This is a genomic window from Staphylococcus simulans (assembly GCF_002902285.1).
GTDB classification, from domain to species: domain Bacteria; phylum Bacillota; class Bacilli; order Staphylococcales; family Staphylococcaceae; genus Staphylococcus; species Staphylococcus simulans.
Window position 1 is genome coordinate 1 of record NZ_PPRU01000031.1, and the last position, 57,671, is coordinate 57,671.

Annotated in this window: 51 protein-coding genes and 4 pseudogenes (1 of these 55 running past the window's edge); 32 read left to right on the forward strand and 23 right to left on the reverse strand. The window is 35.4% G+C overall.

What is annotated here, in order from left to right:
* From CD112_RS07500 to CD112_RS07505, 3 genes are all read left to right on the forward strand, one after another.
* Positions 1-1,227: RNA-directed DNA polymerase (locus CD112_RS07500; protein ID WP_103364095.1), on the forward strand; the 1,227-nt coding region annotated here is incomplete at its 5' end.
* A 33-nt stretch (positions 1,228-1,260) separates the two neighbouring features.
* Entirely contained in the window at positions 1,261-1,422 is a 162-nt protein-coding gene (locus CD112_RS13600) for a hypothetical protein (protein ID WP_170121947.1), read from the forward strand.
* A 636-nt stretch (positions 1,423-2,058) separates the two neighbouring features.
* Entirely contained in the window at positions 2,059-3,741 is a 1,683-nt protein-coding gene (locus CD112_RS07505; RefSeq protein WP_070463095.1) for a trypsin-like serine peptidase, read from the forward strand.
* Between the two features lie 201 nt (positions 3,742-3,942).
* On the opposite strand, the gene CD112_RS13780 is transcribed toward CD112_RS07505, so the two are convergent.
* Both CD112_RS13780 and CD112_RS13785 read right to left on the reverse strand, forming a co-directional pair.
* Positions 3,943-4,938 carry an HNH endonuclease family protein gene (locus CD112_RS13780; protein WP_231911558.1) on the reverse strand — a complete coding sequence of 332 codons (996 nt, stop codon included), beginning with the start codon at positions 4,936-4,938 and terminating at the stop codon, positions 3,943-3,945.
* On the reverse strand, positions 4,866-5,630 hold the full coding sequence (locus CD112_RS13785) for a DUF262 domain-containing protein (RefSeq protein ID WP_231911557.1): 765 nt from the start codon (positions 5,628-5,630) through the stop codon (positions 4,866-4,868). The genes CD112_RS13780 and CD112_RS13785 overlap by 73 nt, the downstream gene beginning before the upstream one ends.
* Before the next feature lie 317 nt (positions 5,631-5,947).
* On the opposite strand from CD112_RS13785, the gene CD112_RS07515 reads away from it, so the two are divergent.
* A complete protein-coding gene (locus CD112_RS07515) occupies positions 5,948-7,141 on the forward strand; it encodes an FAD/NAD(P)-binding oxidoreductase (protein ID WP_070463093.1) in 1,194 nt (397 codons plus the stop codon).
* A gap of 79 nt (positions 7,142-7,220) precedes the next feature.
* Here CD112_RS07515 and CD112_RS07520 read toward each other — a convergent pair.
* From CD112_RS07520 to CD112_RS13610, 3 genes and pseudogenes are all read right to left on the reverse strand, one after another.
* A pseudogene (locus tag CD112_RS07520) lies at positions 7,221-9,221 on the reverse strand (CocE/NonD family hydrolase).
* 166 nt (positions 9,222-9,387) lie between these two features.
* Complete coding sequence (locus tag CD112_RS13790) at positions 9,388-9,945, reverse strand: hypothetical protein (RefSeq protein ID WP_231911556.1); 558 nt, start codon at positions 9,943-9,945, stop codon at positions 9,388-9,390.
* 37 nt (positions 9,946-9,982) lie between these two features.
* On the reverse strand, positions 9,983-10,543 hold the full coding sequence (locus CD112_RS13610; RefSeq protein ID WP_061055004.1) for a hypothetical protein: 561 nt from the start codon (positions 10,541-10,543) through the stop codon (positions 9,983-9,985).
* Between the two features lie 334 nt (positions 10,544-10,877).
* Here CD112_RS13610 and CD112_RS07535 point away from each other — a divergent pair, with 334 nt between their 5' ends.
* Positions 10,878-12,092 carry a PDDEXK-like family protein gene (locus CD112_RS07535; RefSeq protein ID WP_103364096.1) on the forward strand — a complete coding sequence of 405 codons (1,215 nt, stop codon included), beginning with the start codon at positions 10,878-10,880 and terminating at the stop codon, positions 12,090-12,092.
* A 369-nt stretch (positions 12,093-12,461) separates the two neighbouring features.
* On the opposite strand, the gene CD112_RS07540 is transcribed toward CD112_RS07535, so the two are convergent.
* The 3 genes from CD112_RS07540 to CD112_RS07550 form a co-directional block, all read right to left on the reverse strand.
* The gene (locus CD112_RS07540; RefSeq protein ID WP_103364097.1) at positions 12,462-14,183 is read right to left on the reverse strand and encodes an ABC transporter permease/substrate binding protein; all 1,722 of its coding nucleotides are present in this window, start codon (positions 14,181-14,183) and stop codon (positions 12,462-12,464) included.
* Complete coding sequence (locus CD112_RS07545) at positions 14,176-15,417, reverse strand: quaternary amine ABC transporter ATP-binding protein (protein ID WP_103364098.1); 1,242 nt, start codon at positions 15,415-15,417, stop codon at positions 14,176-14,178. Before CD112_RS07545 ends, CD112_RS07540 begins: the two co-directional genes overlap by 8 nt.
* Before the next feature lie 207 nt (positions 15,418-15,624).
* The gene (locus CD112_RS07550; protein ID WP_103364099.1) at positions 15,625-16,419 is read right to left on the reverse strand and encodes an SDR family NAD(P)-dependent oxidoreductase; all 795 of its coding nucleotides are present in this window, start codon (positions 16,417-16,419) and stop codon (positions 15,625-15,627) included.
* 100 nt (positions 16,420-16,519) lie between these two features.
* Between CD112_RS07550 and CD112_RS07555 the strand changes: the two genes are divergently transcribed.
* From CD112_RS07555 to CD112_RS07570, 4 genes are all read left to right on the forward strand, one after another.
* Positions 16,520-17,188, forward strand: coding sequence for a response regulator transcription factor (locus CD112_RS07555; RefSeq protein ID WP_070463090.1), 669 nt, complete (start codon positions 16,520-16,522; stop codon positions 17,186-17,188).
* Entirely contained in the window at positions 17,185-18,333 is a 1,149-nt protein-coding gene (locus tag CD112_RS07560; protein WP_061055008.1) for a sensor histidine kinase, read from the forward strand. Before CD112_RS07555 ends, CD112_RS07560 begins: the two co-directional genes overlap by 4 nt.
* A gap of 80 nt (positions 18,334-18,413) precedes the next feature.
* Complete coding sequence (locus CD112_RS07565; RefSeq protein WP_061055009.1) at positions 18,414-18,830, forward strand: DUF2231 domain-containing protein; 417 nt, start codon at positions 18,414-18,416, stop codon at positions 18,828-18,830.
* A 12-nt stretch (positions 18,831-18,842) separates the two neighbouring features.
* Entirely contained in the window at positions 18,843-19,790 is a 948-nt protein-coding gene (locus CD112_RS07570; RefSeq protein ID WP_061055010.1) for a cation diffusion facilitator family transporter, read from the forward strand.
* Positions 19,791-19,854: 64 nt separating this feature from the next.
* Here CD112_RS07570 and CD112_RS07575 read toward each other — a convergent pair whose 3' ends face one another.
* The 4 genes from CD112_RS07575 to CD112_RS07590 all read right to left on the reverse strand — a co-directional run bounded on the left by CD112_RS07575 (position 19,855) and on the right by CD112_RS07590 (position 22,741).
* The gene (locus tag CD112_RS07575; RefSeq protein ID WP_103364100.1) at positions 19,855-20,379 is read right to left on the reverse strand and encodes a VOC family protein; all 525 of its coding nucleotides are present in this window, start codon (positions 20,377-20,379) and stop codon (positions 19,855-19,857) included.
* Positions 20,380-20,612: 233 nt separating this feature from the next.
* Positions 20,613-21,236, reverse strand: coding sequence for a LysE family translocator (locus CD112_RS07580; RefSeq protein WP_103364101.1), 624 nt, complete (start codon positions 21,234-21,236; stop codon positions 20,613-20,615).
* A gap of 186 nt (positions 21,237-21,422) precedes the next feature.
* Entirely contained in the window at positions 21,423-21,752 is a 330-nt protein-coding gene (locus tag CD112_RS07585; RefSeq protein WP_231911555.1) for a cupin domain-containing protein, read from the reverse strand.
* Complete coding sequence (locus CD112_RS07590) at positions 21,749-22,741, reverse strand: NAD(P)-dependent oxidoreductase (protein ID WP_103364102.1); 993 nt, start codon at positions 22,739-22,741, stop codon at positions 21,749-21,751. Before CD112_RS07590 ends, CD112_RS07585 begins: the two co-directional genes overlap by 4 nt.
* 295 nt (positions 22,742-23,036) lie before the next feature.
* Between CD112_RS07590 and CD112_RS07595 the strand changes: the two genes are divergently transcribed.
* Positions 23,037-23,618 (forward strand): histidine phosphatase family protein, encoded by a 582-nt coding sequence (locus tag CD112_RS07595; RefSeq protein WP_103364103.1) that lies wholly within the window; start codon positions 23,037-23,039, stop codon positions 23,616-23,618.
* An 85-nt stretch (positions 23,619-23,703) separates the two neighbouring features.
* Here the strand turns inward: CD112_RS07595 and CD112_RS07600 are convergent, their stop codons facing one another.
* Both CD112_RS07600 and CD112_RS07605 read right to left on the reverse strand, forming a co-directional pair.
* A complete protein-coding gene (locus CD112_RS07600) occupies positions 23,704-23,943 on the reverse strand; it encodes a DUF896 domain-containing protein (protein WP_002480257.1) in 240 nt (79 codons plus the stop codon).
* Positions 23,944-23,947: 4 nt separating this feature from the next.
* Positions 23,948-24,901 carry an LLM class oxidoreductase gene (locus tag CD112_RS07605; protein ID WP_060803780.1) on the reverse strand — a complete coding sequence of 318 codons (954 nt, stop codon included), beginning with the start codon at positions 24,899-24,901 and terminating at the stop codon, positions 23,948-23,950.
* Positions 24,902-25,245: 344 nt separating this feature from the next.
* On the opposite strand from CD112_RS07605, the gene CD112_RS07610 reads away from it, so the two are divergent.
* On the forward strand, positions 25,246-25,926 hold the full coding sequence (locus CD112_RS07610) for a type 1 glutamine amidotransferase domain-containing protein (RefSeq protein WP_002480255.1): 681 nt from the start codon (positions 25,246-25,248) through the stop codon (positions 25,924-25,926).
* Positions 25,927-26,041: 115 nt separating this feature from the next.
* Here CD112_RS07610 and CD112_RS07615 read toward each other — a convergent pair whose 3' ends face one another.
* Complete coding sequence (locus tag CD112_RS07615; protein WP_002480254.1) at positions 26,042-26,779, reverse strand: NAD-dependent protein deacylase; 738 nt, start codon at positions 26,777-26,779, stop codon at positions 26,042-26,044.
* A gap of 224 nt (positions 26,780-27,003) precedes the next feature.
* Between CD112_RS07615 and CD112_RS07620 the strand changes: the two genes are divergently transcribed.
* The gene (locus CD112_RS07620; protein ID WP_061055017.1) at positions 27,004-28,959 is read left to right on the forward strand and encodes an LPXTG cell wall anchor domain-containing protein; all 1,956 of its coding nucleotides are present in this window, start codon (positions 27,004-27,006) and stop codon (positions 28,957-28,959) included.
* 80 nt (positions 28,960-29,039) lie between these two features.
* On the opposite strand, the gene CD112_RS07625 is transcribed toward CD112_RS07620, so the two are convergent.
* A complete protein-coding gene (locus CD112_RS07625; protein ID WP_103364104.1) occupies positions 29,040-31,241 on the reverse strand; it encodes an amidase domain-containing protein in 2,202 nt (733 codons plus the stop codon).
* A gap of 218 nt (positions 31,242-31,459) precedes the next feature.
* On the opposite strand from CD112_RS07625, the gene CD112_RS07630 reads away from it, so the two are divergent.
* Positions 31,460-34,297, forward strand: coding sequence for a YhgE/Pip domain-containing protein (locus CD112_RS07630; protein WP_061055019.1), 2,838 nt, complete (start codon positions 31,460-31,462; stop codon positions 34,295-34,297).
* A 192-nt stretch (positions 34,298-34,489) separates the two neighbouring features.
* Complete coding sequence (locus CD112_RS07635; RefSeq protein WP_023014846.1) at positions 34,490-35,011, forward strand: DUF805 domain-containing protein; 522 nt, start codon at positions 34,490-34,492, stop codon at positions 35,009-35,011.
* A gap of 136 nt (positions 35,012-35,147) precedes the next feature.
* On the opposite strand, the gene adhP is transcribed toward CD112_RS07635, so the two are convergent.
* From adhP to CD112_RS07650, 3 genes are all read right to left on the reverse strand, one after another.
* On the reverse strand, positions 35,148-36,158 hold the full coding sequence (adhP, locus tag CD112_RS07640; protein WP_002480248.1) for an alcohol dehydrogenase AdhP: 1,011 nt from the start codon (positions 36,156-36,158) through the stop codon (positions 35,148-35,150).
* Positions 36,159-36,263: 105 nt separating this feature from the next.
* On the reverse strand, positions 36,264-37,058 hold the full coding sequence (locus CD112_RS07645; RefSeq protein ID WP_103364105.1) for a D-alanyl-D-alanine carboxypeptidase family protein: 795 nt from the start codon (positions 37,056-37,058) through the stop codon (positions 36,264-36,266).
* 142 nt (positions 37,059-37,200) lie between these two features.
* Entirely contained in the window at positions 37,201-37,710 is a 510-nt protein-coding gene (locus CD112_RS07650) for a YagU family protein (RefSeq protein ID WP_002480246.1), read from the reverse strand.
* A gap of 175 nt (positions 37,711-37,885) precedes the next feature.
* Between CD112_RS07650 and CD112_RS07655 the strand changes: the two are divergent.
* From CD112_RS07655 to CD112_RS07670, 6 genes and pseudogenes are all read left to right on the forward strand, one after another.
* Positions 37,886-39,750 (forward strand): annotated as a pseudogene (locus CD112_RS07655) (BglG family transcription antiterminator).
* A gap of 78 nt (positions 39,751-39,828) precedes the next feature.
* A pseudogene (locus CD112_RS07660) lies at positions 39,829-41,221 on the forward strand (PTS fructose transporter subunit IIC); the annotation flags it as partial.
* A 146-nt stretch (positions 41,222-41,367) separates the two neighbouring features.
* A pseudogene (locus CD112_RS14015) lies at positions 41,368-41,802 on the forward strand (fructose PTS transporter subunit IIA); the annotation flags it as partial.
* A gap of 13 nt (positions 41,803-41,815) precedes the next feature.
* Entirely contained in the window at positions 41,816-42,751 is a 936-nt protein-coding gene (gene manA, locus CD112_RS07665; RefSeq protein ID WP_061055021.1) for a mannose-6-phosphate isomerase, class I, read from the forward strand.
* Positions 42,752-42,963: 212 nt separating this feature from the next.
* Complete coding sequence (locus tag CD112_RS13795) at positions 42,964-43,092, forward strand: hypothetical protein (protein WP_257790832.1); 129 nt, start codon at positions 42,964-42,966, stop codon at positions 43,090-43,092.
* Between the two features lie 336 nt (positions 43,093-43,428).
* Positions 43,429-44,700: an amidohydrolase family protein gene (locus CD112_RS07670; protein ID WP_023014842.1), complete on the forward strand. Its 1,272-nt coding sequence runs from the start codon at positions 43,429-43,431 to the stop codon at positions 44,698-44,700.
* A gap of 62 nt (positions 44,701-44,762) precedes the next feature.
* On the opposite strand, the gene pbp4 is transcribed toward CD112_RS07670, so the two are convergent.
* Positions 44,763-46,001 carry a penicillin-binding protein PBP4 gene (pbp4, locus tag CD112_RS07675; RefSeq protein WP_061055022.1) on the reverse strand — a complete coding sequence of 413 codons (1,239 nt, stop codon included), beginning with the start codon at positions 45,999-46,001 and terminating at the stop codon, positions 44,763-44,765.
* A gap of 164 nt (positions 46,002-46,165) precedes the next feature.
* Complete coding sequence (locus CD112_RS07680) at positions 46,166-46,546, reverse strand: (4Fe-4S)-binding protein (RefSeq protein WP_103364107.1); 381 nt, start codon at positions 46,544-46,546, stop codon at positions 46,166-46,168.
* Between the two features lie 186 nt (positions 46,547-46,732).
* On the opposite strand from CD112_RS07680, the gene CD112_RS07685 reads away from it, so the two are divergent.
* Positions 46,733-47,011: a GNAT family N-acetyltransferase gene (locus CD112_RS07685; protein ID WP_057510675.1), complete on the forward strand. Its 279-nt coding sequence runs from the start codon at positions 46,733-46,735 to the stop codon at positions 47,009-47,011.
* 180 nt (positions 47,012-47,191) lie between these two features.
* Positions 47,192-47,941 (forward strand): sugar phosphate isomerase/epimerase family protein, encoded by a 750-nt coding sequence (locus tag CD112_RS07690; RefSeq protein ID WP_103364108.1) that lies wholly within the window; start codon positions 47,192-47,194, stop codon positions 47,939-47,941.
* 147 nt (positions 47,942-48,088) lie between these two features.
* Here the strand turns inward: CD112_RS07690 and CD112_RS07695 are convergent, their stop codons facing one another.
* Complete coding sequence (locus tag CD112_RS07695) at positions 48,089-48,697, reverse strand: class I SAM-dependent methyltransferase (RefSeq protein ID WP_061055025.1); 609 nt, start codon at positions 48,695-48,697, stop codon at positions 48,089-48,091.
* A gap of 208 nt (positions 48,698-48,905) precedes the next feature.
* Here CD112_RS07695 and rbsR point away from each other — a divergent pair, with 208 nt between their 5' ends.
* The 4 genes from rbsR (at position 48,906) to rbsK (ending at position 52,304) form a co-directional block, all read left to right on the forward strand.
* The gene (gene rbsR, locus CD112_RS07700) at positions 48,906-49,901 is read left to right on the forward strand and encodes a ribose utilization transcriptional repressor RbsR (protein WP_061055026.1); all 996 of its coding nucleotides are present in this window, start codon (positions 48,906-48,908) and stop codon (positions 49,899-49,901) included.
* Between the two features lie 170 nt (positions 49,902-50,071).
* Positions 50,072-50,953 (forward strand): ribose/proton symporter RbsU, encoded by an 882-nt coding sequence (gene rbsU, locus CD112_RS07705; protein ID WP_002480233.1) that lies wholly within the window; start codon positions 50,072-50,074, stop codon positions 50,951-50,953.
* Between the two features lie 17 nt (positions 50,954-50,970).
* On the forward strand, positions 50,971-51,375 hold the full coding sequence (gene rbsD / locus CD112_RS07710) for a D-ribose pyranase (protein WP_070463081.1): 405 nt from the start codon (positions 50,971-50,973) through the stop codon (positions 51,373-51,375).
* A 17-nt stretch (positions 51,376-51,392) separates the two neighbouring features.
* Positions 51,393-52,304, forward strand: a complete 912-nt coding sequence (rbsK, locus tag CD112_RS07715; RefSeq protein ID WP_057510671.1) for a ribokinase — start codon at positions 51,393-51,395, stop codon at positions 52,302-52,304.
* A gap of 44 nt (positions 52,305-52,348) precedes the next feature.
* On the opposite strand, the gene CD112_RS07720 is transcribed toward rbsK, so the two are convergent.
* Positions 52,349-52,858 carry an SA1002 family membrane protein gene (locus CD112_RS07720; protein WP_061055029.1) on the reverse strand — a complete coding sequence of 170 codons (510 nt, stop codon included), beginning with the start codon at positions 52,856-52,858 and terminating at the stop codon, positions 52,349-52,351.
* A gap of 220 nt (positions 52,859-53,078) precedes the next feature.
* Between CD112_RS07720 and CD112_RS07725 the strand changes: the two genes are divergently transcribed.
* The 6 genes from CD112_RS07725 to CD112_RS07750 all read left to right on the forward strand — a co-directional run.
* Positions 53,079-53,804 carry a CPBP family intramembrane glutamic endopeptidase gene (locus CD112_RS07725; RefSeq protein WP_159081725.1) on the forward strand — a complete coding sequence of 242 codons (726 nt, stop codon included), beginning with the start codon at positions 53,079-53,081 and terminating at the stop codon, positions 53,802-53,804.
* Between the two features lie 252 nt (positions 53,805-54,056).
* Complete coding sequence (locus CD112_RS07730; protein ID WP_002480228.1) at positions 54,057-54,458, forward strand: transporter suffix domain-containing protein; 402 nt, start codon at positions 54,057-54,059, stop codon at positions 54,456-54,458.
* A complete protein-coding gene (locus tag CD112_RS07735; protein WP_103364110.1) occupies positions 54,430-54,870 on the forward strand; it encodes a MarR family winged helix-turn-helix transcriptional regulator in 441 nt (146 codons plus the stop codon). The genes CD112_RS07730 and CD112_RS07735 overlap by 29 nt, the downstream gene beginning before the upstream one ends.
* A gap of 138 nt (positions 54,871-55,008) precedes the next feature.
* Positions 55,009-55,731, forward strand: a complete 723-nt coding sequence (locus tag CD112_RS07740) for a gamma-glutamyl-gamma-aminobutyrate hydrolase family protein (protein WP_061055032.1) — start codon at positions 55,009-55,011, stop codon at positions 55,729-55,731.
* Between the two features lie 4 nt (positions 55,732-55,735).
* Positions 55,736-57,094, forward strand: coding sequence for an APC family permease (locus CD112_RS07745; RefSeq protein ID WP_070463106.1), 1,359 nt, complete (start codon positions 55,736-55,738; stop codon positions 57,092-57,094).
* 129 nt (positions 57,095-57,223) lie between these two features.
* Positions 57,224-57,671, forward strand: the beginning of a protein-coding gene (locus tag CD112_RS07750) for a CorA family divalent cation transporter (protein ID WP_060803799.1). The gene runs 503 nt beyond the window's last position; 448 of the gene's 951 nt are visible here — the first part of the coding sequence; it begins with the start codon at positions 57,224-57,226; its stop codon lies off the right edge, out of view.

A 57,671-nucleotide genomic window follows, 5' to 3' on the forward strand; every position in this document is an offset into this window, starting at 1 on the left:
AAATATAAACTAAGCTATACACGCTATGCAGATGACTTAACTTTTTCTACAAATGATAATAGTTTTTTAAAATTGGCTGATAGGTTAATTATTGAGATAAAGAATGAAGTGAGAAAATCTGGGTTTAAGGTTAATGAGAAGAAAACTAGAGTTCAAAATTACCGCTTGAGACAAGATGTAACAAATATAACTGTTAATAAAAAATTAAATGTAAGTAAAACTTATTTTAAAAATACAAGAGCAATGGCCCATCACCTATATAAACACCAAGAATACTTTATTGATGATGAAATTGGAACGTTAGAGCAGTTAGAAGGTAGGTTTGCTTTTATAAATCAGATAGATAAGTATAATAATAAGTTATCTAGAGCTGAAACATATGAAAAAAAATCATTAGAACAGCAGAAATATTTGGTTACTTTATTTTGGACGAAAAATTTAACGCCACAATTCTTCAGGTATTTGAACTCAAGAGAAAAAGAATATCAAAAATTTCTTTTCTATAAATATTTTTATGCAAATGCTAAGCCTCTTATAGTCACTGAAGGCAAAACTGATATAAGATACTTAAAGGCAGCGCTTAAAAACTTATATAAAGAATACCCTGATTTAATAGAAAAAAATGATAATGGTTTTAAATTTAAAATTAGTTTCCTAAATAGGTTTAGCAATAAACCTAAAAAAATCACTAAATTGCACTACTTTTTGAATATTGTATCTGATGGTGCAGATGCAATGAAAAATATATATAATTACTATGTCGATAAAGATCCCTCGTATCCTAACTTTGTAGAGTATTTTAAAAATGTGGGTAAAGTCCCTCCTTCTAATCCAGTGTTATTATTATTTGACAATGAGTTAAATAATAATAATAAACCATTATACAATTTTTGTAATTTTGTAAAACTCAAAAAGAATCAGAAATCAGAACTTTCATCAAAGTATAAAACATGCTTGACAGCTAATTTATACTTATTAACTCACCAATTGTTGCATAATTGTAGTGAAAATGAATTAGAAGATTTATTTACTTCTAACACTTTGGCAAAAACCATAAACAATAAAGTTTTCTGTAAAAAAGATAAATTTGATAATACCAAATATTATGGTAAAGAAATATTTTCTAAATATATAAGTTCTAATTACAAAACAATAAATTTCGATAACTTCAAACCTGTTCTTGATAATATCGTTGAAGCGTTGAAAGAATATGAGAATAAGCTATAGTAACTAAAAGTAATAAACTTGGAGATAAATTTGATGCCTACACTTGATCCAGAAACGAATAAAAAGATTGTAAGTAATCTTGCATTAGAAGGCATGACACTTACTAGAGAACAACAGCAATTACTCTTGGATGCTATTAACAATAAAGAAGTAATTACTAATGAGTTAATTAGGAAAATAGCATATCATGAATAAGCGGATCATAATTGTTTTTTATTTTCAATATGTCCTTTAAGCTATGAATAACATAGGTTGTTTGTAGCTTTTTTGTTATGTGTATGTCTTTAGAATTCAAAAACGACAATTACTTTGAAATGTAGTTTATACATACATAACCATTTGTTTGAGGATATGAATGCTGTTTAGTGATTGGTAAACTTATAGCGTAGTTAAAACTACTATGTATATTAAGTTGCACTATATATTCTACTGGGAGGGAAAATGATATGGCAAAGTTTTTATATAAAATTGGTACTTTTACAGCAAAACATAAATGGCTCTCTATTTTATTAAATGATGCCACGTCAAGACTACGTAGTAGCTCAAAAAGGACATGAGACAAAGCAGTGACGTTATAAATAAAATAATGACTCAATTACTATTTCATAATAATGAATAGAAACCTCATAAATTCGGTTGACGAGATAACCTAACGGTTATTTCTCAATCGAATTTTTTAATTATCACCCGATATCGCTGACTTATTTTAACTACTAAAAATAGTCAATTAAATCTTTAAAAATATATTGCTATACCTAGTTAAAAAGGATATGCTTATGAGGAAATAAGGGTGTGCCCATTTCATAGATAGAAATAAGGGGATGAGGTCTGATGAATCAAGGATTCTCAATGGGTAAATATGTATACAGTTTTTTATTAATTTTAATCTTCATGGGTTGCGTGTTAGTGTTTCAAAATAACAACGCATATGCATCAGAAACGAATCAAGAGGTCGAGAAACAAGTTGATCAGAGAGCAACTGTTACGTCTAATAAAGAAACGGCTATAGGAAGCGAAGAACAGGTTACAAACCACTCACAGAATGAGCCACAACTTTCTACACAAAATAGCGTTGAAGCTACACATTCTCCAGTAATGCCAAAGCAACAGACAGAGTTAAAACAACCTCAAGTTGTATCAACTGAAGCGGTACAAACACCTCCGATTGTACCTAATAAACCACTTCAAAAAACATCTAATGTAATCACAAAACAGAATACTAAAGTATCGCCACCAGTTAAAAGTATTAAAAAAGCAGCTCCAGTTAAAACTCAATCAGTTAAACCAATAAAAGCAGTACCTTCAAACGTTAAACAAACAAAGGCTAAAACAACTTTTACGAGTCCGAAAGGGATCAAACCACAACACTTATCAAGCTCAGTTAAAAAATCTAAACCTGCTGTTAAAAAAGTTGCTAAAAAAGCACCTGTAACTAAAAAATCAAAAGTAGTGTCAAAATCTAAAATAGTAAAAGCAAAGCCAAAAGCAAACACTAAATCAAAACCAAAAGCTAAACCAGTAAGTAAGAAAAAGGCACCAGTTGTTTCTAAAAAGAAAGCATCAGCAGTGCCAAAGAAAAAAGTTCAATTGTTATCTACAACAGTAAAGAAAGCACCTGTTAAAAAGAAAACAGTAGTAGTCACAACGAAACCTAAAGCAGCTCCAAAGCCAGTACCTAAGGTTGCGCCTAAGCCGAAAGCTCCAGTAAGCAATTACTATAATCAAGCACCAAAACTTTGGCCAAAAGGGATACCTGGTAGTGAGAATGTTCGAGACTTCGGGCAGACTACCTATGCCTCAGGTATTAATGATGCATTAAAAATTATGAAAGCCTCTGGTAATAAAGGGGTAACGATTAATCATACAACAGCTAAAGCAGCTAATATTGCGACGATATTTAACTACAATCCAACGACTAAAAAGCTGACTTATGGCACAGGTACCGCAATTGGAAAACATACAATTCTAACTGCGAATCATGTGGTCAACGATTCACAAGCACGTAAACCGATGACACCTTCAAAAGTACAAAACTTGAGAATAGATTTATTACGAGAAGGTTCGAAAGTAGCGCGTACTGTTACCGTTACAGGCGTTAAGATGCTTCAATATGGAGACGTTGCTTTGTTGTATACGAAAGAAGATTTATCTAAATATATGACCGTACGTAAAATCGCACCAGAAACATCAATCACGAAAATTAAAGCGAATACACCTATTCATATGTATCATTATGGTTTACCAGCTGGAAAATTTAAAAATGATCCAATGGGTACGATGTATCATTCTACTGGTAAATACTCTATGATGGCACGTAATGTGAATCCTATTGGTTATTATCAGATGATGGCTGAACCTGGCTCTTCAGGTGGGGCAGTATTAAACAGTAAAAATGAAGTATTAGGTGTACATGCTTTCAGAATTGCTTCTGGAGAATATCAAAAATATAACCTTAATACGATGGCAGAATTAAGAGGTAAACTACGTCAGGAAGTTATCAAGAACATTAAGTAACATGTGATAGGAATTTTGATTCCAATATATGTCTTTTAAGCTATGAACAATGTGAAGTTGTTTGTAGCTTTTTTAGTTAAAGATAAATGAAAAAAGTATTGTTTTAAGAGTTCAAAGAGAATTATAAAAGCTCCATATCATTGCTATTAAAAGTCTTACAGCAAAGATATGGAGCAGTTTTTAAGTTAGAGCAAATTGAAATTAATTCTTTTTCCAAATCTGTATAATTTTATTCGCTAAATACTCAGTTCTATCTTCAATCTCTTTTTTACCCCACGAATCGTTATCAGCAATTTCATGGTTTTGAGAGATTTTGCTTTCTTTTAACAAGACTCTCTTTTCATAGAATTCTTTGTTTCCAAGAGAAGAATTCTTTTTACCAAGAATTAATGTAAGATTCCCAAGAGAATTAATATAATCGTCTAAGGTTTTCTTATCAAAGGTTTTTAACCATGTACTATCTTCTTTTGGATTTTGAGGTAGAATATGTTCTAAGTTTACATACTGCGTGTTGCTATTAACAATCATTTCATTGCCAAAGGCAAGGTCATAAATTGTTTTGAGGATATATCTTATTTTTTTACCATCACTTTTTGATATGCGTAGTTGCTTAGCATACTGTATTGTTTGGTTATCTGAAATGATTTTATTTTGTAATTCTGAAATGATAGATGAGGTAATATTTTTATGGCTTTCGTATATCTTTTTCGCTAAATCAGGGTAAAAATTTTCAAGTTTATTAGGGCTGTCATGTGCAATAAAGATATTTCTGATTTGAATAGTTAAGCATACTTGTAAAACTTGGTTAATATCTTTTAAACTATAACGCTTTAGATTCATCGCTAAAATAACCGGTCTATATTGTATAGCATTAAAAACCTTTAAGCTTTCTACTAATTTAATATAATCTGATAAATCTTCTTTTGAATCATTTGTATTCTTACGTTGTTCAGGCTCGTGAAGTTCAAAAAAGTACTTAGATACACTTTTCATATCCTCTAATAATTCACGCACAGCTTGAGAATTTTTAAGCTTGCCTAATTTTTCAATAGTTTCATAGACCTTTTGATTAGATGTTTTCCCATTATAAATCGAGATCAATTGTGTTAAAAACTTTTTCTTGTCTAATAAATCAGTATTGGCTTCAATTTCATTCCAATATCTAGAGGTTTCACTTTCAGATATTTTTTCACACATTCATTTTTCAATACATAAAAATCAACTAATTTTTTTCCAGTATTATTCAAAGTTTCAAACATTTGATTAGCAATGTCTTCGTTAGGTGTCTCTAATATGATTACGTACATTTTCTCGGTCATATTTTCAATAATTAGAGGCAAATCTGATACACTTAGATGGTTTTTTTCAACATACTCATTAATCAGCTTTTTTAAATAATCATAATTAGATTTCAAGTACTTCTCGTGATCTGAAATGTTGATGTCTATGTTTTCTTGATTATCAATAATATAGCTTTCGAAAAATTCATTTGTCTCATTTTTAGTGAAAATGATTTTGGTATTATTCGCTGAATTATGTCTCCAATCATCTTTTTTTATAAATTCTTCTTTCAATTTATTAGCGATAGAAACATCGCCCATTTTACTGATTTTATCGATAATTGCACATATAAATAATAAAAGCGTAACGGTTCTTTGTTGGCCATCATAAATATTTTGATGATCATCTTCTAGATAGATGGTTATAAAGTTTAAAATGTGTTGTTCTTTATCGCCTTGATGAATAGCAATTATGTCATTAAAAAGTCTCTCAACTTGTGAATTACTCCATTCATAAGGTCTTTGAGTATAAGGAATGTTAAACTTTCCGTTTGATAGCAGCAAATATTCGTTTAATTTTTTGTCATCAGCTTTTAGTAAAGAATCCATATTACACCTCTTTATGTGAATTGTATTTCATTAATTTAATTGTATAAATACAATTAAAGAAGATCAAGAATAATTGTTATTTTGTTTTAAGATTTGTTGATTAAGTGTTTCGTGTAACAGGGAGGGTAAAATATATAATAGGATTATTTTTAAGGGGATTAAATGGAATCTATTATTTATACATCATTGATATACAAATAAATACCCCTAAGGGCATTTGACTTATATCGATGTATCTTTTAATATACCCCTAGAGGTATTTTTGAGAAGCTAATCTAGAACAGTCATCAATCATAAAATAAAGGAACGTGGTAAAGATGGCTCAACATTATAAAGTGGTCATTATAGGTGGCGGTACAGCTGGTATCACAGTGGCAGCGCGACTTTTAAGACAGAGAAAAGATTTAAAAGGACAAATCGCAATTGTTGATCCTGCGTCAGATCATTATTATCAACCTTTATGGACGTTAGTAGGCGCAGGGGCATCAAAATTAGAATCCACACGTAAAAGTATGAAACAAGTACTTCCTAAGGGTGTTGATTGGATTAAACAAGCTGTTCAACAATTTAATCCAAAAGAGAATCGCATCCAACTAGATAATGAGAAACAAGTCAGTTATGACTATTTAGTGGTATGTCCAGGCTTACAAGTGAATTGGTCTGATGTGAAAGGACTTAAAGAAAATATCGGCAAAAATGGTGTGTGCTCTAACTATGCACCACAATATGCGAAAGAAACATGGAATCAATTGTCTAATTTTAAAGGCGGAAATGCGATATTCACCCATCCGAATACAGCGGTTAAATGTGGTGGGGCACCTATGAAAATTATGTTTTTAGCTGAGGATTACTTCAGAAAACATAATATGCGCAATCAAGCGAATGTTATCTTTGAGACCGCAAAACCTGCGATGTTCGAAGTGGATAAATATAAAAAGCCTTTAGAACGTATTGTTGAAGAAAGAGGCATTAACGTAGATTATCAACACCACTTAATCGCAATTGATGGCGAACAAAGAAAAGCAACTTTTGAAAACTTACAAACTGGTGAGACTAAAACATTAGATTATGAGATGTTACATGTCACACCGCCAATGGGACCATTAGATGTCGTTAAAAACAGTGCGTTAGCAGATGAAGCAGGTTGGGTAGATATCGACCCTACGACAATGCAGCACAAGACATACAACAATGTCTTTTCGTTAGGTGATGCTTCTAACTCACCAACATCTAAAACAGGTGCCGCAATTAGAAAACAAGCACCAGTTGTTGTGAATAACTTACTACAAGTGATGAATCAAGAAATGCTGACACATCATTATGATGGTTATACATCATGTCCAATCGTGACAAGTTATAATACGATGATGTTAGCTGAGTTTGATTATAATAAAAAACCAAGAGAAACGATGCCATTTAACCAAGCCAAAGAACGTAGAAGTATGTATATCTTGAAGAAAGATATACTACCAAGAATGTACTGGTATGGTATGTTAAAAGGCTTGATGTAAGTAGTTAAAAAGTTCATATTGAACTGTTTATATTTAACCAGAAAAAGAGGGTGGGACGTCTTGTCTCACCCTCTTAACTTTATACAAAGTTACGTTTATACTTTTTGTGCCATTCTTTTTCAAAGCAGTGTTCATCGTTGTTATAAGCAATGACTTTATTGTAGAGATAGAAGTATGTTTCATCACACCACATCTCACTGATCGTTTCAACTCTTGTATCGATATCATCATCTTTAACAATGACATCCCATGTACATTTAACATAAGCAGATAATGAATCATCTTCTACAATCACAAAGTCATTGTAGTTTTCTGTACCATACGTAATGTTTAAATATGGTAGGTTTCTTAAGCCCTCATCTGAGTAATCGGCTAACATCCACTTGTCTTCTGTTAATGCTTTAATAATATTTCTTGTTCTGCTTCCTTCTCTGATAACTTCTTTCTCTAAAGGTTCTGCTGTTTCTGAATGTGGATAATTTAAAGTAACTGCTTTGAAGTCATTCACATAAGGCACTTCAATGTTTGAATGCGTTAAATCAACATCTAAGTTCACAATTTCTGCAGAAGGCCAAACTTGAGGCCAATAGGTTGGTGACATAGAAACTTCTAACTGATGTCCTTTTGGTAAGTTATAACCAATAACATCCAGTGGGAATTCGACATCGACATATTCATCAATAGGTAAGGCTTAAGGGAACTCATGACTCTTATGATGATTGATGTTGAATTGACCTCTCGTAATTAAAGTCTTCTTACCGTTAGGATGTACATCTGACAATCTGACATGAATATTGGCTTGTGGTTTATCTGATTTCACACGTAATTTTGCGATAGGCATGCCAATGATATTGATATCGTTATCGAGATGATTAAGTAGTACTGTTGTAGCCAAAGCATTATCAATTGTTTGATCATCCGGTAGATCGCCTTCTTGACCAAATGGACAAAAGACGCCTGAATAAAGGCCGTGATGTTGGCGGTTTAATAATCTGACTGAGCCTTCTAAATCATGTAAGATATCTTGATAATTGACTTGTTCTTGTAGTAAATCTAACCATTTACCACCACGGTATGAATAAGAGGTTTGAGGTTCTACTGAATCTTGAAGATATACTAAGAATTCATCTTGATGTGTTGTATCTTTAGCTGAGCCCATCCATTTATCTAACCATTCTAATACTTCTTGAAGATAACCTATTTGAGGGCCAGGTATCGCAAGATCAGGGAACTCGTGTGCCCAAGGACCGACAATGGCCTTTTTAGGTACATTTAAGTTATTCATTAAACGAAAGACAGCGTTTGGATATGCATCTGCCCAACCGCTCATTGTAAGAACTGGAATTTGAATATCAGAGTAATTCTCATTGACTGAACCATGTTTCCAGTAACTGTCTCTTGTTTGATGTTCTACCCATTTTTCTACGAATGGTGGTGTATTTTCTAATCTATCTAGCCACATATCATACCATCTATCACCGACAAATTTAGGGAATGGAGGACGAGCATTATACGCAAACATCGTAGACGCCCACCACAACATGTCTGAAGCCATCATTGTGCCACCGCGATAATGAACATCATCTGCGTACCTGTCATCTGTCGAACATAATGTGATGATAGTCTTTAAGGCTTCGGGTTGTCTTGCGGCAATCTGCAAACCATTGAAACCGCCCCATGATTTACCAATCATCGCGACAGAACCATTAGACCAAGGTTGTTTCGCAATCCATTCAATGACTTCTACACCATCATCTTGTTCGATTTTTGGATACTCATCCTCAATGATAGCTTCTGAATCTCCAGTACCTCTAATATCTACTCTGATCGCAGTATAACCATGTCCTGCGAAGTATTTATGCCTAATTTCATCTCTTAAAGCAGTGAAATCATCTTTTCTGTATGGTAAATATTCTAATACCGTTCCTTTATTCACACCTTCCATAACAGGTGACCAAATTTTAGCTGAAAGCTTTGTGCCATCTGACATGGTAATCCATGTATGATGTGTGATTTCGACCTCATAAGGCATATCTTTCAAAATGTTAATCTTATTATAATCTACATCAAAAACGCCCATTTATTATGAATCCTCCTTATTTTAGCCATTTAAAACAATCTCTTTATCACTTTTGAATCATATCTATTCTCAGTCATAGAGTTTATAACGTCAAACTTATGCATTAGTTGTATTAAAGGAAAGTAAAATAAAAAAGGATTGAGCAATCACACTCAATCCTCGTTTATTAAGGTAAAGTCACATGTATTTCATCGAACTTATCATTCATCATGCCATCCCAAAATTCTACTGTACCATTTTGATTAACTATGAAAGTATAAGAGCCATGTCCAGATTTATTATTCGCAGGAATTTTCCACATTCCGCCATCTTGCATAATTAGTTCTGGTTGTTGAAACTTAATTTTTGAAGCGTCTCCGCCTTCAGTTTGGTTAATGGCAGCGATTAGATAATCGAAGACATTATCTCTATTCACTTGTAAATCAGAGAATTCTTCTTTATTAGCAGTACCACTACCTGAACCGCTGCTAATTTTAACAGTTTCACTTTCATCAGTGGCTTGTGTTTCTTGTTTATTATTTGTTGTTTCATCTGACTGACCTATGTTCTCAGTGTTATTAGACTGAGCTTCTGACTCATCATTTTCTTCGTCTTGTTTTAATTGTGCTTCTAATTTCTTTTTCTCTAATTCGACTTCTTGATATTTATTGTATCCAAAGAAACCCACAGCACCTATGATTCCAAGTACTAATACGACGGATAAAATTACTAAAAGCTTATTCATATGTTAGTTCCCCTTATTATATGTGTATTACGTTGGATTATTGACCTTCCCCTTCCATCGCATTCGTTCTTCTATCTCTTTGTTCAACTTCATCATTCGTAAGCGTACTTGGATCACGTTCCATTAATTGTGAATTGTCACCAGAAATGTCTGCGCCTGGCTCAGGAATTTCACCTCTGGCAGCTTTTTCATACATTTCTTTTTGTTTTGCATACTCAGCATCTGGATCATAAGAGCTACTTGGTGATTCTGATGTATTTTTAGAAGATGCTTGGTTATTATTGTTTTGATTTTGTGCAGGTTGAGTTTCTTTTATAGGTGCTTGAGGTGCTTGGGAAGCGGTAGTATCGTTTTGTGTTTGGTCATATGCTTCTCGTGTATTACTTTCTTCACTATTCACTGCTTCAGTGTTATTTTCGTCGTCTTCTTGTTCTTTTTTCTTTTGTTTCTCTTTTGCTTTTTTCTCTTTTTCTTCAGCTATTTTAGTTTCTTCTTTTTTCAGTTCCAAATCTTTATAACTGCCATACGCAAAGACAATCGCAATGCCTAATGCAGCTACAAGTGCTACAATTCCTAAACTAACAAAAATCTTTTTCAATACACTATCTCCCATCTTTAACGTTGTTATTAATAGAATAATCTATTTAACAAACCTTTCATAGAACTTTTTTAATAAATAGAGAACCTTTTAGTTTTATGTAATAAAGTTAGAGTTGCTAAATTGAAATAACTAATAAAGTAGATGTTTCTCTTTATTAAGATGTATGGAAATAAGTGGATAAATCCGCTTAAATAACTTAGGAAAAGCGATATTTAAATTGAAAGTGTTGATGATATAATAAATGAATAAATTAGAAGTTGTGCTTATAAATGGCATAGCTAACTAAAGGAAGCTTTAAATATAGATAAAGAAAACATCAAGGAGCAGCTGAATGAATAATGATGAACAAGCATTAATGGAATTTCTAAAAGACATTGATTCTTTAAAAGAAATTGAAAAGTATTCCAACCAGTTTAATTTGTTTGAAATACTCGGTGTCGTAAACACTGAAATACGCCACAGTAATATGTTGGCTTGGTTATTGAATCCAAATGAGATTCATGGGCTTGATGATGCCTTTATTAAAAGTTTAATTCGAACTTATATTGAATGTTCAGAGTCTAAAAAAGATCAACAAACAATCTTTAATTTATTATTAAATGACTTTGAGGACGCGAAAGTATTAAGAGAGTGGAATAACATTGACTTACTAGTCGTGTCAGAACAAAATCAAACGCTTATTGTGATTGAAAACAAGATATGGAGTAAAGAATCTAAGTATCAATTGAAGAAGTATCAAGATAAGGTGGAACAATTCTATAGCGGTTATGAAAAGTTATTCATATTCTTAACACCACATGGTGAAGAAGCTAGTAATGTTGAGGTATGGTCCAATATCTCTTATAACCAAATCATTGAATGTATCGATGAAACTATGGTGAATAAAAAAGCAATGATGCATCCACAAGCAGTAGATTTTATTGAACAGTATATTGATATTTTAAGGAGGCATATCGTGGGAGACGAAGCATTAGAAAAAATTTGTGGTGAGATTTATGCCAAACATAAGAGAGCATTGGATTTAATCTATGAATATAAACCAGATACATTAAGTGAAATCTCTAAAATGTTGCAGACATATATACCTGAACATGAAAACCTAATCTTAGATCAAAGTAGCAAAGGTTATATCAGATTTACAACTAAAAATTTAGAACGTATTATGCCTAAAAATAATACTGAAATCCCTTGGACTGATAGTGGTAGAATCCTTCTGTTTGAGATTAAGAATAATAGTCATTTCACAGGGGTTACTTTATTGATTGGTCCAGGAGAAAATGAAGTAAGGACAGATATGCTTAATATTGCACTTCAACATAGTAAGGTATTTAAAGTCTTCAGAAAAAAATTAACACGTAAACATCACACAATTTACTCTAAGAATTTTTATACACATTCTAATGAAGGCGTAATGAGTCATGAAGAAGTGCTAGAAAAAGTTAAACAAGCGTTCGATAAGTTTCTTAAGAGCGATTTAAATAAATTAGAAGAGAAGTTAATAGAAGGCTATATGAATAATGAGAAAGCCACAGTCGATAATGTTTGAAAACCATCATAATATTATCTTCTTATATTATGTTAAAGTTAAATTAGGATAATTATTAAGGGAAACAAGAAAGGTGTTCTCTGTGTATGGAAGACATTTCACTAATAATCTTTATAGGTATTACCGTATTCTTCGCAACGTTGATTAGCTCTACAATAACTAATCAATGTTTTGGCTCAAAATCATGGCCTGTAAAGATAGTGTTGAACTTTGTGATATTCTTAGTTATTTATCTTGTAGCATTTGGTATTTATTATTTATTGAAGTATTGATATTTTGAAAGAAAAAACTCTGCAGTACACTGGTTAAGTCAGTGATGCTGCAGAGTTTTATTATGTGTATAGCTTTAAAGTTTATGACTATACAATCTTATTTCTCTTTCCATTTGTCTACTTTATCTCGATTGTTTTCAATCCATTCGCTTGTTGCTTTTTCTGGATCTTTACCATCTTCAATTTCTAACATAATAGATTCCATATCTTTTACATCCCATTTGAAATTGTCTAGGATTTTATAGGCTTCTGGCATATCTTTTTTTAATCCTTTACGTGTCATCGTATGGATGCTTTCAGCTCTACCCATAGTTCCTTTTGGATCATCTAGATATTTTAAGTCGTAACGTTGGAAAATCCAGTATGTACTCCAACCTGTAATCACGATTTCATCTTTATTTTGAACAGCTCGTTTTAATTGTGCGTTCATTGCACCTGTAGAAGAGATGACTTGTTCCCAACCCTTTAAGTTAGGGTATGATTTGATTGTTTTGTCTGTGGCCTTAACAATCCCGGCACCTGGTTCTATACCTGTTATTTTTTTCTTAGCTTGATTGTCTAAATCTTCTATAGAGTCTACATCCATGTATGAAGGAACGACAAGTCCAAGCTTAGCTTTACCGTCAATATGTGGCCCTAAGTCATCTAAATCGTCTTTGAATTCTTTATATTGTGCTTCATGTGTGACAGGAAGCCATGGTCCAGTCATAGCATCCGCTTCTCCTTTGGCTACAGTTTCCCAAACCACAGGGATATCTAAAGATGTTGTATTAACTGTGTAACCTTCTTCTTCTAGCACTTGTTTCATCACGTTTGTTGAAACAATTTGATCATCTTGTTGCGCATAAGCTAACGTGATTGTACCTTTGTTTGAAGATTTAGTTGGTGAGAAGAAAATAGAAAGCAAAATAACAATTAAAGCAATAAGTGCAATAATGCCTGTGATAATCCATTTTTTCTTGTTACTCATTCTAGTGTTTTTAGGACGATTTAAAGCTTGAGTGAAGCGGTCGATAATAATAGCAAGGACTACAATTCCAATACCGAACACAAAACCGTTACCGACTTCTGAACGTTGTACAGCAGCTAAAACACCTTGCCCAAGTCCAGGTGTCCCAATCATAGAAGCAATAACTACCATAGAAAGTGTTAACATAATCGTTTGGTTAATACCTGCGAATATGTTTTCTTTTGCCATAGGTAAATCAAGTTTAAATAATCTTTGCCATGCAGTAGAACCGAATGAATTAGATGTTTCTACTAACTCTGTAGAGATAGAACGAATCCCTAAGTTCGTCATTCTGACTGTTGGTGGCAATGCGAAGATAACAGATGCGAAAACCCCTGGTACCATACCGATACCAAAGAATGCGACAGCAGGGATGAGGTATACAAACCCAGGCATTGTCTGCATAAGGTCTAATATAGGTTTGATAATTTTTTCTACTGTATCACTTTTAGACATCAGGATACCTAAAGGTACTCCGATAATAACAGCGACTAAACTGGAAATAATGACCAAAGTGATTGTGTTCATTAAATCGGTCCACATATCTTGGTTATAAATAAACAGTAAGCCGACTAAAGTGAATGCGGCAAAGCCCCACTTACGTTTGAATACAAAGAAAGCTGCGATGACTAAGATAGCCATCATAACAAAAGGAGGAATAGCTGTTAGAATCATAGTCATGAAGTTCATCACTGCTTCTCCAGCAATCCTTAACACTGTAAATAAACCTGACAGATGATCAGTCAGCCAATCTACGATAGCGTCAATCCATTCTGCAAAAGGTAATTGTTTCATTGAAAAGTTAAGCATCTGCATTCACCTCTTCTTTCTCAGAATCAGAAGAAGTATCTGTTCCCACAGTGATATTTTTGGTGCTCATTGCCCCGATAACACTACCTCTGACTACAACACCAATCACACGTTCATTCTCTTTACTTACTACTGCAAGCGGTGCAGGGGAGTTATAAATAATATTGAAAATATCGCTAACGAACATGTCTTTATTAATTTTTTGAACGTTATCATTCGTCACATCTTTTAAAGATAGACCTTTCTCTCTGGCTTCTAACGCACTTTCAGCAGAGATACTACCCTTTAGTTTACGGTTACGATCAATGGCTAGCAGCATGCTGACTTCTTCTTGACGCATACGTTGTAAGGCTACGTTAGGGCCTTCTGTTTCGACATTAATCGTAAGTGGTGGTTCCATAATATTTTCTGCAGTCAGTACTTTAGAACGGTCAACATCTTCCGTAAATTCTTTGACGAAGTCATTGGCTGGATTCGTTAAAATTTCTTCACCAGTACCAATTTGCATAATTTTTCCATCACGCATTAAAGCAATACGGTCACCAATACGTAAAGCTTCATTCAAATCATGGGTGATAAAGATAATAATTTTCTTTACTTTTCGCTGTAGTTCGAGTAAATCATTTTGCATATCTCGACGGATAAGAGGGTCAAGTGCTGAGAAAGCTTCATCCATCAATAATATTTCAGAATCATTTGCGAGTGCACGTGCTAGACCTACACGTTGCTGCATTCCGCCAGAAAGCTGATTAGGATATTGATCTTTAAATGAAAGTAATCCAGTATCTTCTAGAGCTTTTTCTGCTTGTTTACGGCGTTTTTCTTTTTCTACACCCCGTATTTCTAATCCATATTCTGCATTTTCTAATACAGTACGTTTAGGAAATAAGCCGAAGTTTTGGAAAACCATATTGACTTTAGTCCGACGCACCTCGCGTAATTCATTTTTAGACATTTTTGATACATCATCTTCATTTATGTACACGCTTCCTGAAGTAGGTTCAATCAAACGATTAATCAAGCGGACTAATGTAGACTTACCACTACCGGAGAGTCCCATAATCACAAATATTTCTCCGTCCTCTATATCAAAGCTTGCATCGTAAACACCAACAGTGGCACCTGTTTTTTCTAAAATTTCTTGCTTGGAATCTCCGTTTTTAACCATTTTAAGTGCCTTTTGGCTATTTCTGCCAAAGACTTTGGTCAAGTTCCTTACACGAACTCTGCTCAAAGTTAATCTCCTCCATTTTAAAAATCATTTTCTTATTTAATGTTACCATATTAATTAGATGAAACAACTTTCTTAGTGGTACAAATAAATAAAAATAAACAATAATATACTTGAATATTTTTTTCTTATATAGTAAGAAAGCACTGTATAAGGCTGATTAAATCAGTTATACAGTGCTTTTAAAGCTTATTTTCTTAATTCATTATTTTATCTTCCTACAGTCCAACCGCCATCTACATTAAGTTCAGCGCCTTGGACATAAGCTGCTTCATCAGAGGCAAGGAAGACTGCAGATGATGCGAGGTCTTCTGGTTTACCTGCACGTTGAGCTGGAATATCTTTTGTACGTTGTTCATCAACACCCTCTGTCATAGGTGTTTCAATAAATCCTGGTGATAAAAGGTTGGCGCGGATACCTTTAGAGCCAAAGTCATAGGCTAGTTGTTTAGTGAAGCCGGCAATCGCATGTTTTGTTGTGACATACGTACTGCCGCCGACACCTGCCATAGATGAACCTTGTGAACCTACGTTGATGATGACACCGCTATTATTATCTAAGAATGTCGGTAAGACAGCGTGTGTGAATAGGTAAGCACCTTTTACGTTGACGCCCATTAATAAATCAAATGTGTCTTCGTCTGTTTCTAAAGCATCTTTATAACCATCATGAACACCAGCACCATTGTATAAGATATCAATTGTGCCGAATTGATCTTTGATTGTTTTAACCGCTTCTTCCACCGAATCTTTAGACGTCACATCTACGCCTAACGCTAGACCTGTGCCGCCATTGTCTTCAATCGCTTTGAGCACTTTTTCGCCTTTCTCTTTATGACGATTCACAATCACAACTTTAGCACCTTCAGCAGCGAATCGTTTTGCGACTGCTTCTCCAATACCTGAAGAGCCTCCAGTAATGATTGCGACTTTATTATCTAATTTACCCCAAAGTAAATCACCTTTCCCTTTCGTTACACTTAATCTATACCCGTTATTACGCAATACAAATTTGCTTATCCACATAGATTGATTTTTTAACATTTGATAATTTTAGTATTTAAGCATAAAATTTAACTAAATTAATGAATAAAGGTCGGATAATATGAAAGTGTTATTGATAGAAGATAACCAGATGATGGGTGAATTGACACAGAAAATTTTGAAGATGAAACACTATCAAGTCGATTGGTTAAAGACAGGAGAAGATGTCTTAGAGTATTTAGCACAAACTACTTATGATATGTTGCTGGTGGATTGGATGTTACCGAATCACAGCGGTATTGAAATTATAGAAGCTATTCGTAACCAACGTATTGATGTGCCGATTATTATGTTGACCGCAAAATCACAAACAGCTGATAAAGTAACAGGTTTAACGGTAGGGGCAGATGATTATATTACGAAACCCTTTGAATTCGAAGAGTTAGAAGCACGTATGTTAGCTGTGATGAAGCGGTCTGCGGCAATGCCCTCTAACACCAAACAACTTGGCAACGTAATTTATGACTATCACAAACGTCAGTTTACTGTAGAAGGTCATATCATCGATTTCTCACAAAAAGAATATCAATTGTTGGAACTATTGTTTTTAAATCCAGTAGTCAGCAAAGCACTCATTATTGAGAAGGTATGGAGTATTGACCAAGTCGTCACAAATAATAATGTCGATGCCTTAATGCGTCTCTTACGTAAGAAACTTAAAAAGATTCATGCGACCATAGAAGTCAAAAGCATGCGAGGCGTCGGCTATAAATTGGAAGTGAAATCATGAAAGTCTATCATTTTTGGAAGACATTTATACAATATGTCAGTTACCTATTAGTGCTGTTAATTATCTTATTTGTATCGATTATTTTAGTGTTCAGTTTCAATGTAAATCGTGAAATCAATGAGACAGCCCAAGCACAAACAGACAGCGTTAAACATGCGTTGACTCATCAAGATTCAGTTAACCAAGGACATCACTATTTCATTGTGAAGAATCAGAAAGTGACAGAGAATCACACACCTTTTAAAACACAGATGTTAAAACAACGCTTTGTTGGCCAAGCGAAACAGCCGCATGTAGACGAGAGTAAAACCGGTATCTTTGATGTGAGAACAGTGAAGTTATCTGAACAGCGTACGTTATACAGCTTAACGGATGTTAAAGATTTTCATGAAACGAAACAGTTATTAGTGCGAGAGCTCTCTATCGGATTTATCTTCGCATTTGTTTTGATGATAGCTATGGCGTATTATTTTGCACGCCGTCCCGTCAAAGTGTATGAACAACTGATGCAAGAACAACAAACATTCATTCAAAATGCTTCACATGAAATGAAAACACCGGTAGGTTCGCTATTATTAGGCACACAGTATTTAGACATGTTAGAACAACAGAATTTAACACAAGAAGGCAAAGAAACTTTAGCGCAAATGAAATCTGAGACGAAGTATCTTCAGCAGCTTGTGAATACAATGATGCTAGAGACACTTCAAACAGATGATTTAAAACCGATCAATCTCTCTCAAAGCTTTGATGAAACAATCCGTACCGTTGAAATGGTACATCAAACAACGATACATAAACTCTATAAACCAGACTTAATGTTTGCGATACATCCATTGCATGCAAGACAGCTGTTAAACATTTTGTTAGAAAATGCGCATCATCATAATGATGAACACGTTCAAGTGCGTGTCAGTGCGTTTCAAACAATGAATGGGGTTCAAATTGAAGTGTCGGATGATGGGAAGGGGATTGAAGAAGCGGAACAAGACCAAATCTTTCAACGCTTTTACCGTGTTAATCAAGAGACAAGAGGTTCTGGTATCGGTCTATCGTTATTACGTCAAATTGTTTCTCAATATGATGGCACAATTGAAGTGAAATCGAAATTAGGTAAAGGCACAAACTTTATTATAAAACTTTAACAATTTCAGTTTCATTTCAGTTTTCTCCTCTATAGTTAAGACAACAAGAAAAACAAAGTATTCAGAGAAGTTGAAAAGAGATGCCATTACATCCATTATTCGTCCATTTCCCAATTGCCTTATTATCCCTAGCAACAATCTTAGCCGTTGTTCACGTTTTTACTAAAAAATTCGATTTATCCATTACCCTTGCGGTCCTATTAAGCTCAGGTATTATTTTCGGTGCTATCAGTTATTTACTCGGAGATAGCGGAGAAGCTTATGCGATGCAGCACTATGGCGCAAAGCATGTGGAAAGCTTAGTACATCTGCATGAAACATTCGCAATGTCCGCTTTGATTGCTTATGGATTAGCGACAGTGATACAACTATTTGGTATGTGGTTTACTAAATATCAAAAACTAAGTGTGATTTCTACAGTTGTACTGACAGTGATTGGTTTTGTCCTACTAATCATCGCAGGTCACTTAGGCGCAAGCATCACATATGGGAAGTAAGGGAGGATAAACATGAGACAAACATATTTCCACCATGTGGAACATAGTAAAATACAATCACAATCTAAAACGACACTATGGGCAACGTTGATTATCACGTTATTCTTTACAATCGTAGAGTTTGTCGGCGGTATCATGTCTAATTCATTGGCATTATTGTCTGATTCGTTTCATATGTTAAGTGACGTACTGGCGTTAGGTTTATCTATGCTTGCGATTTACTTCGCAAGTCGTAAACCGACTGCACGTTTCACATATGGTTATCTGCGTTTTGAAATTCTAGCAGCGTTCTTAAACGGACTAGCTTTAGCGGTTATTTCTGTCGGTATTTTCTACGAAGCGATTATGCGTATTGTCTATCCGCAACAAGTTGAAAGTGGCTTGATGTTAGTCATTGCGAGTATTGGTTTAATCGTTAATATTGTACTCACAATCATTTTGATGCGCTCATTAAAAAATGAACAAAATATCAATGTTCAAAGTGCACTGTGGCACTTTATCGGGGACTTATTAAATTCAGTCGGTGTCATTTTAGCTGTATTACTCATTCACTTCACAGGCATTCAATTATTCGATCCGATTTTAAGTATGATTATCTCTATCGTTATCTTTAGAGGTGGTTATAAAATTATGAAAAATGCTTGGATGGTGTTGATGGAAGCTGTACCTGAAGAATTAGAAACAGATAAAGTAATAGATACCATTAAATCAGTACCAGGAGTGTTGGATGTACATGAATTCCATTTATGGGCTGTTACGACTGACCAGTATTCATTGAGTGCACACATTGTATTAGATAGCCAAAGCAGTACAGATGCCTATCAAAGTATTAATGAAATAGAAGCCTTATTAAAAGAACGGTACGGTTTATCTCATACGACACTTCAAATTGAACACCTAGCAATCAACCACCTTGATGAACCTTATTTCAATCAAGTGAAAACAGAAGCACACCATTAAGTAAAGCCTATTCCGACAGACTGGAATAGGCTTTGTTTCTGCTTTCGATTTTATCAAATGAATATTAATTCTCTTTAGGAATAAAGACTTCAGCTTCACTATCTTCAGGATAATAGTAACCGTTTGGGATGGTTTGAAGCTCGATTAAGCTGCCCCATGGTGCTTTAATATAAATAGTTTCGTTTCCGACAGAATCTTCATAGCGTGTATTCTCATGCGGTTCAGAAACAGGTTCGCCACCTGCTTCTACCATACGCTCGAGTGCTTCTTCAAAATCGTCGACATAAAAAGAAAGATGCGTAAATCCGATATCTTGAAGTGCCGCAGGTGCTTGTTGATGCGCATGGACAAACTCAAACATTTCAATATTCGGGCCATTACCGAAAACCATCATACGCTTTTTAATGATTTTAGCGCCTGATTCAAGATCTAAGAAACGCTCTACATCATTACCGCCACGAGGTTGATCCATTTCTGTTTGACTATCGTAAGCCACCTTACCGTCTAAAGCTTCTTTGAAAAACTGTGTTGCCGCTTCAATATCCGGCACAGTTAACCCGATATGATTAATCCCTCTTGTAATCGCCATTTTAATCACTTCTTTCTTAATCTATCTCTCTATTTGTAGTATTACCTGACTTGTGTCTATTATGCTTAAAGTATTCAATAAATATATAAATGACAGTAAAAGTATGTTTGTAAAATTATTATTTGACGTTCATCATCCATATTAACATAATCATAAATATTTATAGTGATTAACGATTTATAAAGCTTTTCAAACCATAAAACGCAGGTCATTTTAAATAACCTGCGTGTAAATTAACGTTCAAATTTTAAAATACTGATTGCCAGTCCGATTAAGATGACACCGATGATATAGTCAAATACCATTTTGAAAGTAGGTTGATTGAAGAGTTTCTTGATATGCGTGAATAAGAAACTGCATATGAAAAACCAAATAAAGACCAGTGCGATAAAGAGTGCCGATAGGGCGATGATTTTTAATGACCCTTCGCTTTTAGTCACAAACTGCGGCAAGATAGATATGTAAAAGAGAATCGCTTTAGGGTTTAAAATCGTGCTCATAAAGCCTTGTCTAAACGATTTAAACAAACTGATGTGTCTGATAGTGTAAGTTGATGATGTAGTAATATGGCTTGCCTTACGTGCGTTTAAGATAGTTTTCAAACCTAAGTAAGCAATATAAACGGCACCAAGAAACTTAATCGTGATGAACGCATAATATGAGCTCGTTAAGATAAAGATTAAACCAAGTGCAGCAATCGCAGAGTAGACGACATGTGCAGAAGAAATACCTAATGCAGCCATTACGCCATTTTTAGTACTGCCTTTCATTGTATTCGTAGCCACGATGAAGAAATCAGGGCCAGGAATAACGATAATCAGCAATGAAATTAAAATGAAACTGATCAATGAATCCATAATCGAGCACTCCCTTTAAAATTGTAATGCCTCTATCTTAGCATGTCTTATCACGCTATGAGACCGGAAATTTAAAATCGTGTCAGAACATAAAAAAGATGAATGACATTATGGGTAGTAATATCATTCATCTCAAGTTGGGTTAGGTTATGGTTTATTTTAAGATAGTAGTTTTGGTTGGTTTACTTAGTGTTCGTATGGAATAAAGTCTAATGGCATCGGTGTTGCGAAACCAAGCATTATAAAGTCTTCGTCTCCTGTATTCGTCATACCATGTGCTTCGCCAGGTAATGATACAATGATGTCGCCCGCTTTGATAGTTCTTTCCTGACCGCCGTTTGTATAGAATGTGCCTTCACCTTGTGTCACAATCCATACATCATCTGCGTTTTGGTGGGTATGACATTGTAGAGATTGACCTGGTTTCATGCACCAAACGGCACCAGCTGAATGTTCAGATTGATAAAAGACTGTCTTTTGTGCTGCTTCCTCAGAGAAGCGTGGTAGATCTTTCATGTTAAAAAAGCGTTGGTGTGTGTCGACCATTGATTATCACTTACAATATAATCCGGTGTGTCACCTGTGAGCGCTTTGACAACGTTACTTGCGGCAATTTCAGCCATCATATCACGTGCTTCAAATGTCGCATTTCCGATATGTGGTGTAATGACCACGTTATCCATAGATTTTAGTTCTTCAGTAATTTCTGGTTCGAATTCGAAGACGTCTAATGCGGCACCTTCGATTAAACCATCTTGTAAAGCTTTAACTAATTCAGCTTCATATACGATTGGACCTCTAGATGCATTAATCAAGTACGCTGTTGGTTTCATTTTTTTAATTTCGTTATAATCAATCATGTGACGCATGCTTTCGTTATAAGAACAGTTGATTGCGACGAAGTCAGCTTCTTTCAACAGTTCATCTTGTGATACATAGCGTGCACCAAGTTCTTGTTCTTTCTCTTCATGTCGAGATGGACCAGAATAAAGAATATCCATATCGAAACCTTTTGCGCGGCGAGCAACTGCTGAACCGATTTCACCTAGTCCGATGATACCGATAGTTTTACCTGAGACTTCACGTCCGCGGAAGAAGAGTGGAGACCAGCCGTTGAAGCCTTTTGTGCGGCATAACTGATCGCCTTCAGGGATGCGGCGTGCTACCGCTAATAAAATACCCATTGTCAGGTCAGCTGTTGCGTTAGTTGAAGCAATCGGGGTATTAGTAACATCGATACCACGTGCTCTAGCTGCTTGAATATCAATGTTGTTGAACCCCGCACCATAGTTTGCGATAATTTTTAAGTTCGGTGCAGCTTCAATAACTTTTTCACTTACATTTGTAGATAATAAACTGATTAAGCCTTCGGCATCTTTAATACGTTCAATCAATTCATCTTCAGTGATTAATTTGTCCCCAGTGTACATATCTACTTCAAAATGTTCTTTAAGTTGATTTAATCCTGCCTCTGGAATCGCACCTGCTACTAATACTTTTGTCATATTCAATCGCTCCTTTTAATTACTTTGTGAAAACTTTCACAATCTTTATCTATAGCTTATCATGGAATCAGAATATTAGAAGTGCATAAAGTGCTAAACTCACACCTCTATTTTGTGCGAAATGAACAAAAGTGCTACATAATCAGATGAAACCACTAAAAGATGTATTAAAATCGTAAAAAAGTATAGCACTCACTATGTCATAGATTCGATATGATGAAAGGGAACACCAATCATTTTTAGTACAAACAAAGACACACTGATCATGAAATGACTAAAATGAGGAGCAGACAACATGAAAAAGACTTTGTATTTAATCAGACACGGACAAACGTTATTTAATAAGAAACATCAGATTCAAGGTGCTTCAGATTCACCGTTAACGGAACTAGGGAAACAACAAGCTGCACAAGCGAAGCTGTATTTCGATCAATTAAACCTGACAGATTATGAGTTGTTTTCTTCTACACAAGAACGTGCCTCTGATACGTTTGAAATTTTATTTCCAAATGAACCTTATACAAGATTAAAAGGGATTAAAGAATGGAATTATGGATTGTTTGAAGGAGATCCGGAATTATTGAATCCGCCACATCAAAATGGCGTAGTTGATTTTGGTTCATTCTTTGCGGCTTATGGCGGAGAAACGATGGAAGAAGTTCAAACACGTACTGTGAAGACATTACATCGCGTATTAAAAGAGACGACGCATCGTAATGTAGTAGCAGCGAGTCATGGTGATATCTTATTCTTATTTGCGCATTATTGTTTGCCGATAGAAGCGGTAAAACAAATAAAGATAACGAATTGTTGTATTTTAAAATTTGAATATGAGGATGAAACTTTTACATTTGTAGAAGCGATTCATCCTGCTTAATCCAAAGAAAAAAGGGTTGGACGACTCCATCAGAAGTGTCCAACCCTTACTATTTTAGGTTTGCTATTCATCTATTTTAAAATTTTTATTCAGGTTTTAAGTCTAAAGTACCCATTTCTTCGCGTAATTCATAAATTTTATCTGGTGTTACGTCTTCGCCAAGTGGATCTACAACTTTCAATGTTGAGAATGTGCTCACAACTTGGCCACGAATCATTTTAAGGTATTCTTGTCTTAATTCATGTTGTTCTTGTTTTTCTGAAGTGCTCAATACCATTTCTTTTTCTTTATTAGCAAGTTCATTAATTCTATCTAAAATTTTCATATTATTATTGTTCCTCCTTGATTACGTTTGGTGGGAAATGTGGAATCACATAATCACCCAATTCTTTCATAATATCTTGGTACGTTCTTTCATGTGTGACTAATTTCAACATGATATGGTTTGTACCGATACGTTCATATGCTTTTAATACATTGATTAAAGTATTTCTGCCTAATCTATAGCCACCCTTAATGGGTTTGATTTTTTCATTCGGATCTTTTGATAAATCTAATGCGAGTGGATGCATGAATGGTTTGAATACATCATTATCATGCCAAGCTTGTAGTAAAGCTTTCTGCATTTGGAATTCTTGTGGATAAAACATCCAACCATCCATATTTTCTTTAATCCAGTCTAAATCTTGTTTCGCATTTCCCGTCGCAAAAATCGGGATATGGTGATGTTTTGGTAAAACTTGCAGACCAGAATCCTCATATAGCTCAAAGATTGAGTTTGAAATGTTTGGAGAATGGTCTTGCCACAGTGCATTCAAAGAAGAAACAGCATCTCTGAAATGATTATGCAAATTCTTCTCCTCTACTTTGAAAGCTGGAAACTCGAAAGAACGGTCTCCAGTCGCCAGTCCCATTAAAAATCTCTCGTTTGACACCAAGTCAAGAGTAGCGGCTGCTTTAGCAACGTGAATTGGATGACGTAATGTCGCAACAATACTAGCTGTTCCGAGAGCAATTTTATTCGTTTTAGCACTGAGGTAAGTTAAAAATACAAACGGATCGTAGTTTGTCGTTACTGGACCTAAGTGTGGACTATATAATGGGTTGTCTCGCACAAATAGGCTTGTAAATCCAAGTTCTTCAGCATACTGCGCTAATTCTGCTTGTTGATCAAACGACAATGCGATTTTTTCAGAGTTATCAAAAGGAATGCTTAAACCTAAGGTTAAATGACCCTTTTGAAACGTCCGCTTGAAACCATTGTGTTGTTCGATTGTTGTCACGTCTATCCCTCCTAACTTGATTAATCTGACAAACTTTAGTTCTTCTAACCAAGTTGTCTACAATTATTCTACAACGTATACACAACTAACACAAACCTTATGCTCACGCGGTTTGTCGATTTAGTCAAAAAAGGTCAAAAACGTTGATTTGACGCGGTTTTAAAATAAAAAACAAAAATAAAGCGTACAACTTTTAAGGGGTTTTTTAACAATTATGACGATGTGAACGAAATTAAATTTCTGAATATCAACATTGTTAAAACAGATCAGCAGTGAACATTTTAATTGTGAGCTATGATTAATCAATTCCAAATCAGTGAATAAATAGAGAGAGGTGAAGCGTAATGAAAAAAATTCTAATAGCAGTCACAAACACATCAAAATATCCAGATTTACCACGTCCAACAGGTGCTTGGCTTGGAGAAGTTGTACACTTTGCGGACGAGTTCTATAAAGCAGGTTATGAAATTGATTATGTAAGTCCTAAAGGTGGCTTTGTGCCCATTGATCCCGCAAGTTTACAAGAAGACTTCATGTCTGATGTAGATTGGAAGTATTATACAGATCATCAATTCATGACACAGTTAAATGAATCATTGAAACCAGAAGAAGTAAATCCAGATGATTATGAAGTGATTTATTACGCAGGCGGCCATGGTGTTGTATGGGACTTTGAAAAAGATAAAGGTCTCATTGAATTAGCTGAGAAAATTTATTCTAACGATGGCTATGTCACAGCTGTTTGTCATGGTCCAGCAGGTTTATTAAACATTAAAGATAATGGCCAAAACTTAATTAAAGGTAAGAAAGTCGCAGGCTTCTCTAACAGTGAAGAATCACAAATGGGTGTTACAGATAACTTACCTTATTTATTAGAAGATGCCTTAATTGATAAAGGCGCAAGCTATGAGAAAGGTGACGACTGGTCAAACTTTGTAGTCTCAGACGGTCGATTAATCACAGGTCAAAACCCTCAATCAGCCCAACAAGTTGCGTTAGATACGCTGAAAGCTTTAGGAAAATAAAAATGAATGAAGACTGTCCGTTATTAAGGACGTCTAAATTAAGATAAACAAAACCCTCTGAGTATGAAGTTTATGCTCAGAGGGTTGCTTAATATTATGAGATTAACCACTTGGATTAATCTATTTTATTGAGTTCGTTGATGACATGTTTCATATCATCATGAATGACTAAATCTGCGTCACTGTCATAAGGTGTCACATCTTTATTAATGATGACAAGATTTTCACCTTCAAAATTTGAGATTAAACCAGAGGCAGGTTGTACAACGAGTGATGAACCTAAGACAACGAGTGTATCGGCTTGTTTGATTTTGCTGATGGCGCTCATAATTGTCATTTGGTCTAACATTTCGCCATATAAGACGATATCTGGTCTGATTGGACTGCCGTCTTGTTCACTGTTACGTAAATGATGGTCGATGACGTAAGGTTTTGAATACTCATCGTTAGGATTGTTGATGCTGTAGAAGCGGTTTAAAGTACCGTGTAGCTCATCTACATTTTCACTGCCTGCATCTGAATGCAAACCATCAATATTTTGTGTGATAACACCGAGTGAACGATTTTCTTTTTCTAACTGTGCAATCCATTCATGCACATTATTCGGTTTTTTATCCGCAAATAATAAATACTCATGACAGAAGTCCATAAAGCCTACAGGATTATCTTGTAAGTAGTCATGACTTAATAAATATTCCGGAGATAAACCTTTTTCTGCGACAGCTTCATATAAACCGCCGACAGAACGGAAATCTGGAATACCGCTCGCAACAGAAATACCTGCACCTGTGAAAAAGACGATTTTATTCGAACTGTCAATAATCTCTTTTAATTGCTCAATTTTAGCATTCACACTGATCACTCCATTAATTATTCAATACATCTCGTGTATTGATCTACTCATATTAATTCTAAGATTAAGGGGATGTTTAAGCAAGTTTCCATAGTGTGAAAACATAAGCAACTATTAATGTAAGTATATATTAAGAAATCGTATAAAAAGTGAGTTTCCTCTTTGAATGATAGGTGTAAACTAATATAATGATAACTGTATAGTGATGAGGAAAGGTGAAGTGAATGAAAAAAGAGAGATACCCTGATTTAAATCATAAAAATAAATTAAGCCATTCATTTAAGTTTTCAAGTGCTGTTGTATTGTTAAGTACGACATTATTAAGTTATAACTTAACGTCTGCACCTACTGTGGTTGCGGAAGATCAGACAGATGTCAAAGCTACACAAAATTCCAATACCACAACACTCAAGTCGCGTATAGAAGCAGCAAAAAAAGAAATCGATTATATTAAAACAATGAATGACAGTGACAAAACTAAATTCAAAACAGATATCAATAAGGCTGAGCGTGTATCACAAATAGACGCAATCTTAAAAGATGTGAAAGAGAAAGAAGCGCAACTTAAAGAAGAGAAAGCAACTTCTGATTTAGAGAAAGATAATAAAACACAATCCAATACATCTACTCAAAATGATGAACAATCAGCTTCACTATTAAAAGAAGACGAAAATCGTTCTGAGACACAACCTGAATCTAAACCCACTCAAGGTACTGAAGAGACTGGTGTGTCAGATCGATTAGAAAAAGTGCGTGAAGATTTAAATCAAGCTTCACAACAAGCACAATCAAGTGATACAAGCACTTCATCACAAGTGGCAGATGCGCAATTAAATCAGGAAAAAGCCAATCAAAGTATTGATGCATTTATCTCAGATTTAGAAGCACTTTCTCATAAAGTTGATAATGGGAAACTAAATGATGGTGAAGCGAACCACTCTGACAATGAGGAAACTAAAGCGAACGAAGAGAATACACAAGCTTCACAAGCATTGAGTACGCTTAGACATGATATTGACCGTGTGACGACTGCACGAGAAACAACGAAACAAGATTTAGATCAATATGTCCAAAATAAAGAAGCGAATCTGCAAACGTTAGAAAACAGATTAGCTGAACGCAGCGAAATTTCACAAGATAAAGCACAACAGTTAAAAGATGAAATTGAGAAAACAAAAAGCAGTCTGAAACAACAAGATGCGATTATCTCAGATCATTTAAAATCAGCGTCTGACAAAAAACAAGCTGTTAAAGATATTATCGGCAGCACGGTAGATGAACAACGTGCACAACAACTTATTGACCGCATTGATACAAAAGGTAAAACAGATGCGCAAATTGCGAGCCAAGTGTTGAGTCAATTAGACGGACTCGGTTCATTCACAAGTGACAGCTTGCTTCAATCTATGTTTGATAAAGCGGATGATAAAGAAGCATTAATTCAAACACTGTTATCGACGAAATTTGATAAGAACGAAGCGGCAGATATGGCACGTCAAATTATGGCGAAACGTCCAGATAGTGCTGAACTCGTTCAACTATTAAAACAACGCTACGGTTCAGATGTTTCAGCGGATGAGATTATCGGCAACGTGATTGACCAAGCACATAATAAACGCCAAGCGATTGAAACGATTTTAGCCACAAAATTCAATGATGCGAAAGCACGTGCATTGGCGAATGTGATTGCGAAAAAAGACGATGCGAAAGCTGAATTGTTAAGTGTCCTCAAATCAGGACTTGATCAACCGCTTAACGATTTACTTCAAGCGGACCGTGATATCATGCGATTAAAATCAGATATCCGTCATATCTTTGATCCGTTAAAAGACACGCCAAGCTTGCTAGGTCAGTCTAACGGTAGTCTACTAGATAAAGGCTTATTAGGTGGTAAATCTGGTTTATTCGGTGGACCAAGTTTATTAGACAAGTTAGCGAATGGTGGCAGCGTATTAGATGGTATCCCTGATATTCCGAACCCATCACAAGGTCGCGCATTATCATTAGGCAGTTCATCTGATGATTTCTTAAGTGGACTATTTGATGACGAAGGTAACTTTGATTTACCAGCCACAGGTGAAATAGTGAAGAAATCTGCTTTACCATTAGGTGTTGCGTTAATTATCATCGGCGGCGGTCTTACATGGTTTGTGAAACGTCGTAAAGCGAAACAATCTTAATCAATTATAATCGAGTTAAAACAAATACGCTCCATTCAAAACCAATTTCTTGGTTCTTTGAATGGAGCGTTACTTTTGTATTATTTATCTTGTCCTTCAATATAACTTAATTCTGAAGCATCCTCTGCGTCGATTGTTCTATATGAAATCACACCTAAACCTTGAACGTTAGATTCAGAAATCACAATTGAACCATCACTGTTTACTTTTTCTACGAAAGCAACATGACCATAGATACTGTCTGCACCTTGTTGGCCAGCCTCAAAGACTACTGCAGTATGTGCTTTAGGTGTAGAAGAGACGTGGTAACCTTTACGTTCTGCACGGTTATTCCAATTACGTGCGTCACCTAAATCACCGCTGATCGTTTTGTTGAATTGCGGCATACGGTTGTAGACATACCATGTACATTGACCGTGTGGATAAGGCATATTGTCTGTAGTTTCCGCAAACGGTTTGAAGTCGCCTTCATGATCTTCATCGCTTGGTTGATAGTCTGCAAGGTCTGGCATTGTTTGCTTATCAAAGCGCGTTAAATCATAATGCTTAATCAAACTATTTAATTTATCTGCGTAGCGTGTATCTGTCGCATACGTACGTGATAAATGTCTTGTCGCATCACGATACGTGGCTGCTTCACTTTTCCAAGTCGGTTGATAAATTGTTGGATTGCCGTCGATACCGTTTTTGATTAAGTCTGCATAATCTTCAAGCGATTCTTTTTCACTTGGGTAACTGCGGAAGGCGGCTGAAATTTGATACATACTGCTTCCACTGTCTTCCAATGTATTGAAGTTTGCGGAATGCCCTTTATAAGCCCCTTTAATTCCGAACAAATTATAGTGCGGTGCACGCGCTAATGTACTGTTGCCTGAATCAGATTCTAAAATTGCTTGCGCAATCATCACAGAGGCATAGATATCTTCATCTTGGCCAACGTCATGGGCATCTTTCGCAATCGTTTTAATAAAGTCTCGTGTGTCTGTATTTTCAGCTACTGCGATGTCACCAGATTCACTACTATCTCTTGAGAGATTTGGTAATAATTCAAATGTCGCAGTTGTTCTGATATCTGAACGGTTTAGACCATCTTCAAAAGATTGTGCTGGTTTTTTCTTATTTTCCAATTGTGCTTTTGAAGGTAATTGTGGGTTAGAAGCATTGCTTGTGTCGTTCTGATTCGATTCTTGTTTGGATGTATCTTCAGATGATTGATTAGATTTGTTGTCATTTTGTTTTTGTGCGTCATAATCTGCTTTATTTTGTTTCGCGTCTTCACTGTATTGATCCAAAATAGATTCTAAGACACGGTCATCTGCTTTAGAAGATGTGTCATCTGTATCCTCTTTAGATTCTGTTTGTGTTGAATCAGCTGTGTTTTGATTATCAGCTGTATCTTCATTGTTTGAATTTGTTTCTGTTTCTTTAGGTTGTGTCGTTTGATTAGCGTCATCAGCTTGTTTTGGTTGTGTTGAGTCTTTGTTTTCTGTTGGTTGTTCAGTTTCTTCTTGATTATTGTTTGTGACATTGTTGCTGGCTTCATCTAGTTTATTAAAGATATCTTCGTCATCTTGAGAAGCTTCAGGTGTTGTATTTGAAGATGTGTCAGATGACTGTTCTTGGTTAGAAGGTGTATCTTCTTTAGGTGTTGTTTCGTTTGATGTAGTTGTACTGTCTTCTGATTGTTTGTCTGTTTCAATTGGTGTTTCTTCAGACGGTGTTTTTGTTTGTGGCTGACCTTGATAATAGGTTTCATTTTTATTGTCTAAAGCTTGTTCATTGCTAGCGTTAGAGTCGCTTGTCTCTTGATTGGTATCCGTAGTTTCAGAACGGTTTGAATAACTTGGGAAGAGACGGTTGAATAGGCTTTCGAAGCGGCTAGATGAATCTCGCTTCGGTGTAGATTTGAAGAAGTCTAATGTATGTGCGTCATAATCTGATTCAACCTCATTTCGTGTTGTGTTATCTGAAGGTGTTGAAGATGTATCTTTTGATTGTGTATTTGTTTCAGACTCTGACTCAACGTCATCTTTCTCATCTGATTTTAGAGATGTGTCTGAATCAGATGATTGCGTTTTGGATGCTTTATGTGGTTTAGATGTTTCTTTTTGATTTTCTTGTGTGTCCTGTTTAGTGTTTGAGGCACGGTCTGAAGATGATGCATCAGACTGTGAAGGTGCCGTGACTTTATCTGTTGTTTCTGCTTGTACATCACTTAAAGGGAAGGATGGAACTAACAATGAAGTAGAAAGCATACAGACCAATAATTTTTGTTTCTTCATGGAAATACCTCTCTTAAAATATATTAGTTTACTGTGTACAAACGGATGTTTGACTTGGTACACTAAAAGCAGTATTATGACTAGTTGTTGAAAGTTGTTAACTTTTAAAGAGTGACCCTACTAATGAGGCCATTATATCAATTTATTCAAGAGAAACAAACAGTAATTTGAAATTAATGTGAAACCAAAATAGATATAAAAATTTTAGAGGTGTACAAATGAAGAACGCGATACAGCTGTTCCTGATGGATTTAAAGAAAATTATCAAGCACCCGTCCGTTTTAGTGATTTTAGGCGGAATAGCCATATTGCCGTCCTTTTACGCATGGTTCAACTTAGATGCGACTTGGGATCCTTACGGTAATACCAAAAATATTAAAATCGCAGTCGTCAATGAAGATAAAGGCGATAAAGTCCGAGGCAAACAAATCAATGTCGGGGACACTATTGTCGATAACTTGAAAAAAGATGACCACTTTGACTGGGAGTTTGTCAGTCGGAAAAAAGCAGACCATGATTTGAAAATGGGTAAATATTACGCCGCCATGTACATACCAGACAAGTTTACACATGAAATTACTGGCACACTGAGAAAAGACCCGCAACAAGCGAACGTTGAATACAAAGTGAACCAGAAATTAAACGCGATTGCGCCGAAAATGACAGATGCGGGAACGAGTGCAATTGTTCAAAAAGCGAATGAACAGTTTAATGAAACAGTGACAAAAGCATTGTTAGATGAAGCCAATCGTTTGGGTGTGAAACTTGAGGAAGAAATACCAACGATTAATAAAATTCAAAAAGCAGTGAAGACTGCGAATGATTCAGTACCGAAAATTAATGAGTTCGCGAAAAAGATTCTGTATCTTGACCAAAACCAAGATCAATTAGATGAATACGCAGATAAATTCCGAGGTTTAAATCAATATAAAGGAGATATCTTAGACGCGCAGGATAAATTAAACGCAGTGAATTCAGCCATTCCAGCATTGAATGAACGTGCAAAGTTAATCTTAGCGTTAAATGAATATTTACCGAATATAGAGCGTGCCTTAGATGTCGCTTCAAATGATGTACCGCAAGCTTTCCCACGTATTAATCGTGGTGTAGACATCGCAAGTAATGGTGTCACAGCTGGCAAACAAGGTTTAAATGAAGCACAAGGTTACTTATCAGCGGTAAAACAACGTGTAGGCAGTTACCAACAAGTGATTGATAACGCACAAGAAGTCGATCAAAATGTGCAAAATGAATTAAACCGTAGAGCACAAACTGCACCACAAAGTACAACAAATAATGGACGTTTCTCTGGCATACGTACTTCACAAATGAGTACTAATGGTGAGAATTCAAATAACACGGATACGATTAATCCAAATGATGCGAATGCGATGGAGTCTTCATTATCAAAAGCACTCTTATCACTTTCTCAACAAACAGAACAACAATCAGAAGCGAGCCAACAAGATTTAGCAGCGCTAGAAGAAGTAACTTATGGTATTTTAGCGTCTGACAAACCTCAAGAATTTGAAAGTACGTTAGATAACTTGATTGAACGTCTGCAAGTGACAAGCAAGACCAACCAACAACTGATTGATATCTTGTCTGAACTAGAAAATCGTGAACATGTTGACTTATCTAAAGAAATTCAAACACTAGAAGCAGCAAATAACAGAGTCAATCATGTGATTAAGCTCCAAAATCAATTGAGAGATGCCTTGAAACAAGGTAGTTCTGGTAAAGCTGAAGCAGTAAAATTATTAAAAGAAATTCCGAATGTTAATGATGCATTAAGTGATTTAAGAAACTATATTAAATCAGACTTGAATCAACGCTTAATCAATGTGTCACAAGACATTATGTCTGTCTTGAATACAGGAGAGGCAAAACTTTCTACCGTTCAATCTAAGCTGAATACGATTCAACAAGTGATTGATGAAGGCCAATCTATTTTAGATGTTGCAGGTGATCGTATTGAGACAATCCAAAGTGTCTTACCGCAATTAGAACAACGTTACTTAAATGCGGTAGCGACTGCACAACGTTATTATCCGCAGTTTAAACAAGGTGTGGAACGTGCTGCATCATTCGTGAGAAATGACTTGCCTGGTCTAGAACAACAACTTGCGGACACTACCGCAACTGTTAATGCGAATCTGCCGACACTGTTTGATCGTTATGACCGTATTGTGCAATTGTTAAATGAAAATCAACCACAAGCGAAAGAAGATTTGCATAAGTTAGCTGAATTTATCAGAAACGACTTGCCGGATCTTGAGAAAGATTTAGCGAAAGCTAATAAGCTCTTTGATGAAGTGGAAGATGATGACGCAGTAGATAAGTTAGTGGATTTACTGAAAAATGACTTGAAGAAACAAGCAGATGTCATTGCGAATCCGATTAAGATTCATGAAAAAGATATCTTCCCAGTCAAAGACTACGGTTCAGCAAGTACACCATTCTACACAGCATTGTCTATTTGGGTTGGTGCGTTATTGATGGTGAGCTTATTGACGACAGATAATAAGCATGTTGCGGACTTGCCGGGTATTACTACTAGAGAAACTTACTTAGGAAAACTTGGTCTGTTTTATATTATCGGTATTCTTCAATCGTTAATTGTCTCTATTGGAGATATTGTGATTTTGAAAGCCCAAGTTGAACATGTGGCGTGGTTTATCGGGTTATCTGTGATTATTTCACTCGTCTTTGTGACGATTGTTTATACACTGGTATCATTACTTGGAAACCCTGGTAAAGCCTTAGCGATTATCTTGTTAGTCCTACAAATCGCAGGTGGGGGCGGTACGTTCCCAATTGAAGTTACACCGCATTTCTTCCAAGCGATTCATCCATACTTGCCGTTTGCGTATGCGATTGATGTGATGAGAGAAGCGGTCGGTGGCTTTGTGCCTGAAATTTTAACCAAAAAACTAGTGATTCTTCTGATCTTCGGCATCGCATTCTTTATTATCGGTATTATCTTTAAACCAATCACAGATCCGATTATGAGAAAAGTGTCAGAAAAAGCAGAAGAAAGTGATGTCTTAGAATAAGATAAAACAACATACACACGGTAAATAGGAGACTTGAAGTCAGCTTTGATTTCAGGTCTCTTTTTATACTTTTGTTTATCTTAAAGAACGCAACACTTTATATCAATTAACAAATTATTTACTTAAAATTAATTTGAGATATTCAATTGGTTGTGGGTATAATGACCCTAACAAATAAAGGGGAGGCATACGATGGAGAATCAATCGAATCAAATTATTGAAAGCTATAAACAATTTTGGATTCGCTTTTTAGATGTGAATGGACGTTCAGATCGAGCGGATTATTGGCATCCATTTTGGATTAACTTTTTAATTTCAACTGTGTTAGGGGCACTTTCAGGAGGTTTATTAAGCAGTATCTTTGGCATTGCGATTATAATCCCATCTTTCACTGTGATGGTTAGACGTTTACATGATACAAACCGTACAATGTTATTTGCGATTATTTCATATATCAGCGGTTTTATCGCTTCAGTTGGAACACTTGTTTTCTTCTTTGGCGTTGTCTTGGCAGCGAATGCGAGCGAAGGTTGGGTACTAGGTGCCACAGCATTCGCAGGTGTCTTCGGTATTGTGGTTGCTGGTTTAGTTACACTTTATATTATCTACTTATTGGTACTGCCAGGGGACAAAGCACCGAATAATTACGGTGATGGCGGCAGTAGTAAAGCTGTTTCAAATAATCCATTAGCACAAGATGCAGAAGTTGAATAACAAACGATTAATTTGAATATATTTATTGAACAAAAACTAAGAAGCTCTGAAGGATATCAGTAATTAGATTTCCTTCAGAGCTTCTATCTATTTTCAATCAAGTGTTATTTAAACTAGTTGTGTTTTAAGATTATGATTAATGGCGTAAATCAATAACCATACGGCCGTTGATTTTACCTTCTTCCATTTCTTTGAAGATATCTTGAACATCTTCCATTGGACGTAATTGTGTTTTTGGCACGACTAGACCTTCAGCACCAAATTGGAAAGCTTCTTTTAAGTCTTCACGTGTACCTACTAGTGAACCTACAACACGAATACCGTCTAATACCAAACGTGGAATTGATAAGTCCATAGATTCTGTTGGTAAGCCGACTGCGACTACAGTACCGCCAGCACGTACAGATTCAACAGCTGCGTTGAAGGCTTGTTTAGCAACCGCTGTAACAACTGCCGCATGTGCACCGTCTACATGTTCTTGAATGTATTTTGCGACATCCACTTCTTTAGGGTTTAAAGTAACATCTGCATCGTATTGTTTCGCAAATTCAAGTTGACTGTCATTGATATCGACTGCGATAACTTTCGCATTAAATACTTTTTTGGCATATTGCAAAGCTAAGTTTCCAAGTCCACCTAAACCGAATAAGACAAGCCATTCACCAGCACGTACGCCTGATTCTTTAATCGCTTTGTATGTTGTGACACCTGCACATGTGATACTGCTGGCAGCTTCTGATGATAAACCATCTGGAACTTTAACAGAATAGTCTGCAGTAACGATACATTCTTGTGCCATACCGCCATCTACAGAATAACCAGCGTTTTTAACTTCACGACATAGTGTTTCACGACCTGTAGTACAATATTCACAGTGGCCGCATCCTTCAAAGAACCATGCCACACTTGCACGATCTCCTACTTTTAAGCTTGTAACACCTTCAGCGACTTCTTTTACAATACCGATACCTTCATGACCTAAAATAGTGCCAGTTACATCGCCAAAATCAGCATGGGCAACATGTAAGTCTGTATGACAGACACCACAACATTCCATGTCTAATAATGCTTCGCCGTATTTCAAAGGGCGTAATGTTCTCTCAGTAACTTGGGGTTGATGATCTTTACCTACTACAATTGCTTTCATTTAGAAAACCTCCTTACTTAATCAATACTATTATATTAATATTGAGAGCAATAAGGTTATCGTAAATAAGGCTAATTTAGTAACTTTTATATAAGTATTTAAGCGTTAAAGATAGTGCTCTGAGACATATCTACTAAGCATGTTAGCCATAATATTTGAAGATCTCAGTAATATTAAATGTAAGGCATCATCTAAGCTGATAATATCTCCTTCTCTAATGTCGTTGAGGTTATCTTCAGCCATGTCTTCAGCCTTAACAGTTAAATTTTTATTTAAATCCAGTGGATAATCTAAAGCGGTCAACAACGTCAATAGCTTAGTTAGGCTTGCGGGGGTATTGCGCGCATTACCGTTTTTAGAAATAAGAATTTCTGGTTTGAAACGTGTGAATAAATAAGGATTACATGATGGGTATTTTAAAACTGTATAAGCTGTTGTATCTACACCATCTAGAGAACCTTTATTTAAAAGATAATCAATAAGTAACTTAGCTTGATGGAATCGATTTCCTCTCGCTTTAAGCAAAGTTACGATATAGACAGTCTCACCATCATAGATTAAAAGACATAGGTTTTTTATAAAGCCCACAGTTCCAGTTTTGCCGCCTAAAATATCGTAATATTGATTCAGTTTTTCATTATCTACTCTTGTTGTGAGATCCATACGTCTTGCATTAGGACCCTTAACCCAGAATGAATAATGCTTCTTCTTCCAAATTCTCACAATATCCACATTCGCACTCGCATGTAGTGTTAACAATGACAGATCATAACTCGTTGATAGTTGATACTTTTCCGTTAAACCCGTAGGATTTTTAAACATAGAACGAGACATACCAATACTAGCTGCTTTTTCATTCATCTTCTCAACAAACATTTGAATTGTCTTTGGCTTTTCCACACTGATGCTCCTTTGTTGTAATTATCAATATATTACTATTGTATATCAATCAAAGGAGAATTAGTTGTGTATATAAAAGCTGTAGAAAATTTGTTACAAGTGATACTTAGTCAAAACAAGGACAGGCGTAAGTTAAATGATATTATGATTTTAAGGTCTTATCTTTGTAGATTGCATAACGTCTTACTAATTCAATTGTCATCATCCATACTACATGACCAAATAATTCAGATAGATGTTCGTCAAATGGTTGATCCCAAGGTGCTGGAACAGTTTGAATAACAGGCATAATCAATAAATGGAAAGCTACCCATATAAAGACGCCGAATAGAGCACCATAACCTGCATAAACAATTGGATGTTTTTTAGCTAAATAAATATAAATTATTGCAATCACAATAGAGAAACTATAGTGAACGATAAAGCTGACCCACGGTAACATTTGTTCTGAAAATTGATAGGTTTGGTGTGTAAAATCTTGCGAAAATCCAAATTGCTGCAATAACTGTTGGGGTGGGTTAGTAGCATTTCTTTCTGGAGTACGAGGTGGAAACATGACTTCCCAACCTAATTTGACAATTCCTGATAATAATCCTGCAATGACCGCAGTGTAGATAAATTGAAATGTAGAACTTGTTTTTTCTTGATGCATAAAATTCTCCTCCTTAACAATAATCTTATATTAGCATGGTAAGGTTGTGTATAATATAACAAATTCAAGAAAGTTGAAGCTCAATTAGCAAGATAAGAAATTGTGTTTAATATAAAAGATAGGAATTTTTATTAAAGTACCTTAAACTAAATATAATAAATAGGAGGTGGTTTCTATGATTGAAAGACAAATTAAATTAATACAACTTTTTATTAATAATGCAGAACAGTATCTTACGTCTGACGATACAGCCACTTTCTTGAATGTATCGAATCGCACCACGAGAAATGATATTAAAGCAGTGAATACAAACTTTATGAAAGATTTAATAGTGAGTGTAAAACCAAGAGGTTATCAAATCAACACTGAGCAATATACTATTAAAGAAGTTGAAAAACGACTCGAAGAATATACTGATAAAGACCATAAAATACTAGTAACTTTAGGTTATCAACTATTGATGAATGATACTCAATTAACATTACATCAATTAGAAAAAACGTATCATCTGACTAAGAAAGAAATACTTGATTATATTGGACGTATTCATGCCTGGTGTGAAAAGTTTGATGTAGCTATCAATGTTAAGCCCCGCAAAGGTATAGAAGTAGTAGGAAGTCAGACTAACCTAAACAATGCCACACTTCATTTAAATCAGCTTTCTACGCGTAATCATCGTGTAGAGTCACTTATATTAGACGAGTTGCCTAGAGCGCATGTAGATACAATCACACAAATTATAAAACGTAATCTCAATGACTTTGACATTAAAACTTCAGATATTCAAGTTGAACAGTTATTGATTCATTTGATTTTAATTATGAAGAGAAGCTTTACAGAGAATATCAACGGGGGGTTAAATGAAGAAGCATTATTAATTTCAAATAAGATTATTGAAGAAATAAACCTTAAGTTAGGCTACACTTTAAATTTACAAGTGACTAAACTGTTCTCATTTTTTATTAGCTATCACTTTAATAAGTTTGACTTAGGCGTGCAACAACTATTTATAGAAAGCTATATTAACCGAATGATTGAACGTATGGAAGAAAGAGTAGGCATACACTTTACGCAAGACCAAGTGCTAAAAGAGAACCTCTATTCCCATTTTGGACGACATATTTAAGAATTATGAAAGAGGTTTACCTTAACAATCCACTGACTAAAGAAATTAAAGCACTATATCCGTTCATTTTTAACGTACTTTATGATATTGGGCAACAAATGACAGAAGAAGCGGGTGTAGAATTAACTGAGGATGAGATTGCCTTTCTGACAATACATTTTCAATCTTCAATTGATCGTAATGAACAATATCATTTAAATGTGGTGATTGCCTGTTATTATGGAATTGGTATCTCTCAATTACTTGCTACAAAAGTTTCGAAGTTAAGTGATCATATTAAAGTTAAAGATACGATTAGATTGGAAGATATCGATCATTATGATTTCACAGGAATTGATATGCTAATCACAACTCATGATATTATTATTGATCAACTTACAGAAGATGTAGAGTTACTTCAGGTGTCACCGCTTTTAAGCGATGATGATAAGCATCAATTAGAAACATTTATGGCCAAAAAGTTAAAACCAGCTATGAAGTCAGATGAGTTTTCAGGTGTGAACTTTATAGTTGAAACAGAAAGTGAAAAAGCATTTAATACTGCTTCTATATTTGAAAAAGCACAAGACATACTGAGTAATAATCATGCTGTATTAGAAGGGTATATCGAAAGTGCTTTAGAACGTGAGAGAATGTCTTCAACCTATATAGGAAATCAAGTTGCTATACCGCATGGCAACCCTGAGAAAGTATTAAAGTCTCATGTCATTGTTTTTAAAAGCACTAAAGGTTTCTATTGGAAAGAGCACCAAGTTAAATTAGCTTTCTTCTTAGCAACGACTAAACAAGATATTCAACTTACAAAACGTATAATTCAAACTATCGCACAACTGGATGAAAAAGCTATAGATGAGCTTATATATCTTGAAGCACAACCATTTAAAACTAAACTAATGAAAATGATTAAAGGATAATTGCCACTAGTAACGGTAATTATCTTTTTTTATGTCTTGGTGTTAGCGCTTACACTTTAACTAAGGAGCGTGACTCACATGAAAATATTAGCGATTACGTCTTGTCCGAATGGTATCGCTCACACATATATGGCTCAAGAAAAATTAGAGCAAGCAGCTAAAGAGATGGGTGTAGATATCAAAGTTGAGACACAAGGCGGCGTAGGTGCAGAAAATGTATTAACAGCAAAAGAAATTAAAGAAGCAGACGGTATTATTATTGCGGCAGATAGACAAGTAGACTTATCACGTTTTAACGGTAAACGTTTAATTAACGAAAATGTCAGAGAAGGTATACATCATCCAAAAGAATTAATACAACGTATTATCGATAAAGATGCACGTATTTATCATCATGAAGGTGCTTCAGAAGATGACAGTTATGAAGAAGAAGAGAAGAAGAGCGGCGTACAAATGATTTACCAACACTTGATGAATGGTGTGTCCTTTATGGTGCCTTTCATCGTCGTTGGTGGATTATTGATTGCCATTGCCTTAACGCTTGGCGGTGAACCTTCAGCTAAAGGTTTAGTCATTCCAGATGATTCATTTTGGAAATCTATAGAGAAAATCGGAGCATTGTCATTTAGCTTTATGGTACCAATACTAGCAGGTTATATCGCTTATAGTATTGCTGATAAGCCAGGGCTCGTACCAGGTATGATTGGCGGTGCTATTGCAGCAGACGGAAGTTTCTATGGCAGTGAAGCTGGTGCAGGATTCCTAGGCGGTATCGTTGCTGGTTTTATCGCTGGTTATGTTGCGAAATGGATTAAAAACGTTAAAGTGCCTAAAGCTATGGCACCAATTATGCCGATTATCATTATTCCAATTTTAGCTTCATTAGTAGTTGGATTAATATTTGTCTTTGTTATTGGTGCGCCAATTTCAGGCGTATTTACAGCATTAACTGGTTGGTTAAAAGGTATGCAAGGCGCGAACATTGTTGTTCTCGCACTCATTATTGGTGCCATGATTGCATTTGATATGGGTGGTCCAGTCAACAAAGTAGCATTCTTATTCGGTTCAGCATTAATTGCTGAAGGTAACTATGCAGTAATGGGTATGGTAGCGGTTGCGGTATGTACGTCTCCAATAGGTTTAGGGTTAGCGACATTTATTCAAAAACGTAAATTTAATAACTCAGAACAAGAGATGGGTAAAGCGTCATTCACAATGGGGCTATTCGGTATTACTGAAGGCGCGATTCCATTCGCTGCACAAGATCCGCTTCGTATCATTCCAGCAAATATGATTGGGGCTATGGTGGCAGCAGCTATCGCAGCTTTAGGTGGCGTAGGAGACAGAGTAGCTCACGGCGGTCCTATTGTTGCAGTATTGGGTGGCATTGAGCACGTGTTGTGGTTCTTCATTGCAGTTATTGTCGGTAGTTTAATCACTACAGCAACAGTTTTATTATTCAAGAAAAATGCACCGACTGCTGTACTTGAAGGAGAAGGTGTAACAACAGAACTTTCTGATAAACAAGATCCGCAAACAAATATAACTCAAACACAAACAGAACCGGTATACGCAGACACAAATACAAACGAAACACAAGAAACAAAAGAAGGTACTGTTTTCCATAAAAGCCTAATCGAATTAACTAACAGTGAAATGAAACGCGATGATGTAATCGATCGACTTATCACAGAACTAAAAAACCAAAACTATGTTGAAGACTTTGCTCAAGTAAAATCCTCTGTATTAAAACGTGAATCTGAATCTACGACAGCTATCGGTATGAACGTAGCCATCCCACATGCGAAATCAGATGCAGTCAAACAACCTGTAGTTGCAGTATTACAAAATAAAAACGGTATTGAGTGGGAAAGTTTAGATGGCTCATTACCTAAGATCGTGTTCTTAATTGTCGTACCTAACAACAGTAATGATACACATCTAAAATTATTACAACGATTATCTAAGACTCTTATGGACGATGAAACACGTGAAAAATTAATCACTGCAGAAGACAAAGAGACAATTTACGACATACTAAAAGCAATATAAAGGATGATAACGTATGGTATTATTTCTAAAACCAGTATTTCAAGAACGTATTTGGGGAGGCACAGCATTAAAACAATTTAATTACGACATTCCAAATGATTTAACAGGTGAATGTTGGGCGATTTCAGCCCTGCCACACGGCTCAAATGTGATTGAGAATGGTGAGCATCAAGGTAAAACGTTAGAACAAGTGTGGAATGAAGATAGAGCATTGTTTGGAAATGACCAAAAAGACGAGTTTCCACTTTTAACAAAAATTTTAGATGCGAATGATAAATTATCTGTTCAAGTTCATCCAGATGATGCATACGCGAAAGCACATGAAGGCGGCTATGGTAAGACTGAGTGCTGGTATATTTTAGACGCTAAAGAAGATGCAGAAATTATATATGGTGTTAATGTAGATAATCAAGAAGATTTAGAGCGTATGATAGATAATAAAGAATTCGAAGGTTTATTCCATAAAGAAAAAGTAAAACCTGGTGATTTCTATTATGTACCAGCAGGTACTGTTCATGCGATTGGCGCAGGGATACTAATTTTAGAAACACAACAATCATCGGATACAACGTATCGTATTTATGACTATGACCGTAAAGATAAGCATGGTAATACACGTGAATTACATCTTGAACAAAGTAAGGCAGTCATCGATGTAAACCAAACAAATCCAAATACAAAACCAATTCACGAAACACGCGATGGGCAAGCATTTACACAATTTGTATCAAATGAATTCTTCACTGTAGAGAAATGGGATATTCAGGGTGAATTGATTTTCAAAAAGCCGTATGAGTATTGTTTGATCTCTGTGATTGAAGGAAGCGGAGAAGTAATTGTAGATGGCCAATCAAACACTATAGACAAAGGTACACATTTTGTCATAACTTCAGAAGATTTAGATATCACATTCAAAGGTGATATGAGTATTATAGTAAGTCATTCATAAATATTTGTATGAACTAATGAAGAGTTGAGACAGTTTTGGCTGTTTTAGCTCTTTTTTTACTTTGCGAGAAAAAATATTACATTTAAAAATTATAAAGTAATTTATAGATAAAGGTGGTATAATATCCAAGGGTAAAGAACCTAGCATGAAATAGATAGAAGCATGTGAAGCCGCCTCGAGCCTTAAATGGAGTTATCGGGGGAGGTGATAGTATGGATATTACACCAATAGAAATTCATTTGAATTTTGAAAATGTATGTTCCGTTGTTTTAGTGCCTTTTTTACTAAAAGGAGCTATCAATAAGATGGAAAAAATAACTTCTGTACTAACGGACAATTAAGTCAGAAGTTAACTAACCATTTAGATTCGTTAGAGTTTCACAAGATCCATTGTGAGCCTTTATTAAAGGCTAAGTAAGTTCCAGCTTGTTTAGCTCTTTATATTGTATTTATATAATGTAACAATTATACAATAAAAGTAAATAAAAATATAAAATAATTATTACATATTGATATGAGCGTCGGCTTGAACATATGGTTAAAATAGCTTCGAAGTGGTAAAACTCAATGCGTTAAGTTTCTTTATTGAATCTTAAGTTGATAAAATTGGGATGTAACATTTTTGGAATACTGAATAATTTTTTGTTTGTGAAGGTAAGAGAGATGGAGGAATGGAAATGAGCAAAAAATTTATTAACGCATCAATCTATAAACATGATGATGCCTCTGAAATCTTAGTAGAGAACGGCAAGTTTGTGGCGTTCGGCAATGATTTAGGCGATGCGGATGAAGTCATCGATTTACAAGGGCGTTTAGTTCTACCACCTTATGTAGATTCACACTTGCATTTAGATTACTACTTTACAGGACAAGATCCTAAAATCAAAAACGAATCAGGTACGCTATTTGAAGCGATTGATTTATGGAATGATTATAAAAAAGGTACGACAAAAGAAGAAATGAAAGAACGTATGCGTAAAGCAGTCAATGATGTCGCAAGTTACGGAACACAATATATCCGTGCACAAACAGACTGTACAGACCCTAACTTAACAGGGATTAAAGCGGCAATTGAAGTCAGAGACGAATTGAAAGACAATATCACGATTCAAGTGGTCGCATTCCCACAAAATGGTATGTATTCATTCGAAGAAGACGGTAAAACAGGCCGCGACTTAGTAGAAGAAGCATTGAAACTAGGTGCTGACTGTGTCGGAGGTATTCCACATAACGAATGGAGTCCTGAAGACGGTGCAGAATCAGTGAAAGAAATCGTACGTCTTGCGATTAAATATGACAAATTGATTGATGTACACTGTGATGAAACAGATGATGCAGAAGCACGTTATCTTGAACAATTGAACGCAGAAGCAATGAAACAAGGCTATGGCCCTTATACGACAGCTTCTCACACTTGTTCATTCGGTTCAGCAGATGATGCGTATGCATTCCGTATGATGGGCTTATTCCGTCAATCTGGCTTGAACTTTGTTTCATGCCCAACAGAGAACTTATTCTTACAAGGACGCCAAGATACGTATCCTAAACGCCGTGGTTTAACACGCGTAAAAGAATTTGTAGATAACGATATTAACGTCGCATTTGGTCAAGACTCTATCGTAGACCTATGGTATCCAGCAGGTTCAGGTAACTTGATGAATATCTTAGATAATGGTCTGCATGCGACACAATTAATGCGTGAACAAGACTTCCCACGCAACTTTGATTTAATCACTTACAACGGTGCACAATTAATGCGCATTGAAGATGAATACGGTTTAGATGAAGGCAAACCTGCTAACTTTATCGTAGTAGATGCGCCAACAGTATTTGAAGCACAAAGACGTCGCTCAGACTGCCTAGCGTCTGTACGTCATGGTGAATACTTGTTCAAGAAAGCATTACCTAAATATGAAACAGAACTAGATGTTACACGTAAAACAAAATAAAAATAGATTCGAAAAAATGAGCGGAACCTGTGAGATTCTGCTCATTTTTACATATAGAATGATTATTTACGTCGTTTCATAATAATATAGATGATTGCAGTCAGTAATATGACGCCGCCTATCATGACAAGCGCACCTAAAATCAAAGTACCCCAGTGCGTTACTGGCTCAACTTCAACAGAAGGTGCATGATAACCTTTAAGGAATTTTCTAGGATAGTCTACTTTTAATTGTTCATCTTCAATAATTTTCAAGTCATATTTAGCTTTGTCTTTAGGCACCAGATCATATAAATCTTTTTTTACTTCATACGTCTTACCATCAATTTCATGTTCACCTTTAGAGATAACTTTACGGTATTCATAGTTTTTGAAAGCTTCTTCCGTTAAAGCATTCGCAAGCTTTTGGCGTGCATGTTTCGCAGCTTCATTAGGATAAGGTTGTACATTCATAACAACTGTGTTGATACGTAGTTCTTTTTGTTTGGCTGTTAATACTAAATTGTAGCCATTTTCACTCGTACCTGTTTTTAGACCGTCAGCATTTACAATTTTTAATGCATCTGGACCATGCGGTAACGATAAGTTTGTATTTTTTAGTGTTTTACCATACTGTTTGTCGGTTTCTAACTTTGAGTAATTGAGTACCTCAGGATACTGTTTCAAGATTGCTTGAGAAAGTATTGCCATGTCTTGTGCTGTACTTTGAGAAGTTGTTTCACTTTTATAAGCTTTTGGGATAAATTGATGAATCAATTGGTTATTCGCACCACTTGGATTAGTAAAATGTGTATGATGCATCCCTAATTGTTTCGCTTTGTGGTTCATGCGGTCTGTGAATTTAGAAATATCACCATCCACATGGTGTGCAAGTACTAATGTCGCAGCGTTACTAGACTCTAACATGGCTTGTTTCAACAATTGGTCTACAGTATAGGTTTGTTTATTTTTTAAAGGAAATGTCGTCAAATTCGGGAGTTGAGACATTTGTTCATAAGTTGGTGTGATTTTAACTTTATCTGACAGGTGAGCGTTACCTTGTTTGATGTCTTCTAATATTAAGTATATGGTCATCAACTTTGCGGTAGAAGCAGGGTCGATGTTACGTGTGCCGTGATAATCATACAAAATTTGTCCCTGTTCGGTAGTCACATAGGCACTTTTAGGATCAAACTGTTTTTGAATCGTTTGATGGTTTTCTTTCGCAACGTCTATTGGCGTCCGTTCAGCGTGAGCGGTAGGTGCAATCAGTATATTCATTAAGAACATAACTGACACAATGATGCTTATAACTCTTTTCACAATGTATGGCCATCCTTTTATAAGATAATATACTCTTACGTTACTATAAGAGAATACTGTATTCAACAAGATTTAAATAAGATTTATTAATAAAGCATAAACTTAATAAAACTACACTTCAAACTCTTTTATAAACAAGTCAAGAAGTGTAGTTAATATGATGATTAGTCTAAAGTATAGAATGGATTATCTGAAACATTCGGACCGCCTTTTAAAATCGCACGGTTTAATTCAATGACTTCACCATTATGGTTTAACGTAAATTCACCTTTAATAATAATTTGGTTATCTTTGCCGATTGAGATTTCTGTGTGTTCGTGATGTTCATTTGGTTTACCGTCTTTACGATGATATTCCAACGCACCGCTTGGACAACGTTCTACGACTTCTGCGATTTGATCAGCTGTCGCATTCGCAGGGTCAATCCAAGGGCGTTTCTTTGTATCAAAAACTTGTGGTAATCCTTTCACACATTCAGCTGCATGGATACAACGCACAGGTTCAAAAGAGACATCAATTGTTTCACTAGTATAAGTCTTTCTCATTTTATCACTCCTCATATTATGCCAAATACTTAAGTTCAATATAGCACACAAATAAGTTGTTTAAAATTAATATAATATGTTATACTATTGAGAATCATAATCAGTATTGTAAGATAAGTTAATATTCTTGCTTTTAAGAGGTGCACAAGGTAATATCAAATTAATAAAAAGAGGGAAGTGATCTCAATGACAGAAGTAAAACACGGACACAATAAATTTTATGTGGGCCAAGACGAAAATAACTATCAAGCACAGATGACATATGTCCCAACAGGTCCAGACTTATTTATTATTGATCATACAGAAGTATCAGAAGCATTACGCGGCCAACGTGTAGGCTATGCGATGGTAGAAGCAGCAGTCAATTATGCAAGAGAAAATAATATGAAAATCGTCCCATTATGTCCATTTGCGAAAAGTGTCTTTGATAAAACACCAGAATATGCGGACGTATTAAATAACTAATACATTCTATACACACGACTTATGATAACAAGCAGACTTCTTCTTTAGAGAGGTCTGTTTTTTTTGTCTTAATCATTGAATATAAAAAAATGAAAGCGTCGACATTTTGAGTAAACCAGTTTATGATATGGATGAGAATGATAAATGGGTTTACTAATTTATGTAAAGGACTGAACAACAATGAACAACAACTTAGTATTTAATACCTTAGTATTTCAAGCAAAAATTAACAGTGGTTTGAAGCAAGTTGAACTTTTTGATGATATTGTATCTTTAGGTTTCAACAAAATTGAACCTAGAAGAGAGTACTTCATAGACATCGACAAAGAAATTCCTGAGATGCGTAAAGCAGCGGAAAGTAAAAACATTACGTTATTTTATAGCGTGCCCGATTATATATTTTTAGATGACGGTGAATTAAACCCTAAAATTTTCGAATATTTTGAAGAAGCTAAACGTCTTAATGTGGCTAACGTAAAGATGTCAATTGGAAATTATCGACATTTTAGTCAATTAAAACAACTGAATTTTATTAATGATCAACCATTTAACTTTACGGTTGAAAATGATCAAACACAACAGTCAGGAACGATCAATAAGATTAATCAATTCTTACAAGATGCTAAAAAAGCTAAATTAAATATAGGTTATACATTTGATTTGGGTAATTTCCGATATGTTCAAGAAAGTGAAGTTGATGCGGCTGACACATTAGGATTATATGTTACTTATATTCACTTGAAAAATCTAGCAGAACAAGACAGTAACTTTATCGTTGTATCCTTAGATAAAGGTATTATTGATTGGAAATCAGTAGTTGAAAAACTACCAACAGGGCTACCAATAGGTCTTGAATATCCTTCAAGCGATGTTAATGAAGTATTAAGAGACAAGCAGTCAATTGATGTGTTAGAAAATGAAAGAAAGTAGCGATAGTTGCTGAAAAGTTTGCTTATGCAAGTATGAGCTCATCACAATCGCATTCTTTACATGCGAAACATCAGTGATATTTCAAAAAACAAATAAAAGCTGAGACAAAGTATGCTTTAATACATGTCTCAGCTTTTCATTTATTTATTATAGCTTTTCAATATGTCCTTGAATGACGCTCGCATGTCCTGTGTGTGCAGTGCCTTCTTTACGTTCAATATCTCTTTTTTCTAGACTATGGATTTTAACAGGAAGGTCTTCAAGATAACCTTTGATTTCATCTACTTCATAAAGCATGGCTTTGTTTGGTGGGCCACCTGTTTTATTTTCGAGTTGTTCTGTTGAATAAAGTTCAAAGTAACTATGACCTTCTGATTTTAAAGGTTTGATTAAGTTATTGAACATCCCGCGTTTACCTTCTGGAGGAACATGTCCGAAGATATTCACGCTATAATCATAGGCATTTTCTGCAGTTAAATCAGACGCAGTGATATCACCATAGTTCGCATCGACTGTAACACCTGCTTCTTCCGCAAGTTTTAATTCTTTCTCAATGCCGACTTTAGATAAATCATACGTTGTGACATCGTAGCCTAATGTCGCAAGATAAACTGCGTTACGTCCTTCACCTTCAGCTAACATCAATACCTTCTTTGGTGTATCTACTTTTTCTGAAAAGACGCTTTTAACATATTGATTCGCTTCTTTACCATAAATATATGAGTCGGAATCAAATTTTTCATCCCAATGATTCATGGTGATGCCTCCTCTCTTTAACCTCAGTACTAGTCTAAAAAGTTTGAAGGAGTTAAGCAATTAAAACGAATTTAATAAATTATGAAAGGATTAGAGTTACAATGACTTACGAACTCTACAAACGAAATCAGAGATGATATGATGAAAGAGATAAAAAGGTGGCACATTTGCGTAAGCGAGTCTGTCAACGTAAGGGGATTAAGCACTCATGAAGAAAGTTTCAATTAAAGATGTCGCAAAAGAAGCAGGTGTATCCTTAACCACGGTTTCGCACATTTTAAATCATAAACAAGAACGCTTTTCGCAAGCGACAATTGATAAAGTGTTAACAGCTAAAGATAAATTAGGTTATATTCCAAATAAAAATGCCCAACAATTAAGAGGACATACGATTAAATTAATCGGGGTTTTAGTCCCCAGTTTAACGAACCCTTTCTTCTCAGCGATTATGCAGAGTATGGAACAACATAAGCCGGACTATGTGGATTTATTCTTCTTAAGTACTTCAGGTGACCATCTAGAACATAACATCAAGCATTTAGTTGAAAGAGGCATGGACGGTTTAGTCATTGCGCGATTAATCGATCAACCTGAAAGTATGAACAATTATTTAGAGAGACACAATGTTCCTTATGTCGTGTTAGACCAAAGTGAAGATAATGGATATACCGATATCATCCGAACAGATGAACAAACAGGCGGTGCTTTAGCGGCAGCACATCTTATTGATTTAAATCATCAACATATTGCCATTGTACAACCGTATGAAATGATGTCGAATATGCAGGCACGTGTGAAAGGTTTTGAAGATTATTGCGAATCCCATGATGTTCAAAAACCGTTGAAGATAGAAACAGAACTGTCACCTTCAGGCGGTAAACAAATCGTTGATCAAATCATCGACAGTCAAGTGACTGCGGTTTTTGCGATTAACGATGAAATGGCCATCGGGCTGATACGCGGCTTAAATGAACGTGGAAAAACTGTGCCTGAAGAAATTTCAGTCGTAGGTTATGACAACATCAGTTTCTCGCAATATATGACACCGGCATTAACGACAGTAGCCCAACCCATTGCGTTAATTGGGGAAACAGCACTGAGATTAATCGTGAAGAAAATTACGGAGACTGATCAAGGGGTTGAACGTATTGAATTGCCGAATGAACTCGTGGTCAGAGAAACAACACAACAATTAAATCAATAATCATTCATCAAAGACGGGACGCTTATCTCTTGATAAGTGTACTCGTTTTTTATTGTGTCGAAAATCTTAAATATATATGAAAACGTATACAAAATAAATGAAAAGTGCTAGTATGTGAGTAAGTAAAACGTTTTACTAAATCCACTTAGAAAAAAATAGAGGTGTTATTCATGAATCTAGTCGCTTTACTTATTGGTTTAGGTCCATTGCTTGGTTGGGGTTTATTCCCGACGATTGCGTCAAAGTTCGGAGGTAAACCGGTCCATCAAATTATCGGAACGACGGTAGGGACATTAATCTTTGCGTTAGTCTTTGCGGGATTGACAGCCCAACACTTCCCGACAGGTATGAACTTAATGTTTGCGTTGCTTTCTGGGGCAGGTTGGTGTTTCGGTCAAATTTTAACCTTCAAAGCCTTTGAACTTATCGGTTCTTCAAGAGCAATGCCAGTCACAACAGCTTTCCAATTGCTTGGTGCTTCATTATGGGGTGTCTTTGCGTTAGGTAACTGGCCAGGACTAAGCAATAAAATTATCGGTTTTGTGGCGTTAATTGTGATTTTAATCGGTGCACGTATGACAGTATGGAGTGAACATCCTGAGGAACAAAACAGCGGTAACTTAAAGAAAGCAGTGGTTATCTTGCTGATTGGTGAAATTGGATATTGGCTATATTCAGCTGCACCACAAGCGACAGATATCGGAGGAAAAGCAGCCTTCTTACCTCAAGCTATGGGTATGGTTCTCGTCGCAGTGATCTATGGTTTAACAATGATGAAGAAAGACAATCCATTTAAGAATAAGATTACATGGCTTCAAATCATTTCAGGTTTCTTCTTCGCATTTGCGGCGTTAACTTACTTAATTTCAGCACAACCAGATATGAATGGTCTTGCGACAGGCTTTATTTTATCTCAAACGTCAGTGGTTCTTGCGACGTTAACAGGTATTTATTTCTTAAATCAACGTAAGACGAAGAAAGAAATGTTGATTACGATGGTTGGTTTAGTGTTAATTTTAGCTGCCGCAACAGTCACAGTCTTTATTAAATAATTTTGGAGGGAATAGAAATGAAGAAAACCCCTGTATTAAATAGTCATGTTTCACAAGCCATTGCGACAATCGGCCACTTTGATTTATTAACCATTAATGATGCGGGTATGCCGATTCCAAATGATGCACGTAGAATTGATTTAGCGGTCACAAAAGAGTTGCCGCGCTTTATCGATGTACTAGAAATAGTCTTAACAGAAATGAAAATTCAAAAAATCTATTTAGCTGAAGAAATTAAAACACATAACCCAGCGCAGCTAAAACAAATTAAAGCACTGTTAGAGGATGATGTAGAGATTGAATTTATTCCACATACAGAAATGAAAGCCTACTTAAGTCATCCATTAAATAAAGGCAATATACGTACAGGTGAAATCACACCATTTTCAAATATTATTTTAGAATCTAATGTGACATTTTAAGCGAGGAGAGATACAGTATGACGAATAAAGTAGTAATTTTAGGTTCAACGAATGTGGATCAGTTCTTAACTGTTGAGCGTTATGCGAAACCTGGTGAAACCTTGCATGTCAAAGAAGGACAAAAGAAATATGGCGGGGGTAAAGGTGCGAACCAAGCGATTGCGACAGCACGTATGAACGCAGATACGACGTTTATTTCAAAAGTCGGTAAAGATGGTTTAGCTGACTTTATGTTTGAAGGTTTCAAAGAAGCAGGAATGAATACCGAGTATATTACAGAATCAGAAACAGCAGATACGGGCCAAGCATTTATTACAGTAGATAAAGACGGCAGTAATACCATCTACGTCTATGGCGGTGCGAATATGGATATTACACCTGAAGATGTGGCACAAGCTGAAGTAGTAATTAAAGAAGCGGATTATGTAGTGGCACAATTAGAAGTCCCTGTACCGGCGATTATCCGTGCGTTTGAAATTGCGCGTAAGCATGGTATTACAACGATTTTAAATCCAGCACCAGCAAGTGAATTGCCTGAAGAATTATTAGGACTGATAGATGTGATTATTCCGAATGAGTTTGAAGCGGAAATCTTATCTGGTATTCCAGTGACGGATGAAAAATCAATGGCTCAAAACGCAGACTATTTCTTAAGCTTAGGAATTAAAGTCGTATTAATTACTATCGGTGCACAAGGAACATATTACGCAGTCAAAGGCAACTCTGGCTTAGTCAAAGCATATAAAGTTGATGTTGTAGATACAACAGCAGCCGGAGATACTTTTATCGGCGCATTTGTCAGTGCGTTTGACGTGAAACAAATGAATTTAGAAACTGCGATTGATTTTGCGAATAAAGCAGCATCTTATACAGTTCAAAAAGCAGGGGCGCAAATCTCTATCCCATTCGCAAAAGACATTGAATATTAAACGAACTTCAAAAACCTATCCATATATGCGAGGATAGGTTTTTTTCATTGTCTGAGATTAATCTTATGCATGATGAGGGAGATCCAACTGATTAAAAGCACAGGCAGTAACGTTAAATTCAAAGCTTCGATATTCAAGATATGAAACAGCGTATGGATGTCGACTTCTAATTTAATTCTAGATAATGATTGTGTCATTACTTGATAGAGTGTGAGATAGACTAATAACCATTGGATGAAATATTCAACGACAGTTAAGGTCCATACATCATTGAACCAACGTTTGATGAAATAACGAAGTAAGAAAAATTCAATAATTCCACTTGTTAAAATCATTAAGAGTCCCGTTATGAATAAATCATTACCCAAGTCAATGATAGCGCTTATTAATAAGATAATAGATACGCCTAGCAGTAAAGCAATAAAAGCGGTAAAGATTAAGAGTGTACTTAAGAGTGCTGTTTGTAGGAATGCGTTTTTCTTTTTACCGAGATTAGCCAAATAATCAATAGCTAAAAACATGATAAGTACTAAGATGATGTTAAATAGCGTCATAGATGTCACGTCCTTTGATTAATGAAGTTAAAAAATAATATTTGCGGTAGATATCCGATTGTGAGAAAATTAAATAGATAAACTATACTAATTATATAATGGAGAACAACTTATGGAAAATCAATTTACATAACATTATAAGGGAAGTTGGCTTAAGTTTTCACTCTTATCCATCTTGATGATGCTAGGTGGCGGGTTGTTTGCGGGGCCTTTTTATTTAATGGTCAGAAATCATCCCCTTCAAGAAGTCATTCTACTTCCTGTCCCATTTATATTTTCAATATTAATTCTCTTTTGGTATGTACATAACAGAGAGCACCTTCCGTTAAGTTCAGTCGGTATTTACCGTACATATGCTTTCAGAAAGCTAGGTATCGGAGGCTTATTCGGATTTATCGTCTTCTCTGTAGTGATTTTAATTTTAGTGTTATTTGGAAATATCTCAATTGTCGGCAATACGCTGAATCAAACGGTGTTATTAGGTATCGGTTTAGCGTTTATTGGATTTTGTATTCAAGCAAGCGCAGAAGAACTTTTGATGCGTGGATATCTCCAAACACGTTTAACACAGCGATATGGTGATCGTTTTGCGATTGTGTGTTCAGCAGTGGTCTTCACCTTACTCCATGGGATGAACCCTAATATTTCCATTGTCGGTGTGACGAATATATTCTTAGTCGGTATTGTCTTGTCTTTAATCTACAGAATCGACGGTACGATTTGGATAGTTGCTGGGTTCCATATTATATGGAACTTCGTACAAGGTTGTATTTATGGGATTAATGTCAGTGGAAATGAACTGAATTTCAGTTTGTTTAAAACGAAATATCATACGGATAACATACTGACTGGCGGTACGATGGGTATCGAAGGCAGTATTATTTTGACAGTGTTGTTTATCGTGCTCATTATTAATTTGGCGAAGCGGCTCAAAGTAAACTTTTAACTTAATACAAATGAAATTAGTCTTTTTCATCCTCTTTCAAGTGAGTATCTCATTAATGAAAGAGGATTTTTTTATATTTATTTTTAAAAGAAATCCTCTAGTGACAAGGCTTTAAAGCGTATTGATATGAAGCAAATCAAAAAATTTAAAAAAAGTTGAGCTTAGGGGTTTACAAATTTTAAAACACCACTTATAATTTAGTTAAGTTAACTAAACTAATTAAATAAAACAAGGAAAAGGTAGGCGGTTATTATGCTTAAAAATAAATCGAAAAAATTTAAAATAGGAATTACACTTTTAATTATTGGAGCAGCGATGTACGGTGTTGCAGCACTTATCGGATTCTTACCGATTGCGTTAAAACTTAAAGGAATTATTATCGGCAGTGTCTTAGTATTTGGAGAAGTTAATATTTTAGTATCAATCGTATTGCTTGGTAAACAAGTCGTTAAAAAATACAAAAGCAAATTAAACCCGAAAAACTGGTTCAAGAAAAAAGAAACTGTAGTCACAGAAGCAACTGAAGTGAACGTTGAGAACGCAACAGAAGCCCCTTATAATGAAACACAAGCAGATCAAACAACAGTTATTGAATTAAAAACAGTGAAAAAAGGAAGTCGTAAACATGACACAATCAAACCTAACGCAAATTGAACATGTCGCTCAGGAAATCACCAAAATTAACGAAGAGATTGCGATAGAATACATGCAGCAAGAACGAGAGTATTCACATTTTAAATTAAACAATCAGCAACATGTGATTATGACCATCTTAGTAGAAAACCAAGATATGAAACCAAGTGAATTAGCACAACGTTTAGATGTCTCTAAAAGTGCCATCAGCCAACAACTTCAAAAGTTGAAACAAAAAGATTATATCTATCTGTATAAAGATGACCATGATAAACGTTCATCCATCATTGGTCTAGGTGAAAAAGGACTAGAATATAAAGAGAGTATTAATGATTATATTCATGATTTTAGTAAAAAATGCGCAGATACTTTCTCATATGAAGAGATTGTAGAAATCAGAAACGCATTAATAAAGTTACAAAAAATCATTTAATTTATAGATTCTAAAAGGCAACTTCCAATTGGAGGTTGTCTTTTTTATTGGGGTGATATCTGAAAATTATGAATTCACATTGACAATTCCGACGGTCTCACTATAATTAAAATTATTCAACAACAGGAGGCAGACATCATGAAAACGATAGGTATTTCCGCAAATATATTAACGGATCAAGCAGGAATGTTTCCAGGCTATAAGCGTTGTTATGTCAATCAGGATTATATCCGCTCGATTGTGAAACAAGGCGCTGTGCCGATGGTTATTCCTATAACAGATAACGATGACATTATAGAAGCACAAATCAGACAAGTAGATGCTTTACTCTTAAGCGGGGGACAAGATGTCAGTCCGCAACTTTACAATGAAGACCCGCAAGACAAATTAGGTGAAACATTACTTGCGAGAGATGTGTTTGATTTTAAATTGATAGAGAAAGCGAAAGAACGTTTTATACCAATTCTAGGGATTTGTCGTGGTGCCCAAGTCTTAAATGTTTTTCACGGTGGTTCTTTATTCCAAGATACGTCGTATCGTCAAATACAATCACTTAGACACTGGCAACCAACGAATCCGACTGAGAAGACACATGAAATCAAAGTCTTTCCGAACACACGTTTAAGTGCGTTATTTCCTGAAGGTCGATTCTATGTGAACTCTTTCCATCACCAAGTCGTTAATCAACTGGCAGAAGGTTTCAGAGTCATGGCACAATCTAATGATGGGGTGATTGAAGCCTTTGAATCAGAATCATATCCATATATGGTCGGTATTCAGTGGCACCCTGAAATGTTGTGGCATGAAAACAGTATGGATGCATTATTTAAAGATTTTGTGGATCAAATTGAAAGAAGATGACAGCATGAAAAAACTAGGATTTTGGTCTATTGTCCTTTTAGCGATTAACTCTATTATCGGTTCAGGTATTTTCTTATCACCTGGAGCGGTTATTCAAAAAGCAGGTAAGTATACTTTAGTAGTTTATGCCGCCGCTGCAATCTTTGCGGCAGTATTAGCGATTACTTTCGCAGCCGCAGCGAAATATGTGAATAAAAGCGGGGCATCTTATGCTTATGCCACAGCAGCATTTGGTGAAAATGTAGGTTTCTATGTAGGAATTACACGCTTTGTTGCGGCAAGTATTGCTTGGGGTGTCATTGCGACTGCAGTAGTGAAAACCACACTCGCAATTTTCGGTGGTAATGCCCAAGATTTTGTATCAGTGACTATCGGGTTATTGATTTTAATGGTGGTGTTATTACTGGTGAATGTGACAGGTAATAAAGTATTTGCCTTTTTCAATAACTTAGCTACAATTGGTAAACTCGCTGCCTTAATCACAACGATTATTGTTGGTTTTATCGTCGTTATGATGACTGGTCATTCTCACTTTAATGACATTAATCAATTAGTCGATGTTTCTCAATTAAATACATCAACTTTTGTGATGGCAGTTATTGCAGCATTTTATGCCTTTGTGGGCTTTGAGAGTGTCGCAAGTGGTGCGGAGGATATGAAAGCACCAGAAAAGAATTTGCCACGTGCGATTCCATTGGCCATTTTAATTATCGCAGTGATTTATATTAGTATTATTGCGGTCATTATGATGATTAATCCGACCGCAGTATTAACCAGCAAACATGTCGTATCTTTAGTTACTGTGTTTGAATCACCTATTATTTCGAATATTATTTTGTATGGTGCTTTAATCTCTATGGTAGGTATTAGTATCGCAGGATCATTCTCAACACCGAGAATTTTAGAAGCGATTGCGAATGAAAACCAAGTACCCGCGTGGTTTAAACAAAGAACGAAATATGATTTTCCGTTCAATGCGTTCATTACGACGTTCTTAGTCGCATTAATTATTCCGATGGCTTTTCAATATAATATGGTCAGTATTATTGTGTTAAGTTCAATTTCACGCTTTATTCAATTCATTGTAGTACCTATAGGGGTTATTATGTTTTATTATAATCGTTCACGAGGGGAAGTATTGCCGAATGTCTATAAAAATAAATTTACAGACGTGATTTTACCAATTATCGCATTAATTTTAACCGTAGTGTTACTTATCAAGTTTGATTGGAAAGGTCAATTCTCTATTGTGACACCACACCATATTGAACCGAATTACTTCGCGATTACTGCGATGGTAATTGGTTATGTTGTCTTACCATTGGTGTTATTTATAGCAAATCAAAAACGCAGAAATGTATAAAATGAATGTAGGCAGACACTATCTTCTTTTGAATCATCAGGGAAGATAGTGTTTTTGTAGGTATATGAAACTTTTTCTTTCATTAGGGTAATTAAAATACAAAATAAGAAAGAGAAAGGAGCGTACACTATGGCGATACGTTGTATATATGTGACACCAGATCATGAAGTTATTGCGACAGATAAAGTTGAAGAAGTGCCAAAAGAAAGTGTGTTTACTTGGTATGATTGTATCCAGCCGACGAAAGAAGAAACGCATTTTCTCGCAACAACATTTGAATTGAATATTCAAGAGATTACAGCTTCTATATATACATTAAGACGGCCGAACCTCTACCATGATGCTCAAAATGATGTTGAACATTTATTGATGCATGCGATAGATGGAAAGGACTTTGAAGCGGAACCATTAGGGATTACGATAGATGGTAATCATGTGATTACGGTTCATGATGCTGAACTTCAAACGGTGACACAGTTGTTTGATGCTGTTAAGACAAATAAAGTAAAACGAGATGCTGGATTAATCGCATTGAAGTTATTGAACGGGATTGTAGAGTCTTATTTCTCTTATGTCA

Excerpts from the sequence above, each read along its gene's own strand:
- CD112_RS13790 (WP_231911556.1), bottom strand. The coding sequence starts at position 9,945 with ATGAATAAGCTTTTAGTAATTTTATCCGTCGTATTAGTACTTGGAATC.
- rbsD (WP_070463081.1), top strand. The coding sequence starts at position 50,971 with ATGAAGAAAACCCCTGTATTAAATAGTCATGTTTCACAAGCCATTGCG.
- CD112_RS07590 (WP_103364102.1), bottom strand. The coding sequence starts at position 22,741 with ATGACAAAAGTATTAGTAGCAGGTGCGATTCCAGAGGCAGGATTAAAT.
- CD112_RS07540 (WP_103364097.1), bottom strand. The coding sequence starts at position 14,183 with ATGCTTAACTTTTCAATGAAACAATTACCTTTTGCAGAATGGATTGAC.
- CD112_RS13795 (WP_257790832.1), top strand. The coding sequence starts at position 42,964 with ATGGATATTACACCAATAGAAATTCATTTGAATTTTGAAAATGTATGT.
- CD112_RS07745 (WP_070463106.1), top strand. The coding sequence starts at position 55,736 with ATGAAAAAACTAGGATTTTGGTCTATTGTCCTTTTAGCGATTAACTCT.
- CD112_RS07625 (WP_103364104.1), bottom strand. The coding sequence starts at position 31,241 with ATGAAGAAACAAAAATTATTGGTCTGTATGCTTTCTACTTCATTGTTA.
- CD112_RS07610 (WP_002480255.1), top strand. The coding sequence starts at position 25,246 with ATGAAAAAAATTCTAATAGCAGTCACAAACACATCAAAATATCCAGAT.
- CD112_RS07735 (WP_103364110.1), top strand. The coding sequence starts at position 54,430 with ATGACACAATCAAACCTAACGCAAATTGAACATGTCGCTCAGGAAATC.
- CD112_RS07725 (WP_159081725.1), top strand. The coding sequence starts at position 53,079 with ATGGTCAGAAATCATCCCCTTCAAGAAGTCATTCTACTTCCTGTCCCA.
- manA (WP_061055021.1), top strand. The coding sequence starts at position 41,816 with ATGGTATTATTTCTAAAACCAGTATTTCAAGAACGTATTTGGGGAGGC.
- CD112_RS07650 (WP_002480246.1), bottom strand. The coding sequence starts at position 37,710 with ATGCATCAAGAAAAAACAAGTTCTACATTTCAATTTATCTACACTGCG.
- CD112_RS07690 (WP_103364108.1), top strand. The coding sequence starts at position 47,192 with ATGAACAACAACTTAGTATTTAATACCTTAGTATTTCAAGCAAAAATT.
- CD112_RS07575 (WP_103364100.1), bottom strand. The coding sequence starts at position 20,379 with ATGGCGATTACAAGAGGGATTAATCATATCGGGTTAACTGTGCCGGAT.
- CD112_RS07570 (WP_061055010.1), top strand. The coding sequence starts at position 18,843 with ATGAGACAAACATATTTCCACCATGTGGAACATAGTAAAATACAATCA.
- adhP (WP_002480248.1), bottom strand. The coding sequence starts at position 36,158 with ATGAAAGCAATTGTAGTAGGTAAAGATCATCAACCCCAAGTTACTGAG.
- CD112_RS07695 (WP_061055025.1), bottom strand. The coding sequence starts at position 48,697 with ATGAATCATTGGGATGAAAAATTTGATTCCGACTCATATATTTATGGT.
- CD112_RS07685 (WP_057510675.1), top strand. The coding sequence starts at position 46,733 with ATGACAGAAGTAAAACACGGACACAATAAATTTTATGTGGGCCAAGAC.
- CD112_RS07680 (WP_103364107.1), bottom strand. The coding sequence starts at position 46,546 with ATGAGAAAGACTTATACTAGTGAAACAATTGATGTCTCTTTTGAACCT.
- CD112_RS07535 (WP_103364096.1), top strand. The coding sequence starts at position 10,878 with ATGAATAATGATGAACAAGCATTAATGGAATTTCTAAAAGACATTGAT.
- CD112_RS07630 (WP_061055019.1), top strand. The coding sequence starts at position 31,460 with ATGAAGAACGCGATACAGCTGTTCCTGATGGATTTAAAGAAAATTATC.
- CD112_RS13600 (WP_170121947.1), top strand. The coding sequence starts at position 1,261 with ATGCCTACACTTGATCCAGAAACGAATAAAAAGATTGTAAGTAATCTT.
- CD112_RS07730 (WP_002480228.1), top strand. The coding sequence starts at position 54,057 with ATGCTTAAAAATAAATCGAAAAAATTTAAAATAGGAATTACACTTTTA.
- rbsU (WP_002480233.1), top strand. The coding sequence starts at position 50,072 with ATGAATCTAGTCGCTTTACTTATTGGTTTAGGTCCATTGCTTGGTTGG.
- CD112_RS07505 (WP_070463095.1), top strand. The coding sequence starts at position 2,059 with ATGAATCAAGGATTCTCAATGGGTAAATATGTATACAGTTTTTTATTA.
- rbsK (WP_057510671.1), top strand. The coding sequence starts at position 51,393 with ATGACGAATAAAGTAGTAATTTTAGGTTCAACGAATGTGGATCAGTTC.
- CD112_RS07595 (WP_103364103.1), top strand. The coding sequence starts at position 23,037 with ATGAAAAAGACTTTGTATTTAATCAGACACGGACAAACGTTATTTAAT.
- CD112_RS07585 (WP_231911555.1), bottom strand. The coding sequence starts at position 21,752 with ATGAAAGATCTACCACGCTTCTCTGAGGAAGCAGCACAAAAGACAGTC.
- CD112_RS07515 (WP_070463093.1), top strand. The coding sequence starts at position 5,948 with ATGGCTCAACATTATAAAGTGGTCATTATAGGTGGCGGTACAGCTGGT.
- CD112_RS07600 (WP_002480257.1), bottom strand. The coding sequence starts at position 23,943 with ATGAAAATTTTAGATAGAATTAATGAACTTGCTAATAAAGAAAAAGAA.
- CD112_RS13785 (WP_231911557.1), bottom strand. The coding sequence starts at position 5,630 with ATGGATTCTTTACTAAAAGCTGATGACAAAAAATTAAACGAATATTTG.
- CD112_RS13780 (WP_231911558.1), bottom strand. The coding sequence starts at position 4,938 with ATGTGTGAAAAAATATCTGAAAGTGAAACCTCTAGATATTGGAATGAA.
- rbsR (WP_061055026.1), top strand. The coding sequence starts at position 48,906 with ATGAAGAAAGTTTCAATTAAAGATGTCGCAAAAGAAGCAGGTGTATCC.
- CD112_RS07670 (WP_023014842.1), top strand. The coding sequence starts at position 43,429 with ATGAGCAAAAAATTTATTAACGCATCAATCTATAAACATGATGATGCC.
- CD112_RS07635 (WP_023014846.1), top strand. The coding sequence starts at position 34,490 with ATGGAGAATCAATCGAATCAAATTATTGAAAGCTATAAACAATTTTGG.
- CD112_RS07740 (WP_061055032.1), top strand. The coding sequence starts at position 55,009 with ATGAAAACGATAGGTATTTCCGCAAATATATTAACGGATCAAGCAGGA.
- CD112_RS07580 (WP_103364101.1), bottom strand. The coding sequence starts at position 21,236 with ATGGATTCATTGATCAGTTTCATTTTAATTTCATTGCTGATTATCGTT.
- CD112_RS07560 (WP_061055008.1), top strand. The coding sequence starts at position 17,185 with ATGAAAGTCTATCATTTTTGGAAGACATTTATACAATATGTCAGTTAC.
- CD112_RS07565 (WP_061055009.1), top strand. The coding sequence starts at position 18,414 with ATGCCATTACATCCATTATTCGTCCATTTCCCAATTGCCTTATTATCC.
- CD112_RS07620 (WP_061055017.1), top strand. The coding sequence starts at position 27,004 with ATGAAAAAAGAGAGATACCCTGATTTAAATCATAAAAATAAATTAAGC.
- CD112_RS07555 (WP_070463090.1), top strand. The coding sequence starts at position 16,520 with ATGAAAGTGTTATTGATAGAAGATAACCAGATGATGGGTGAATTGACA.
- CD112_RS07720 (WP_061055029.1), bottom strand. The coding sequence starts at position 52,858 with ATGACGCTATTTAACATCATCTTAGTACTTATCATGTTTTTAGCTATT.